The 52108-nt window shown below is 67.2% G+C and carries 63 protein-coding genes (2 of these 63 cut by a window edge); 16 read left to right on the top strand and 47 right to left on the bottom strand.

The genetic code is table 11. From position 1 onward, the window contains the following. The 14 genes from ACZ1II_RS09265 to ACZ1II_RS09330 all read right to left on the bottom strand — a co-directional run. Positions 1-745: the 5' portion of a phage distal tail protein, Rcc01695 family gene (locus ACZ1II_RS09265; protein ID WP_465146162.1), read on the bottom strand. It extends 1589 nt beyond the left edge of the window; only the first 745 of its 2334 coding nucleotides appear in the window; it begins with the start codon at positions 743-745; its stop codon lies off the left edge, out of view. Positions 746-763: 18 nt separating this feature from the next. Then, the gene (locus ACZ1II_RS09270; RefSeq protein ID WP_465146163.1) at positions 764-1336 is read right to left on the bottom strand and encodes a tail tape measure protein; all 573 of its coding nucleotides are present in this window, start codon (positions 1334-1336) and stop codon (positions 764-766) included. After that, the gene (locus ACZ1II_RS09275) at positions 1326-1526 is read right to left on the bottom strand and encodes a phage tail assembly chaperone (RefSeq protein WP_465146164.1); all 201 of its coding nucleotides are present in this window, start codon (positions 1524-1526) and stop codon (positions 1326-1328) included. The genes ACZ1II_RS09270 and ACZ1II_RS09275 overlap by 11 nt, the downstream gene beginning before the upstream one ends. Beyond that, positions 1523-1834 carry a gene transfer agent family protein gene (locus ACZ1II_RS09280; protein ID WP_465146165.1) on the bottom strand — a complete coding sequence of 104 codons (312 nt, stop codon included), beginning with the start codon at positions 1832-1834 and terminating at the stop codon, positions 1523-1525. Before ACZ1II_RS09280 ends, ACZ1II_RS09275 begins: the two co-directional genes overlap by 4 nt. Continuing rightward, complete coding sequence (locus tag ACZ1II_RS09285; RefSeq protein WP_465146166.1) at positions 1831-2238, bottom strand: phage major tail protein, TP901-1 family; 408 nt, start codon at positions 2236-2238, stop codon at positions 1831-1833. Before ACZ1II_RS09285 ends, ACZ1II_RS09280 begins: the two co-directional genes overlap by 4 nt. Before the next feature lie 24 nt (positions 2239-2262). Then, complete coding sequence (locus ACZ1II_RS09290; protein WP_465146167.1) at positions 2263-2652, bottom strand: DUF3168 domain-containing protein; 390 nt, start codon at positions 2650-2652, stop codon at positions 2263-2265. 3 nt (positions 2653-2655) lie between these two features. Continuing rightward, positions 2656-2820: a hypothetical protein gene (locus ACZ1II_RS09295; protein ID WP_465146168.1), complete on the bottom strand. Its 165-nt coding sequence runs from the start codon at positions 2818-2820 to the stop codon at positions 2656-2658. Further along, a complete protein-coding gene (locus tag ACZ1II_RS09300; protein ID WP_465146169.1) occupies positions 2817-3365 on the bottom strand; it encodes a head-tail connector protein in 549 nt (182 codons plus the stop codon). Before ACZ1II_RS09300 ends, ACZ1II_RS09295 begins: the two co-directional genes overlap by 4 nt. 131 nt (positions 3366-3496) lie before the next feature. Next, complete coding sequence (locus ACZ1II_RS09305; protein ID WP_465146170.1) at positions 3497-4633, bottom strand: phage major capsid protein; 1137 nt, start codon at positions 4631-4633, stop codon at positions 3497-3499. A 64-nt stretch (positions 4634-4697) separates the two neighbouring features. Next, positions 4698-5096 (bottom strand): HK97 family phage prohead protease, encoded by a 399-nt coding sequence (locus ACZ1II_RS09310; RefSeq protein WP_465146171.1) that lies wholly within the window; start codon positions 5094-5096, stop codon positions 4698-4700. Further along, positions 5093-5401 (bottom strand): DUF6127 family protein, encoded by a 309-nt coding sequence (locus ACZ1II_RS09315; protein WP_465146172.1) that lies wholly within the window; start codon positions 5399-5401, stop codon positions 5093-5095. Before ACZ1II_RS09315 ends, ACZ1II_RS09310 begins: the two co-directional genes overlap by 4 nt. After that, positions 5398-6561 (bottom strand): phage portal protein, encoded by a 1164-nt coding sequence (locus ACZ1II_RS09320; RefSeq protein ID WP_465146173.1) that lies wholly within the window; start codon positions 6559-6561, stop codon positions 5398-5400. Before ACZ1II_RS09320 ends, ACZ1II_RS09315 begins: the two co-directional genes overlap by 4 nt. Before the next feature lie 56 nt (positions 6562-6617). Then, entirely contained in the window at positions 6618-7946 is a 1329-nt protein-coding gene (locus ACZ1II_RS09325) for a DNA-packaging protein (RefSeq protein ID WP_465146174.1), read from the bottom strand. Continuing rightward, positions 7939-8439, bottom strand: a complete 501-nt coding sequence (locus tag ACZ1II_RS09330) for a hypothetical protein (RefSeq protein WP_465146175.1) — start codon at positions 8437-8439, stop codon at positions 7939-7941. Before ACZ1II_RS09330 ends, ACZ1II_RS09325 begins: the two co-directional genes overlap by 8 nt. 185 nt (positions 8440-8624) lie before the next feature. Here ACZ1II_RS09330 and ACZ1II_RS09335 point away from each other — a divergent pair, with 185 nt between their 5' ends. After that, entirely contained in the window at positions 8625-9263 is a 639-nt protein-coding gene (locus ACZ1II_RS09335) for a YqaA family protein (protein WP_465146176.1), read from the top strand. 18 nt (positions 9264-9281) lie between these two features. On the opposite strand, the gene ACZ1II_RS09340 is transcribed toward ACZ1II_RS09335, so the two are convergent. From ACZ1II_RS09340 to dksA, 4 genes are all read right to left on the bottom strand, one after another. Then, positions 9282-9674 (bottom strand): DUF4112 domain-containing protein, encoded by a 393-nt coding sequence (locus ACZ1II_RS09340; RefSeq protein WP_465147269.1) that lies wholly within the window; start codon positions 9672-9674, stop codon positions 9282-9284. 134 nt (positions 9675-9808) lie between these two features. Further along, on the bottom strand, positions 9809-11341 hold the full coding sequence (locus tag ACZ1II_RS09345) for an ABC transporter substrate-binding protein (RefSeq protein WP_465146177.1): 1533 nt from the start codon (positions 11339-11341) through the stop codon (positions 9809-9811). A gap of 157 nt (positions 11342-11498) precedes the next feature. Further along, positions 11499-11876: a PilZ domain-containing protein gene (locus ACZ1II_RS09350; RefSeq protein ID WP_465146178.1), complete on the bottom strand. Its 378-nt coding sequence runs from the start codon at positions 11874-11876 to the stop codon at positions 11499-11501. 207 nt (positions 11877-12083) lie between these two features. Further along, positions 12084-12542, bottom strand: coding sequence for an RNA polymerase-binding protein DksA (gene dksA / locus ACZ1II_RS09355; protein ID WP_086492403.1), 459 nt, complete (start codon positions 12540-12542; stop codon positions 12084-12086). A 320-nt stretch (positions 12543-12862) separates the two neighbouring features. On the opposite strand from dksA, the gene ACZ1II_RS09360 reads away from it, so the two are divergent. Then, the gene (locus ACZ1II_RS09360) at positions 12863-13216 is read left to right on the top strand and encodes an SEL1-like repeat protein (protein WP_465146179.1); all 354 of its coding nucleotides are present in this window, start codon (positions 12863-12865) and stop codon (positions 13214-13216) included. Positions 13217-13393: 177 nt separating this feature from the next. Here ACZ1II_RS09360 and ACZ1II_RS09365 read toward each other — a convergent pair whose 3' ends face one another. The 5 genes from ACZ1II_RS09365 to ACZ1II_RS09385 are packed head-to-tail and all read right to left on the bottom strand — an operon-like array spanning position 13394 to position 16705. Then, the gene (locus ACZ1II_RS09365; protein ID WP_465146180.1) at positions 13394-14530 is read right to left on the bottom strand and encodes a GNAT family N-acetyltransferase; all 1137 of its coding nucleotides are present in this window, start codon (positions 14528-14530) and stop codon (positions 13394-13396) included. Beyond that, positions 14527-15297 (bottom strand): glycerophosphodiester phosphodiesterase family protein, encoded by a 771-nt coding sequence (locus ACZ1II_RS09370; protein WP_465146181.1) that lies wholly within the window; start codon positions 15295-15297, stop codon positions 14527-14529. The genes ACZ1II_RS09365 and ACZ1II_RS09370 overlap by 4 nt, the downstream gene beginning before the upstream one ends. Next, a complete protein-coding gene (locus ACZ1II_RS09375) occupies positions 15278-15742 on the bottom strand; it encodes a RidA family protein (RefSeq protein WP_465146182.1) in 465 nt (154 codons plus the stop codon). The genes ACZ1II_RS09370 and ACZ1II_RS09375 overlap by 20 nt, the downstream gene beginning before the upstream one ends. A 28-nt stretch (positions 15743-15770) precedes the next feature. Next, positions 15771-16427, bottom strand: a complete 657-nt coding sequence (locus tag ACZ1II_RS09380; RefSeq protein WP_465146183.1) for an HAD family hydrolase — start codon at positions 16425-16427, stop codon at positions 15771-15773. After that, on the bottom strand, positions 16424-16705 hold the full coding sequence (locus ACZ1II_RS09385) for a DUF3572 domain-containing protein (protein ID WP_465147270.1): 282 nt from the start codon (positions 16703-16705) through the stop codon (positions 16424-16426). Before ACZ1II_RS09385 ends, ACZ1II_RS09380 begins: the two co-directional genes overlap by 4 nt. A 58-nt stretch (positions 16706-16763) precedes the next feature. Between ACZ1II_RS09385 and ACZ1II_RS09390 the strand changes: the two genes are divergently transcribed. From ACZ1II_RS09390 to spt, 3 genes are all read left to right on the top strand, one after another. Further along, positions 16764-17126: a response regulator gene (locus ACZ1II_RS09390; protein WP_147216554.1), complete on the top strand. Its 363-nt coding sequence runs from the start codon at positions 16764-16766 to the stop codon at positions 17124-17126. Between the two features lie 328 nt (positions 17127-17454). After that, positions 17455-17694, top strand: coding sequence for an acyl carrier protein (locus ACZ1II_RS09395; RefSeq protein ID WP_054442290.1), 240 nt, complete (start codon positions 17455-17457; stop codon positions 17692-17694). Between the two features lie 11 nt (positions 17695-17705). Next, positions 17706-18944 carry a serine palmitoyltransferase gene (gene spt, locus ACZ1II_RS09400; RefSeq protein WP_465146184.1) on the top strand — a complete coding sequence of 413 codons (1239 nt, stop codon included), beginning with the start codon at positions 17706-17708 and terminating at the stop codon, positions 18942-18944. A 45-nt stretch (positions 18945-18989) separates the two neighbouring features. On the opposite strand, the gene ACZ1II_RS09405 is transcribed toward spt, so the two are convergent. Further along, entirely contained in the window at positions 18990-19538 is a 549-nt protein-coding gene (locus ACZ1II_RS09405) for an NADPH-dependent FMN reductase (protein ID WP_465146185.1), read from the bottom strand. A gap of 123 nt (positions 19539-19661) precedes the next feature. Between ACZ1II_RS09405 and ACZ1II_RS09410 the strand changes: the two genes are divergently transcribed. Continuing rightward, a complete protein-coding gene (locus ACZ1II_RS09410) occupies positions 19662-19838 on the top strand; it encodes a hypothetical protein (RefSeq protein ID WP_465146186.1) in 177 nt (58 codons plus the stop codon). Positions 19839-20058: 220 nt separating this feature from the next. On the opposite strand, the gene arfB is transcribed toward ACZ1II_RS09410, so the two are convergent. The 4 genes from arfB to pabB are packed head-to-tail and all read right to left on the bottom strand — an operon-like array spanning position 20059 to position 24122. Continuing rightward, positions 20059-20475 (bottom strand): alternative ribosome rescue aminoacyl-tRNA hydrolase ArfB, encoded by a 417-nt coding sequence (gene arfB / locus ACZ1II_RS09415; protein WP_465146187.1) that lies wholly within the window; start codon positions 20473-20475, stop codon positions 20059-20061. After that, positions 20472-21125, bottom strand: coding sequence for an RluA family pseudouridine synthase (locus ACZ1II_RS09420; RefSeq protein ID WP_147216563.1), 654 nt, complete (start codon positions 21123-21125; stop codon positions 20472-20474). Before ACZ1II_RS09420 ends, arfB begins: the two co-directional genes overlap by 4 nt. A gap of 1 nt (position 21126) precedes the next feature. Beyond that, complete coding sequence (locus ACZ1II_RS09425; RefSeq protein WP_465146188.1) at positions 21127-22296, bottom strand: pyridoxal phosphate-dependent aminotransferase; 1170 nt, start codon at positions 22294-22296, stop codon at positions 21127-21129. Further along, positions 22296-24122 (bottom strand): aminodeoxychorismate synthase component I, encoded by a 1827-nt coding sequence (gene pabB / locus ACZ1II_RS09430; protein ID WP_465146189.1) that lies wholly within the window; start codon positions 24120-24122, stop codon positions 22296-22298. The genes ACZ1II_RS09425 and pabB overlap by 1 nt, the downstream gene beginning before the upstream one ends. Positions 24123-24266: 144 nt before the next feature. Here pabB and ACZ1II_RS09435 point away from each other — a divergent pair, with 144 nt between their 5' ends. Beyond that, positions 24267-25865 carry a helicase HerA-like domain-containing protein gene (locus tag ACZ1II_RS09435; RefSeq protein ID WP_465146190.1) on the top strand — a complete coding sequence of 533 codons (1599 nt, stop codon included), beginning with the start codon at positions 24267-24269 and terminating at the stop codon, positions 25863-25865. A gap of 41 nt (positions 25866-25906) precedes the next feature. Here the strand turns inward: ACZ1II_RS09435 and ACZ1II_RS09440 are convergent, their stop codons facing one another. Further along, positions 25907-27280, bottom strand: a complete 1374-nt coding sequence (locus ACZ1II_RS09440; protein WP_465146191.1) for a glutamate--cysteine ligase — start codon at positions 27278-27280, stop codon at positions 25907-25909. A gap of 259 nt (positions 27281-27539) precedes the next feature. Next, positions 27540-28298: a 16S rRNA (uracil(1498)-N(3))-methyltransferase gene (locus tag ACZ1II_RS09445; RefSeq protein ID WP_465146192.1), complete on the bottom strand. Its 759-nt coding sequence runs from the start codon at positions 28296-28298 to the stop codon at positions 27540-27542. A gap of 115 nt (positions 28299-28413) precedes the next feature. On the opposite strand from ACZ1II_RS09445, the gene ubiA reads away from it, so the two are divergent. Beyond that, positions 28414-29352: a 4-hydroxybenzoate octaprenyltransferase gene (ubiA, locus tag ACZ1II_RS09450; RefSeq protein WP_465146193.1), complete on the top strand. Its 939-nt coding sequence runs from the start codon at positions 28414-28416 to the stop codon at positions 29350-29352. 154 nt (positions 29353-29506) lie between these two features. Here ubiA and ACZ1II_RS09455 read toward each other — a convergent pair whose 3' ends face one another. Further along, positions 29507-29878, bottom strand: a complete 372-nt coding sequence (locus ACZ1II_RS09455; protein ID WP_465146194.1) for a VOC family protein — start codon at positions 29876-29878, stop codon at positions 29507-29509. Between the two features lie 95 nt (positions 29879-29973). On the opposite strand from ACZ1II_RS09455, the gene soxR reads away from it, so the two are divergent. Further along, entirely contained in the window at positions 29974-30414 is a 441-nt protein-coding gene (soxR, locus tag ACZ1II_RS09460; RefSeq protein WP_465146195.1) for a redox-sensitive transcriptional activator SoxR, read from the top strand. On the opposite strand, the gene ACZ1II_RS09465 is transcribed toward soxR, so the two are convergent. From ACZ1II_RS09465 to ACZ1II_RS09490, 6 genes are all read right to left on the bottom strand, one after another. Then, entirely contained in the window at positions 30407-30940 is a 534-nt protein-coding gene (locus ACZ1II_RS09465) for a hypothetical protein (RefSeq protein ID WP_465146196.1), read from the bottom strand. The genes soxR and ACZ1II_RS09465 overlap by 8 nt on opposite strands. 18 nt (positions 30941-30958) lie before the next feature. Beyond that, a complete protein-coding gene (locus ACZ1II_RS09470) occupies positions 30959-31207 on the bottom strand; it encodes a hypothetical protein (protein ID WP_465146197.1) in 249 nt (82 codons plus the stop codon). Then, positions 31204-34641: a chromosome segregation protein SMC gene (gene smc, locus ACZ1II_RS09475; RefSeq protein ID WP_465146198.1), complete on the bottom strand. Its 3438-nt coding sequence runs from the start codon at positions 34639-34641 to the stop codon at positions 31204-31206. Before smc ends, ACZ1II_RS09470 begins: the two co-directional genes overlap by 4 nt. 33 nt (positions 34642-34674) lie before the next feature. After that, a complete protein-coding gene (locus tag ACZ1II_RS09480) occupies positions 34675-35454 on the bottom strand; it encodes a thioredoxin domain-containing protein (RefSeq protein WP_465146199.1) in 780 nt (259 codons plus the stop codon). 119 nt (positions 35455-35573) lie between these two features. Further along, the gene (locus ACZ1II_RS09485) at positions 35574-36308 is read right to left on the bottom strand and encodes a thioredoxin domain-containing protein (RefSeq protein WP_465146200.1); all 735 of its coding nucleotides are present in this window, start codon (positions 36306-36308) and stop codon (positions 35574-35576) included. Next, on the bottom strand, positions 36308-36922 hold the full coding sequence (locus tag ACZ1II_RS09490; RefSeq protein ID WP_465146201.1) for a DUF721 domain-containing protein: 615 nt from the start codon (positions 36920-36922) through the stop codon (positions 36308-36310). The genes ACZ1II_RS09485 and ACZ1II_RS09490 overlap by 1 nt, the downstream gene beginning before the upstream one ends. 29 nt (positions 36923-36951) lie before the next feature. Here ACZ1II_RS09490 and ACZ1II_RS09495 point away from each other — a divergent pair, with 29 nt between their 5' ends. The 3 genes from ACZ1II_RS09495 to nudC are packed head-to-tail and all read left to right on the top strand — an operon-like array spanning position 36952 to position 40243. Then, on the top strand, positions 36952-38010 hold the full coding sequence (locus tag ACZ1II_RS09495; RefSeq protein ID WP_465146202.1) for an A/G-specific adenine glycosylase: 1059 nt from the start codon (positions 36952-36954) through the stop codon (positions 38008-38010). Continuing rightward, a complete protein-coding gene (locus tag ACZ1II_RS09500) occupies positions 38007-39332 on the top strand; it encodes a serine hydrolase domain-containing protein (protein ID WP_465146203.1) in 1326 nt (441 codons plus the stop codon). The genes ACZ1II_RS09495 and ACZ1II_RS09500 overlap by 4 nt, the downstream gene beginning before the upstream one ends. Continuing rightward, positions 39329-40243 (top strand): NAD(+) diphosphatase, encoded by a 915-nt coding sequence (nudC, locus tag ACZ1II_RS09505; RefSeq protein WP_465146204.1) that lies wholly within the window; start codon positions 39329-39331, stop codon positions 40241-40243. Before ACZ1II_RS09500 ends, nudC begins: the two co-directional genes overlap by 4 nt. Positions 40244-40489: 246 nt before the next feature. Here nudC and ACZ1II_RS09510 read toward each other — a convergent pair whose 3' ends face one another. The 3 genes from ACZ1II_RS09510 to mgtE all read right to left on the bottom strand — a co-directional run bounded on the left by ACZ1II_RS09510 (position 40490) and on the right by mgtE (position 42741). Continuing rightward, on the bottom strand, positions 40490-40732 hold the full coding sequence (locus ACZ1II_RS09510; RefSeq protein ID WP_465146205.1) for a helix-hairpin-helix domain-containing protein: 243 nt from the start codon (positions 40730-40732) through the stop codon (positions 40490-40492). After that, entirely contained in the window at positions 40729-41130 is a 402-nt protein-coding gene (locus tag ACZ1II_RS09515; RefSeq protein ID WP_465146206.1) for a DUF1489 family protein, read from the bottom strand. Before ACZ1II_RS09515 ends, ACZ1II_RS09510 begins: the two co-directional genes overlap by 4 nt. A gap of 174 nt (positions 41131-41304) precedes the next feature. Then, on the bottom strand, positions 41305-42741 hold the full coding sequence (mgtE, locus tag ACZ1II_RS09520) for a magnesium transporter (RefSeq protein ID WP_465146207.1): 1437 nt from the start codon (positions 42739-42741) through the stop codon (positions 41305-41307). A gap of 362 nt (positions 42742-43103) precedes the next feature. Here mgtE and ACZ1II_RS09525 point away from each other — a divergent pair, with 362 nt between their 5' ends. Beyond that, positions 43104-43574: a peptidylprolyl isomerase gene (locus ACZ1II_RS09525; protein WP_147216601.1), complete on the top strand. Its 471-nt coding sequence runs from the start codon at positions 43104-43106 to the stop codon at positions 43572-43574. Positions 43575-43641: 67 nt separating this feature from the next. Here ACZ1II_RS09525 and ACZ1II_RS09530 read toward each other — a convergent pair whose 3' ends face one another. The 5 genes from ACZ1II_RS09530 to ybeY form a co-directional block, all read right to left on the bottom strand. Beyond that, complete coding sequence (locus ACZ1II_RS09530; protein ID WP_465146208.1) at positions 43642-44070, bottom strand: hypothetical protein; 429 nt, start codon at positions 44068-44070, stop codon at positions 43642-43644. Between the two features lie 20 nt (positions 44071-44090). Further along, complete coding sequence (locus ACZ1II_RS09535) at positions 44091-44846, bottom strand: DUF2059 domain-containing protein (protein WP_465146209.1); 756 nt, start codon at positions 44844-44846, stop codon at positions 44091-44093. Between the two features lie 293 nt (positions 44847-45139). Continuing rightward, positions 45140-46024 carry a LysR substrate-binding domain-containing protein gene (locus ACZ1II_RS09540; RefSeq protein ID WP_465146210.1) on the bottom strand — a complete coding sequence of 295 codons (885 nt, stop codon included), beginning with the start codon at positions 46022-46024 and terminating at the stop codon, positions 45140-45142. Positions 46025-46077: 53 nt separating this feature from the next. Beyond that, a complete protein-coding gene (locus ACZ1II_RS09545) occupies positions 46078-47001 on the bottom strand; it encodes a hemolysin family protein (protein ID WP_465146211.1) in 924 nt (307 codons plus the stop codon). Between the two features lie 23 nt (positions 47002-47024). Continuing rightward, positions 47025-47516 carry an rRNA maturation RNase YbeY gene (ybeY, locus tag ACZ1II_RS09550; RefSeq protein ID WP_465146212.1) on the bottom strand — a complete coding sequence of 164 codons (492 nt, stop codon included), beginning with the start codon at positions 47514-47516 and terminating at the stop codon, positions 47025-47027. 157 nt (positions 47517-47673) lie between these two features. On the opposite strand from ybeY, the gene ACZ1II_RS09555 reads away from it, so the two are divergent. Beyond that, positions 47674-48255: an NMCC_0638 family (lipo)protein gene (locus ACZ1II_RS09555; RefSeq protein ID WP_465146213.1), complete on the top strand. Its 582-nt coding sequence runs from the start codon at positions 47674-47676 to the stop codon at positions 48253-48255. Positions 48256-48279: 24 nt separating this feature from the next. Here the strand turns inward: ACZ1II_RS09555 and ACZ1II_RS09560 are convergent, their stop codons facing one another. Further along, a complete protein-coding gene (locus ACZ1II_RS09560) occupies positions 48280-49311 on the bottom strand; it encodes a PhoH family protein (RefSeq protein ID WP_465146214.1) in 1032 nt (343 codons plus the stop codon). Positions 49312-49588: 277 nt separating this feature from the next. Between ACZ1II_RS09560 and ACZ1II_RS09565 the strand changes: the two genes are divergently transcribed. Together ACZ1II_RS09565 and ACZ1II_RS09570 are read left to right on the top strand one after the other, a co-directional pair. Then, positions 49589-50080, top strand: a complete 492-nt coding sequence (locus tag ACZ1II_RS09565; RefSeq protein ID WP_465146215.1) for an RcnB family protein — start codon at positions 49589-49591, stop codon at positions 50078-50080. A gap of 167 nt (positions 50081-50247) precedes the next feature. Then, positions 50248-50838, top strand: a complete 591-nt coding sequence (locus tag ACZ1II_RS09570; RefSeq protein ID WP_465146216.1) for a hypothetical protein — start codon at positions 50248-50250, stop codon at positions 50836-50838. A gap of 291 nt (positions 50839-51129) precedes the next feature. Here the strand turns inward: ACZ1II_RS09570 and ACZ1II_RS09575 are convergent, their stop codons facing one another. After that, positions 51130-52108: the 3' portion of an IS5 family transposase gene (locus ACZ1II_RS09575; protein WP_465144525.1), read on the bottom strand. Its footprint extends 149 nt past the window's final position; 979 of the gene's 1128 nt are visible here — the last part of the coding sequence; the start codon falls outside the window, past its right edge; it ends in the stop codon at positions 51130-51132.

Below are 52108 nucleotides of genomic sequence, written 5' to 3' on the forward strand. Positions count from 1 at the left end.
CGACATAGTGGATCACCGAACCCCGGTAGCCGAGCTGGCGCACGCTGCGCAGCAGGCGGGCCGGGGTCTGCACGCCCTGGTCGTCGAAGCCGCTGGCCATGGCGAGGCCGCTCGGCGGCAGGATCACGTCGCCGATCTCCAGCATGGCGCGGGCGCCGTCCACCGCGATCTCGCTGAGTTCGATCCAGCCTTCGGCCTCTGCCGGGAGCGGATCGGCGCTGCCGTCGTAGCTGGGCGGGCAGAAGGAAATGAACATGCGGTCGATTGCATGGGGCCAGACGCGGTCGCCGGAGGGCAGCGCAAAGCCTGCCTCCAGTTCCGAGAAGCGCAAGTCGATCCGGGCGTCCTCGCCGCTGCCTTCGGCATAGTTCCAGAGGCGGACGTACCAGACGCGCGGCGCGCCTTGCGCATCCCGGCCCTCGACCGTCAGGGTCGGGCCGAGGCCGGAATCGAGCGGGATCACCCCCGAGGACCGCCAGCGGAAGCTGAGCGAGGTATGCGAATAGTCGCGGTCGGTCTTGTAGGCGAGCAGCGGGTGGTCGAGGCGGTCCTCGCTTTCCCAGATCAGCCCGCCGAGGTCGCCCTTGCGCAGGAACGAAGCGTCCACGCGCAGCGAATCGGGCCCGGTGGACACGACCGAGGCCATCATCGGGCGGGGGAAGTTGACGGTCCAGAAGCGCGGGTCGAAGCGCCTGATCCAGTCGCTGGTCTGTCCGTTGCGCTTGGCGGCAAGCCAGAATGCCATCTTGGGTGCTCCCGTGAATCAGCGGGCGGAGATCGCGCGGCGCACGGCGCTGGCGACCTGACGGGACGAGCGCTGGAGCGACTGCGGCGTGCTCGCGCCGCGCGGGGCGGTGAGGGTGATGGCAACTTTGACGTCGCGCGCCGGGCCGCCCGAGCCGGTCTCGATCCGTCCGGCGGAGGTGGGCACGAAGAGTTCCGGCCCGCGCTCGCCGACCAGATAGCCGCGCCCCGGCGCGACATTGCCGCCGGTTGCGCGGCCCGGCAGGCCGAGCAGGCCGGAGACCAGTCCGGAGAGATTGAGCGCGCCGGTGGCCGCCGCCGATGTGCTGCCGGAGGTGCCGAACAGGCCCTGCTGCACCGACTGCGCGGCGATCTCGGCAAGGGCGCTGAGGGCGGTGCGCTTGAGGTCGTCGAAGCCGAGGCTGCCGCGCCGGATCGCCCCGGTCAGGCCTTTTTCCAGCGCCTGCCCGGCCTGCGTGAAGCCGGAGACGAGGTCTCCGTCCACGCTGGCGCGCATCTGCGCGATGTCGGGGGTGAAGCCCTCGGTGCCGGCGCGGACTTCCACCAGCAGGCTGTCGATGTCATCGCTCATTGTCTTGCTCCATCAGCTTTTCGAGCAGGGCGCGGTCGAGACCGGGGGCTGCGGTATTGGTGGTCAGCCCGAGCGCGGCGGCGAGTTCGGCGGGGGTGGCGGCCCAGAATTCGGCAGGGCGCCACCCGAGCGCCTGCGCGGACAGCGTGCAGAGGCCGAGCGCTGCCGGGGCAAACCGGGCCTCGCTCATCCGCTGCCTTTCAGGATCTGGCCGAGCAGCACGCGCAGCGGCACCGCGCAGTCGGCGAGGCCCTGGGTCACGACCGCCTCGCCTACGGCTTTGCGGGTGATGGCGCGGTGGGGATCGAGGCAGTGCCAGAACAGCGCCGCCAGTTCGGAGATGCGAAGCTGCCCGGCACCCGCGCGCTCGACGAGCGCGAAAAGCGGGCCGAGTTCCTCCTCGGCGGCGACAAGCGCGGTGAAGCTGGGGCGCAGGATATGCGCGGCGCCGCCGATCTCCAGCAGGGCCTCGCCGCGTAGAGGGTTCGCCCGAGTCATGCCGTGGCCACCGCGCCCGAGCTTTCGAGCTGGAGCGTGTAGTTGCGCTCGCCGTTGAAATCCCCGGCATAGTCGAGGCGCTGGACGAGGAACCTGCCGCGCAGTTTCTCGCCGTCCTCGAAGCTCAGTTCGTAGTCGTCGAGCGTGCCGGCCATGGCATTGGCGCGGATTTTCGCCTCAGCCGCCGAGCCGAGGAAGATGCCCGCCGCGCTCACCGAGACCGCGCGGACGCCCGCGCCGGACAGCAATTCGCGCCAGCCCCCGCTGTCCTTGCTGGTGACGACGACGGTTTCGCCCGTGACCGACATCTGAGTCGTGCGCAGACCGGCGACGGTCTGATAGCTGGCGGGCGTGCCGCCGTTCGAGATCTTGAGAAGGAAGGAGCTGCCTTTCTGGGCGGGCATGGTGAGGCTCCTTTCGTGGGGGTGTCAGGCGGCGAGCAGGCGGAATCGGTATTCGAGCAGGACCGCGCGGCGGCTTTCCCCGCGCTGTTCGGCGCGGGCGCGGAGGAACTGGATCGAGGCCACCGCGAAACCCGGCTGCGCGCGCGGCAGGCTTTCGATCCGGGCCTCGATCCCGGCGACCAGCGTGGCCGCTGTCTCGGGCGCATCGCCCCGGCAGTGGAGTTCCAGCGCCACGCGCACTTCGCGGCCTGGTGCGGTCTTGCAGCTCCAGTCGGTGCTGGCGCTGGCGGCGATTGCGAGCCACGGCAGGCTGGTGCGCGAGGGGGCTTCCTCCACCACCGCATTGAGCTGCGCCGAGAGGTCCGGGTCGGCGGCGAGCCAGTCGATCAGCGCGGTGCGCAAGGCGATTTCCATGGCTTATCCTTTCGCGAAGAGCGACCAGACGAGATCGGCGCGGCGCCAGCGCCGTTCGTCGCCGCGTGCGGCAAGGCGGCGGGTTTCGGCACGGGCGGCGGCGAGGGTTTCGGCGCGCGCGACCAGCCTGCGGGCGAGATCGTCGAACAGGACGCGTGCCGAGATCATGCGAGCCGCATCCGGCGCCAGGGCCGCCACAGCGCCGCGACCGAGGCGGGCGGCAAGGACGCGGCGCCGCTGCCGTCGCGCTCGCGGTGCTGGTGTGCGGCGAGGCGGATCAGGCCGTGGCGCAACCCGTCCGGCAGGCTGTCCCAGTCGTCGGCCAGCCCGGCGGTGAAGCGCACCGCGACCTTGCGGGCTGTGCCGGAAAGGGAGAGCCGGACCCGCCCGGTGCCGTCGGCATCGAGGTCGATCTCATAAGCTCCGGAGGGCAGGGCGAAGCGGCTGCCATCGGCGGCGATGCCCTCGATCCCGGTGATCGCCTGGCCCGGGCGGGTGGACAGCGCCTGCCATCCGCCGCGGACCAGCAGCACTTCCTCGCAAGGCGCAACGAGCGGCATCCGGCAGGTGAAGGCTTCGCAGGTTTCGAGCGCGGCGGCGAGCAGGGCGGAAAGCGCGGTATCGTCGCGCGGGGTGGTGATGCCGAGCCATTGTTTTAGCTCCGCAAGCGTCGCGGACGGCAGCACCGGCGGCGTGAGAATGACCCGGTTCATGGGGGTCTCCGATCGGGAGGGAAGAAGGCGGGTGGCCCGCGCCATTCGGGGGCAAGGAATGGCGCGGGCCGCTGCTCAAGGCGCGGGGAGCGGAAAGGACGGCACCGCTCCCCGCACGGGCCTGGATGGCGTCAGGCCGTGATCTTGAGCAGCTTGATCGCGTCGGAATCGAGCACTTGTCCGCCGATCCGCTTGACCGCGTAGAAGTGGACGAAGGGCTTGTTGGTGAAGGGATCGCGCAGGATCGAGGTCGCGCTGCGCTCGGCGATCAGGTAGCCCGCGCGGAAGTTGCCGAAGGCGATCGGCAGGGCGCCCGCGGCGATGTCCGGCATGTCCTCGGCCTCGACCACCGGATAGCCGAGCAGGCGGTTCGGCTGGCCGTCCATCAGGCCCGGCTGCCAGAGGAACGAGCCGTCGGCGGCCTTGAGCTTGCGGACGACGGCCAGCGTCTTCGCGTTCATCACCCAGCTCGCGCCCTGGCGGTGGCCGCTCTTCAGCGCATGGACGAGGTCGATCAGCTTGAGTTCGGGCGCGCTGTCGAAGCCGGTGGCATTGCCCGAGCCGAGGAACTGGAGCGTACCGAAAGCGCGGGCCGCATCCGCCGCGGCGGCATTGGGTGCGGCGAGGAAGCCCTTGGGCTGGTTGGTGCCGCTGCCGCTGACGAAGGCGGCGCCTTCCGCGCGGGCGAACTCCATGGCGATCTCGTCGGCCAGCCACGACTGGATGTCGAAGGCCGCATCGTCGAGCATGGCCTGGCTCGCTGCCGGGTTGGCGTAGAGTTCACCGGCGGGCGGGGCGATCTCGGCGAAGCTCGGCGTGGCGGTTTCGGCGCGGGCGCCGGTCTCGCTCACCCAGCCCGAGGCGGTGCCGCCGGTTGTCACCAGCTTGCGGTAGCCCGCCGAGCCGGTCTGGACGACCTGGGCGATCGCGCGGATCGGGCTGATCGACTTCAGGCGCGCCGAAATCAGCGCATCGACCTCGCGCGGGACTGCATAGCCGCCGTCCGCGAGCACGGTGCCGGACAGCGACTTGATCTCGGTCTCGCGGCCCAGGCGCAAGTAGCCGTCGACGAAGCCCTTCACTTCGAGGCTGGCGGGGGCGGCGCCTTCGATCACCGGGCGGGCGGCGGCGCGGCTGACGCGGTCGAGCCGGGCTTTCACGTCGTCGACATCGCCGCGCAAGGTCTCGACGGCGGCTTCGGTGGCGTCCTGACGGGCGACGAGATCGAACGAGGCGTCGAGCGCTTCGGCGGGAACAGGGGATTCCATCGGGCAGGGACCTTTCGATTGGAGCCGCCGGTTCGGGCGGCGGGGAAATGGGGGAGAGGAGGAATCAGGAGATCAGGTGCACCCGCGCGCCGTGCTGCATCGGGTGGGTGACGAGGCTGACTTCGAACAGCTCCAGATCGAGCAGTTCGCGGCCCTCGGCGCCGGTGCGGCTGGCGCGGGCGCGGTAGCCGAACGAGAGGCCGGTCACGGTGCCGCGCCGCAGCGCGAGACCGGCGGCGCCGTCCGGGTTGTCCACCGAGGCGGTCACGCGCAGGCCGCGCTCGTCCTCGGCGGCGGTTTCGATCCAGCCGATCCGCAGGTCTGGCCGGTGCTGCCAGAACAGCGGCAGCGGATCGCGTCGCTCCGCCAGCGTCCGGGCGAAGGCACCGGGGCGGATCAGGTCGCGCCCGGCGTCGCGCCTGCCGAACAGGGCGGCGTAACCGGCGAAGCGCAAGGTCCTCATCGCAGCAGCTCCCCGACGCCGAGGCGCACGGCGAGGCCGAGCAGCAGCAGCGCCAGCACCCCGCGCACGATCCAGCCGATGGCGGCGGCCTGGGCGCTGGCCTTGGCATCGCGCCAGGCCTGGAGCAGCTCGCGCAGTTCGGAGAGGTCGCCCGGCGCCGTCGCATCGTCGAGGCCGATCCGCGACAGCATGCGCCGCGCGCCGACTTCGCTGGCTTCCTCGACGATGGCGCGCAAGGTCACGAGTTCGCTGCCTTCGCCGGTCGCCTGGGCGAGCAGCCCGGCCAGCATGTCCTTTTCGTTCATGATATGTTCCCTTCATCTTTCGAGGCCGGGGCGAGGCCGAGCAGGGCGCGCTTCTCTTCCGCATCGAGGAAGTCGGCGGCGCTGACTTGCGCCCAGAGTCGCTCGCGGTCCTCGGCAAGGGCGGGCACGCGGTCGAGGTCGATCTGGAGACAGGTCTGCGGGAACCACGGCGCGAGGCCCTCGCAGAGGCCGGAGAGAATCTTGCCCGCCAGCGGCAGCAGGGTGAGTCGCCAGAGCGCGCGGTTGGCCTCGCGGTAGTTCGCGTAAGTGGCGTCGCCCGGCAGGCCGAGCAGCATCGGCGGCACCCCGAAGGCCAGCGCCACGTCGCGAGCGGCGGCGGCCTTGAGCGTGGCGAAGTCCATGTCCGCCGGGGTCATCGCCATGGCCTGCCACTTGAGGCCGCCTTCCAGCAGCATCGGCCGCCCGGCATTACCCGCACCGGCATAGGCATTGGCAAGCTCGGCCTTGAGCCGGTCGAACTGGTCGTCGGTGAGCGTCTGGCCGTCGTCCGCCTCGTAGACCAGCGCGCCGGAGGGGCGGGCGGCGTTTTCCAGCAGCTGGCGGTTCCACTGCGCGGCGGCATTGTGGGTAGCCACGGCCTCGTCGGCGGCGGCGAGGCAGCCCGCGCCGTAGTGGTCGTCCGCCGGGTGGAAGTGGCGGATGTGGATCACGTTGGGCGCGGCGTCCTCGTCCAGCAGCGGGATCGTCAACCGCCGCCCGGCCACTTCGTAGGCGAAGGCGGCGGGCCAGCCGTCCTCGCCCGCCATGATCGAGACGCGCTCGGGCCGCAGGGCGAAGAGTTCGACCGGGCGTCCCCGTGCGTCCTTGAGCACCTGCACATAGGCATTGCCGTGAAGCAGCAGGTGGCAGGCGAGCGTCTCCAGCAGCGACTGCCCGGCGCTGGTCTCGGTGACGAGCGCGGTCAGCTTGGGATCGGCAGGGCGCAGCGGAGCGCCGCCGATGCCTTCGGCCACGAGACGAACCGCGCGCTGGGCGACGGGGTTTTCGAGATAGGCGCGGCGCACCGCCGAGGCATATTCGAACGGCGCCCGCCCGCTGCCGCTCTCGGCGAAGAACCAGGGCGAGGCCGGGCCGCGCGCCAGCGGCACACGGGCACTCTCGCCCTTGAAGGCGGCGAGGAGGGTATCGATGAAGGACACGGGCGAGGGTTCCTTTCAGGAAAAGTCCGGAGCGGTTCGCTCCCTAGGATGCGAAATCAGGCCACCCGCACCCGAGGCGCGCCGCCTTTGCCGAGCATGAGTTCGGTCAAGGCCCAGACCAGCGCATCGGCGCGGTCGGGCGAGCGCCCCGGCCCCTGATAGGACCCTCCGGCGATCAGCCCGCACATCTCGTCTTCCAGCGCCGGAAACAACCCGGCATGGCGGACCCGTCCGGCTTCGTAGAGCGCGGCGACCGGCTCGGCGCGGGCGACTTTGCCCCGGCTGGCGTGGACCAGCCGCAGCGGCAGCGAGAGCTGCGCCGCGCGCAGGACCGAGCCGACCATCGCGCCGCCCTGGTTGGCCTCGGCCACCACGCGGTTGGCCTGCCAGGCCTCGGCGGCCCCGGCGACGGCGCGCGCCCAGCGTTCGGGACCGGCTTTCTCCACCGAGGCATCGGCAAGGACATGGGCCATGCCGTCGGCGCCGAGGCCGACCACCACGATCCCGCAGGCATCGCCGCCCTCCGAAGCCGGGGGATCGACCCCAACGACGATTCGGCTGCATTCGGGCGCATGGTCCTCGCGGCAGGTCTCCAGCAGCGCCCGGCTCCAGAGCGCGCCTTCGATCTCGGCGATCAGTTCGCCGTCGATCTCCTGCCGCCCGAGCAGGCTTTGCCCGAAGGAGCCGCGCATCGTGTCGAGGAAGCGGGTGGGCAGGTTGGCCGCATTGTCGAAGGTGCTGCCGCGCGTCACCGTCACTTCGCCGCGCTCGCTTTCGGCGAGAAGACGCATGACCAGCGGCACGCTGCGCGGGGTGGTGGTGGCGACGACGCGCGGATCGCGGCCAAGGCGCAGGCCCATCAGCAGGTTGTCCCAGCTCGCCACCGCGCGGGCGGCGGCATTGTCCCACTTGGCGACCTCGTCGCACCAGGCATGGCTGTGCTGTGGGCCGCGCAGCGCTTCCGGCTCGGCGGCGGAATAGAGCGTGGCCTGCGCGCCATTCGGCCAGGTCAGCCGCCGCAGCGAAGGCTCGAAGACCGGGCGCCGCCACGGCGCGCCGACCGAGAGCAGGCCGCTCTCGCCCTCGACCATGACCGCGCGCGCCTCGCCGAGATGGGCGGCGACGAGGGCGATGCGCGCCTCGGGATCGTTTTCCGCGATCTCGTTGACCCATTCGGCGCCGCAGCGGGTCTTGCCGAAGCCGCGCCCGGCCATGACCAGCCAGACCCGCCAGTCGCCCGCCGGGGCCAGTTGCGAGGGCCGCGCCCAGACCCGCCAGTTCCAGCGCCATTCGCGCTGTCCGGTGGGGCCGAGTTGCACCGCGAAGCGCTCCAGTTCGGCCTCGTCGGCTTCGGTCAGCCATTGCAGGGGATCGGCTTCAGCCATGCCCAGTCTCCTTTTGGGCATCCTTCCGGGTCTCCGGGCGGGTTTCCAGCGCGCGCCGCGCCGTGACCTGCTCGCGCAGCTGCGCCAGCTTGGCTTGGATCGAGGCGCGGACGGCGGCGAGGTCTTCGTTCTCCCGCGATGCCCTTTCGCGCGCCACGGTCTCGCGGTGGAGGCCGAGCAGGCGCAGCGCGGTGGCGTTGTCGAACTTGACCTCGCCGTCCTTGGGATCGCCGAAGCGCAGGCGATAGAGCACTTCCATCTCCAGATTCTCGTAGCCCTCCAGCAGGGCGGCGCGCCAGGCGCGGGCGAAATCGGGTTCGGTGCGGCGCAGCCGATAGGCCCGGCCCACGGGAACCCCGGCGGCGGCGCTGGCCGCGCTGACGTTCGAGGTCTCTGCCAGCGCGGCAAGGAACTGCGTGCGCCACTGCCCCTCGGCCGTCCCGCCGCGAGGGCACGGGTCGGCGCCGGGCGAAGCCGGGTCTGGCTCTGCCATGTGGGATCATCCCTGCTGTTGATGTGTGATGCGGTGCGAAGCGAGCCAGCGAATCAATCGCTCTCGATGTTCCTGATTTGTACCAATTGTGGATCGCAATGTCAAGAGAGATAACCAAATGGGTTATAGCTTGCCGCCTTCGCACCGTCCTACTAAGCAAGCCTCGCAATTGCCCGGAGAACTCGATGCTGCGCCGCCTCTACGACTGGACCATGGCCAAGGCAGCGCACCGCCATGCCGAATGGTGGCTGGCGCTGTTCGCCTTCCTGGAGGCGAGTTTCTTCCCGGTGCCGCCGCATCCGCTGCTGGGCCTGATGTGCCTGGCCGAGCCGAAGAAGGCGATTCGCTTCGCGGTGATCGCCACGCTGGCCTCGGTGACGGGCGGGCTGCTCGGCTATGCGATCGGCCACTTCGCCTACGAGGCTTTCGGCGAGGCGCTGCTGCGGGCGCTGGGGCTGGCGGACAGCTTCCCCAAGGCGGCCTGCTATCTGCGCGAATATGGCGCGGAGATCATCGTGGTGAAGGGCGCGACGCCGATCCCGTTCAAGCTGCTGACGATCACCGCCGGTTTCATCGGCATGAATCTCGCGGTGTTCATCGGCGCCTCGATCGTCTCGCGCTCGATCAGCTTCATGATCGTCGGCGTGCTGTTCCGCCTGTTCGGCGCGCCGATCAAGGCGGTGATCGACAAGCACCTCGGCAAAGTGACGGCGGCATTCGCGGTGGCGGTGGTCGCCGGTTTCCTCGCGGTGGCCTTCCTCGGCGGCGGCGCCAAGGAGACCAACCAGAAGTGCGACGTGACCGTAGCCGCGAAGGCGGCGTAAACTCCGGTCAGCCCTCGATCACGCAGCGTCGATTATTCTGGCATGCGGGTGATGCTTGTCGATGTGCTTGCGGATGATCTTGAGGTTGCGGCTGTTCGAGCGGAACACGAAGTCGAACAGGTCCCCGGCCACGGGGATCGCGCCCAGCAGCGTATCGAAACCGACATTGGCGGTCATGCGGGCCAGCTGCCACTTCGACATGCCGAGGTTGCGGGCCTCCCACACGAGGTACATGCCCAGCAGTCCCGCGATCACGTCCCCGGCGACCGGCACCAGGCCGATCACCGCGTCGAGACCGATCTTGCGGCGGATGCCGGGCAGGGCGATCGCGCGCTCCAGCACATATTCGAGCATTTCCACGCGGCGGAGAACCGATACCGGGTCGGTGCCGAGCGGTAGCTCCATGTCCATGCGCCGCGCGGTAGTCTGTCCAGTCGCCAAAGTCCTGCCTCTCCTCTGAAGGGCCTTGGAGCCTGCTTCGAAAGTCGCCGAACGGCGACTTTCGGGGCCGGTACCGAACTTTCAAAGCAGGCTCTTACCGGACTTTATTTGGGAACCCAGGCGAGCGGCATCAAGGGGTGCCAGCCCCAGGTGTTCGGCGCGAAACCGGCGACGCTGCCGCGCACCAGCGACCAGCGGATCGGGGTTCCGAAGGGAATGAAGACGTTGGCGGCGGTCAGTTCGGCCTCGGCCTCGGTCAGCAGGGCGGCGCGTTCGTCGGGCGTGGCGGCGGAGGCGGCTTCGGCCACCCGTGCGTCGGCATCGGCGGAGCAGAGGCCGCGCCGGGCGCTGCACGAGAGTCGGTTGAGGAACCAGGCTGCGCGCGGATAGCGGGCGACGTCGTCGACCAGCCGCAAGTCCGCCGCTTCCGCCTTGTCGGTGCGGGCGAGGTGGACGCCGATCGCCGCGAAGTCCGCCGTGAGCTTCACCAGCAGGGTATCGGCGCCGCTGCCCGAGGGCAGCCAGACGGTCAGGTGCGGGCCGCCCGCGATCGGTGCAGGGGAGGGGGACGGCGCGCCGCGACCGCCGCGTACCATCGGCGGCGCAGGGGCCTCACCGGCGCGCGCTGCACCCGAGGCTCCTGCGGCCCAGCGGCGTACCCGTGCCATGGCGAGGGCGCGGCGTTCGTCCAGCGACTGTTCGCTCCAGCGCTCGCCGATGGTGCCGAGATCGCCGTCGAGGCTGGGGCTGACGATCCGGGATGTGGGCGACCAGCCGCCGAGGCTGAACGGCGCGATCAGGCCCTCGCGGTCGATGGCCATGGCCAGCGCCTCGCGGTTGGCGGGATCGGCCAGGAAGCCCTTGTCGCTCGCGACCTGAAGCCCGAACAGCCCGACCACCGGATCGACCTGGATCGTCCCGCGCAGGATGCCGACCGAGCGGGTCAGCGGAAAATCCTGAATCTCGCCGCCCATCACGAGATCGACCTTGCCCGCGTTGAAGGCTGCCACGGCGGCGGGGCCGTCCAGTACCGAGAGGTCGATCCGGCGAGTGCGGCGCGGCCAGTTCTCCACGGCGGGGAGGCCGAGGCTGGCAGGGTCGATCGGCGTCAGCCGGGCCGCGCCTTTCCCGCCCTCCAGCCGCATCGGCCCCGCGCCCCGGTTCTTGAAGCTCAGCCCGAGTTCCGGCTGGGCGAGAAGCTGGAGCAGATAGGGCATCGGCCGGGTGAGGCGGATTTCGATGACGCGCCCGGCCATCGTGCGGATTTCGTCGATCCCGGCGAGATCGTGGGCCAGCGGGTTGTCGTCCAGCGCCTTGAGCGCGGATTCCAGTGCCTTCTTCGCGGAATCGGCGGTCAGCGGATCGCCCGAGGCCCAGTCGCCGTCACGCAGGCGGAAGATGTAGCTCTGGCCGTCGTCGGTGACGATCCAGCGGTCGGCGAGGGCGGGGATGACGCGGCCCTTCTCGTCGAAGGAGACCAGCCCCTCGACGGTGGAGGCGCGGACGAGCTGGCTTGCCAGTGTCGCGTTCTCGCCGATGTCGAAATTCTCGGGCGGAGAGCCGATTACGGCCACGCCCAGCGCCGAATTGTCGCTGCCCCCGCAGGCGCAGAGAGCCAGCGCGGCCGGAAGGACCATGGCCCGAAAGGCTTTGCGCGGCGCGAACATTTCCTAGGCCTAGTCGATTTGTGGAATGTCGCAAATGGTTCGCGGAGGTGCAGGCGCGATTTTATCGGGGAGGTCCCGTTTAGAGTTGGTTTGGAAAATCCGCCTAGGCGGATTTTCAAACAAACCATCAGAGCTTGCGCAGGTTCTTCGGCTCGGACGTGGCGGGGGAATACTGCGCTTCGTAGTTGCGCACGAAGTTGGGCTTGTCGTCCGCTACCGGCGTGACCGCGCCGCGCGCCAGCTTCGGATCGATTTCCTCGACGAAGGCCACGCCGAAGCGGTTTTCCTGAACCCAGGCGATCGTGCCGGGCACCCAGCCGATATTGCGGATGTTCACCGCGACCGTCGTGCCGCGCACCACCTGGACTCCGCCTTCGCCCATCATCCCGCCGACGGAGAGGTTGCGGACCTTGATCCGGTACTCGCTGTCCAGCCCGTCGATCCGCAAGTCGGCCATGAGGAACAGGCTGTCACGCGCAATCTGGCGATTTTCGATCTGGGTCATGCGTTCTCGTCCGGCATTCGGTCCGGCGATGATAACACGAACACCGGCCTGCGAAAGCCCCGGACCGCGATCACATCGCCCCGCGCGCAAGGCGCGTTTGCGATCGATGCTTACAGGAGGACGGCAAACAAAGTCTTAACGCCCCGATTGACGGACACGCCGGGCATGTCGGAAAAGCGGGGCGAAAAGACTGAAAATGCGAGAAGATTATTCCTCGCGCGAGACCTTTTCGCGGCGCTCGTGCGCTTCCTGGGCCTCCACGGTCATGGTCGCGATCGGACGGGCTTCGAGACGGCCGAGGCCGATCGGTTCGCCGGTCACTTCGCAATAGCCGTATTCGCCTTCCTCGATCCGGCGCAGCGCGGAATCGATCTTGGCGATCAGCTTGCGCTGGCGGTCGCGGGTGCGCAGCTCGATACCCCAATCGGTCTCGCTGGAAGCGCGGTCGTTGAGGTCGGGCTCCCGGATCGGGCCGTCCTGAAGCTGTGCCAGCGTACCGGCGGCGGCGTCGAGGATCGATTTTTTCCAGGCGAGCAGAAGCCGCCGGAAGTAGTCTTGCTGAGCCTCGCACATGTAGGCTTCGTTCTCGACGGGAACATAAGAACCGCCAAGCATACGCTTGGCCTTGGCGAGGACATCAATTTCGTCAGCTAGGGCCGTTGCCATCCAGAGAATCTCCGCACGAATCCCCCCGGCCTGCCTACGCCCTGCGACCCCGGATTTTTCCAGTGGCCTCCCGGCAAACCGCGGTGTCGCGGCCTATAGGGCCGCCCCCTTACCTGCACAAGGCTATAACCATGGCAGTCCACAAAAAACCTGAGGCGTCGCCGGTATCCCACCGGGTCATGCACAAGTTTCTTTCCCGAACCTACTGCGTAAACTTACAGGGATTGCTTCAGGCTTATGCTTAACGCTTTATTGACCAACCTGGTGCCAGCTTCTTTTCATCGGGCCGCAAGAGGCGGCATACCGGGGGTTAGCTGACTATGAAACAGGACTGGATCGCAAGCGAGCGCCTTATCGAACCGGCTCGGTTCATCGCGGAACCCGCCGATGGCGAGGCTGGAGACCTGTTCCTGCCCGAGCGTCTTGCCGCGGCGGCGATGGGTGACGGTTCGGCCTGTTTCGACCTGGGCGTGGTGTTCTCCACCGGCAGTCACGGCGCCGCCTGCGACCTGATCGAGGCACACAAGTGGTTCAACCTCGCCGCCGTTGCCGGGGACGAGGAAGCCGCACAGTGCCGTGCCGATGTGGCCGAGAACATGACCGCGCGCGAGATCGCCGAAGCCCAGCGCCGTGCGCGTCAGTGGCTGGCGGCGTCGTCGCGGCAAGCGGCCTGACGCGGTTCCCGGCGGCTCCTGACACGTTCATCACCTAAATCGTCGCCCCCGCGCAGGCGGGGGGGGGCGCTTCCTTCGCGCCACGCTGCAAGAACAAGCGGGGTCCCCGCCTTCGCGGGGACGACGGGGTATTAGTGGTGAGGTAATAGTGCATTTTCAGGAGATCTGGGCCGGGCCTCAGGCCTTCCGGAACGGCGTCCGTCCATCCAGCAGCAGCTGGTCGCCTGCAATGCCCGCGCGTTCCTGTTCGAGATAGTCGGCGATAGCGGCGCGCAGCCCCTCGTGTACGATGTAGTGCGCCGAGACCGTCCGCACCGGCTCGTAGCCGCGCGCCAGCTTGTGGCCGCCCTGCGCGCCCGCTTCCACCCGCGACAGGCCGCGTGCGATGGCGGCATCGATCGCCTGGTAGTAGCACAGTTCGAAATGCAGGAAGGGCTTGTCCACCACCGCCCCCCAGTAGCGTCCGTAGAGCGCGTCGCTGCCGATGAAGTTCAGCGCGCCCGCCACCGGCTGACCGTCGATATAAGCGAGCACCAGCAGGATGCGGTCGGCCATCGTCTGGCCCAATAGCGAGAAGGCCTCACGGGTCAGGTAGGGATGGCCCCATTTGCGGGCACCAGTGTCCTGGTAGAAGGCCCAGAAGGCATCCCAGTGCTCCTCGCGGAGGTCGTTTCCGGTGAGGTGCCGGATCTCGATGCCTTCTTGCGCCTTTTCACGCTCCTTGCGGATGTCCTTCCGCTTGCGCGAGGAAAGCGCGCCGAGAAAGCCGTCGAACTCGGCATAGCCGCGGTTTTCCCAGTGGAACTGGATATCCTCGCGCAGCAGCCAGCCTGCTGCCTCGAAGAACGGGACTTGCGCCGGTTCGATGAATGTCGCGTGGGCGGAGGAGAGGCCATTGTCGCGGCAGATCGATTCCGCTGTGGCGATCAGCGCTGGTGCCAGCTCCGGATGCGGCGTCAGCAGCCGGGGGCCGGTCGCCGGGGTGAAGGGCACGGCGATCTGGAGCTTGGGATAGTAGGCTCCGCCCGCCCGGTGCCAGGCATCGGCCCAGGCATGGTCGAAGACATATTCGCCCTGGCTGTGCTGCTTGAGATAGGCCGGAAGTGCCGCCGCCAGCCGACCGTCCTGCCCGGCGACGGTGATCGGCACCGGGGTCCAGCCGGTGCCCTCGCCGACGCTGCCCGATTCCTCCATGGCGGCGAGGAAGGCGTGGGAGACGAAGGGATTGCCGCCGCCGGTCAGGGCGTCCCATTCGTCGGCCGGGAGTCCGCCCACCGCGCCGTGGAGCCGGGCGACGAACCCGCCGTCACTCATGCCGGTTCTTCCGAGGACCGCTCGAAGATCACCGCGTCGGCATGGGTTGCGGCGCGTTCGTGATGGTCCGGGCGGCGCACCGTCCAAGTCGCCAGCGGCAGTCCGCGCCTGCGCTGGGCGGCGGCGAAGCGGCTGGGCAGGTCGCGGATGTCATAGGCCAGGAAGTCCGGCCCGGCCTGCCAGAGCGCCAGACGGCGCCGGATCTTGCCGGGCAGGGCGCGATCCTCGCCTTCGGAGACGATCAGCCCGCGCACCGTGTGCGGGGAATGGCGGCGAAACCAGCGCGAGACGCGTGGGTCGAAACTCATGACCGCATGAGGGCCGGTATAGCCCTCCAGCACCCGGCGCACAGCCAGGCAGAGCGCGGCGATGCGGGCGGTGCGCGAGGATTTCAGCTCGATCAGCACCGGCTGGCGGCCGTCGATCAGGTTGAGTGCCTGACGCAGGCTGGGAATGCTCTCGGCGGTTCCGCCCAAGGTCACGGCGGCAAGCTGGGCGGCGCTGCGGCGCGCGATCTCGCCGCTTTCGCCGGTCAGGCGGTCCAGCACCGAATCGTGGAAGACCACCGGGGTGCCGTCGCCCGCGCGCTGCACGTCGAGTTCGATGCCATAGCCCTCCTCGATCGCCAGCCGGAAGGCCGCGAGCGAGTTTTCGGGAATGACCGCGCCGTGCAGCCCGCGATGGGCATAGTCGTGCCCGCCAATCCACGCGACCTTGCGCGGATCGGGCGGCGGCGAAAGCCAGCGGTCAAGCAGGGCGAACGGCAACGATGGCGTCCACTTCGACGGCGGCGCCGAGCGGCAGCACCGGCACGCCGACGGCGCTGCGGGCGTGCTTCCCGGCCTCGCCGAACACCGCGACCATCAGTTCCGAAGCGCCGTTGGCGATCTTGGGCTGGTCGGTGAAGTCACCCGTGGAGTTGACGAAGGCGCCCAGCTTGACCACGCGCTCCACGCGGTCGAGCGAGCCGAGCGCGGCCTTGAGCTGGGCCAGGATCATCACCGCGCAGGCCTGCGCGGCCTCGACGCCCGCTTCCAGATCGACGTTCTCGCCGAGGCGGCCGGTCACCAGCTTGCCTTCGACGAAGGGAAGCTGGCCCGAGACATGGGCGAGGCCGCCCGCGACGACCACCGGCACATAGGCGGCGACGGGAGCGGCGGGTTCGGGAAGGGTAAGGCCAAGCTCGGCCAGGCGGGTTTCGATAGCGCTCATCTTAGGGGCTTCCTTGTGAGGGAGGTGTTCAGGATTCGGTCTTGGCGGCGTCGCTGCGCGTCAGCCAGTCGATCAACCAGGGTGCGGCGTCCTGCCAGCGGTCGATTCGCGCATGGGCGTGACCGGCGACATGGGCGCAGGCGATATGCGGAGCGAGCAGCGGCTCGGCGCAGAGGTGCAGGCGCCCGATCTCGGGCGCGAAGTCCGCCACCGAGCCGTGGTGCTGGGCCAGATCGTCCACGAAGACCGCGCGCGAGGGCTGGTATTCGTCGAGAATCGCCTTCAGCGCCGGACCTTTCGGCCCCTGGTTGGTGAAGACGCGCACGTCGATGCCGTGCTCCGCCAATTGCTGGCGGCGGGTTTCCTGGCGGAAATCCATGAGATTGGTGAGCACGACGACATCGGCATGGGCGGCGATCTCGCGAATCGCCGCGACCGCGCCGTCCACCGGGGTCTGGCGGTGCATCTGGCCGTCGAAGAACTTGTTCAGCAGCGACCACATTTCCGCCTGCTCCAGCAGATCGCCGGTTGCGGTGCGACGCATGGCGCCTGCGAACTCGCCGCGATCGAGCGCGAAAGTCACGCCTTCGTCCTCGGCCAGCCAGTCGCGGAAATGCGTGACCATGTAGAGCAGCACTTCGTCGCAGTCGGTGATGAGCAGGGGGCGGCCCGAGCGATTCGTCATGCGCCCAGCCTTTCGCGGGCGCGGGCCAGCGTTTCCGGCGAAACTTCCAGCGCCTCGGCGGCAGCGACGAGGTCCGGCTCGTGCGAGCAGAGGAATTCCAGCACCGCTGCCATAGTCGCCGGCTGGCCCAGCGAGGCGCGCAGGACGTCCGGCGTCAGGCCGGTCAGCGCCAGGAAGCGCTCTGCACGGTCCTGGTCGGTCAGCACCCAGCCGAGCGCGGCGAGTGCCAGAGCCTGCGGGTCCTGCGATGGGGATGGCGACTCTCGAAGAATTGTCAGTCTCGCTTGCGTGTCATAGAGCGGGTTTCCCCGGCCCTAGATGGTGATCCCGCGTCGAATGGCAAAGCGTATCCTAGTTGTCGAGGACAACGACCTCAATCGGAAGCTCTTTTGCGATGTGCTCAGGAGCCAGGGCTTCGCCGTGGAGCCGGTGGCCGACGGCCTCGACGCGCTGGAGCGCGCGCGCCAGTTCGTGCCCAACCTCGTCATCATGGACATCCAGCTGCCCAATGTCTCGGGTCTGGACCTGATCGAGGCGGCCAAGAAAGACGCGGTCCTGCGCACGATTCCGGTGCTCGCGGTCACCGCCTATGCGGGCAAGGGCGACGAGGAGCGCATCCGCGAGGCAGGCGCCGAAGGCTATCTCGCCAAGCCGGTGTCGATCGGGCCGTTCATGCAGGCAGTCCGCGCGCTTCTGTAAGGGGAATTTGCTCCATTCGCGCCCCATTCCCATCGTCACCCTGAACTTGTTTCAGGGTCCATCGGGCAGTCGAGGCTGGAGTGCCGTGTTACAAGCTGCCCTGTCGGTTCAGGCCTTCGAGGCACCGCGCTGGAAGGCACAATGGACCCTGAACCAAGTTCAGGGTGACGACAGTATGGGCTGAAGAGTATGTGCCGGTAACGCCATCCTTCTCTCCCCCGCAGGAAAGGATTGCGCTACAGGCTGCTTGACAGTTTGCCCCGCCGCCGCTTTTGCGCCGCAATTATCGGCCAGAGCGCCGCCTGAAATTACCGGAGTTAGAAGAACCATGGACCGCGCAGAGACCTCGGCCCGCATCGCCGCGCTGATCGAGCCCTTCAACAAGAAGGGCGTCGAGATTACCGACGCGACCCGCTTCACCGACGATCTCGAATTCGACAGCCTGACCGTCATGGACTTCGTTGCCGAAATCGAGGACGGGTTCGACATCATCATCTCGATGAACCAGCAGGCCGAGATCGAGAACTACGGCCAGCTCGTCGACGCCGTGGTCAAGCTCCAGGGCTGAAGGACTTCGCGATGACCGATATGCTCAGCGAAAACGAGACGCAGGCCCACACCGACCTGTTCAGCAAGTTCGATCCCCTGATCGAAATGCGCCGCGATCTGCTCTCCACCGGCGTTACCGATCCCTTCGGCCTCGTAATGGAAAAGGTGATCTCGCCCACCGTGGCCATGTGCAACGGGCGCGAGACGATCCTGCTCGGCACCTACAACTACATGGGCATGACCTTCGATCCGGACGTGATCGCGGCAGGCAAGCAGGCGCTGGACGATTTCGGCGCGGGCACTACCGGCAGCCGCGTGCTCAACGGCACCTACGCCGGGCACAAGGCGGTCGAGGAAGCGCTATGCGACTTCTACGACATGAAGCACGCCATGGTGTTTTCGACCGGCTATCAGGCCAACCTCGGCATCATCTCGACGATCGCGGGCAAGGGTGACTACATCATCCTCGACATCGACAGCCACGCTTCCATCTGGGACGGCTGCAAGATGGGCGACGCCGAAGTCGTGCCGTTCAAGCACAACGACATCGAGGCGATGGAAAAGCGCCTGCGCCGCATTCCCGAAGGCGCGGGCAAGCTGGTCGTGCTGGAAGGCGTCTACTCGATGCTGGGCGATATCGCTCCGCTCAAGGAGATGATCGCGGTCGCCAAGAAGTACGGCGCGATGGTGCTGGTGGACGAAGCGCACTCTATGGGCTTCATCGGCCCCAACGGTCGCGGCGTGGCCGAGGACCAGGGCTGCCTCGACGACGTGGACTTCGTGATCGGCACGTTCTCCAAGTCGGTCGGCACGGTCGGCGGCTTCTGCGTCTCGAACCACCCGAAGTTCGAGATCATGCGTCTGGTCTGCCGTCCCTACGTCTTCACCGCCAGCCTGCCGCCCAGCGTCGTCGCCACCGCGACGATTTCGATCCGCAAGCTGATGACGGCTTCGGAGAAGCGCGCGCATCTCTGGGAAAGCTCGCGCACGCTGCACAAGGGCCTCACCGATGCGGGCTTCCAGCTCGGCACCGAGGAACCGCAGAGCGCGATCATCGCCGTCATCATGCCCGATCTCGAACGCGGCGCGATGATGTGGGAAGCGCTGCTGCACGAAGGTCTCTACGTGAACCTCGCGCGTCCGCCGGCAACCCCTGCCAACATGACCCTGCTGCGCTGCTCGCTCTGCGCCGAACACTCGGCCGAACAGGTCCAGCAGATCATCGGCATGTTCACCCGTGCGGGCAAGACCGCCGGTATTCTGGCCTAAGATGATCCGTCGTCCCGAGGTTCGCCTCGGGACGACGGTTTTCCATCAATCCTTGTGGCGTTCCACCAGCTTGAGGAACGCTTCCAGCCAGCCGCCGACGAAACCGGCGGACTGCTCGCCGATTGTGCCGTCCGCCGTGACGAGACCGTCCTTCCACTGGATGAAGGCTTCCGGCGCGCCGAGGGTCGGCATGTCGAGATAGCCGAGCACGTTGCGCAAGTGTTGCTGCGCCAGCGCGGTGCCTATCGCGCCGACGGACACCCCGATCACCCCCGCAGGCTTGCCCGCCCAGGCGCTGTCGCCATAGGGGCGCGAGGCATTGTCGATGGCGTTCTTGAGCACGCCGGGGAACGAGCGGTTGTATTCCGGCGTCACGAAGATCACGCCGTCGCTGCTGCGCACCAGCGCCTTGAGGTCCTTCACCGATTGTGCCTGGTCGCCATCCTGGTCCTGGTCGTAGAGCGGCAGATTGCCGATATCGGCAAAGACGAATTCATGCCCCGAGGCGGCGGGCAGGCGGATCAGCGCCTCTGCGAACTGGCGGTTGTACGATTCGGCGCGGAGGCTTCCGACGACGACGACGATCTTGGACATGACGACTCCTCATGACAGGTTGCTGCGGGGGACCGATATCGGGGCAAACTGCGCCGGTTGGAAGTCCGCGCGGGCCGGACTATACCTTGGGAGGGGGTGTTCGCCTGTGAGGTCCATGCGCTGATGTTCAGATTGTCCGGCTGCCTGATCGCCGTGCTGTTGCTGACCGCCTGCGGCCGGTCCGACCCCGCGCCGGGACCCGGCAGCGTCACGGTCGGCGAAGCGCGGGCGCTGGACGAGGCGGCGGAGATGTTCGACGCACGGCCCGCGCCGACTGCTTCGGCTGCGGCGGAGAATTAGGCTCGGGCGCAGGCTTGAACGCCGGATACGACGGCTGCAATCCCCGCCTTCGCGGGGACGACGGTGAGGTGGAAACTGAAGGACGGATCGACATCCAGTCCAGGTGGAGCCGAGAAGTGTGGTTTTCGAGCATCGGAGCGCAGCGGACTTTCGGTCCGTGAGCACCGAAGCGCAGGAAATCGCGCTTCGCAGGCCCGCATGGGCTGGATGTCGATCCGTCCTAGTCGAAGCTGACTTTGCCGCGCCCGGCCTTGACCGAGCCGCGCAGCTTCTTGCCTTTCAGCCGTTGTTCCTTGCCCACCCGGTTGAGGCGGCTCTTGGCGCGCTTTTCGGGCAGCTTGTGGGCATCCCGCAGCATTTCCGCGAGGCGTTCGCGGGCATCGGCGCGGTTGGCTTCCTGGGTGCGGAAGCGGCGGGCGGTGAACATCAGTTCTCCGCCCGAAGTCATGCGACTGCCCGCCAGTTCCTTCAGCCGTGCGAAGACCGGAGGAGCAAGCCGCAGGGCATAGACGTTGATCCGCAGTTGGACCGCCGTCGCCACTTTGTTGACATTCTGCCCGCCCGGCCCGGAGGCGGCGATGAAGCTCTCGCTCGCCAGGGCCTGGGCGCGGTCTATCGTGGCTTCAATATCGCTCATTCATCGCTGAAGCCGAGCGCGGCGAAATCGCGCGGCAGCGGCGCCACGGCAACGATCGGCTCCTTGTCGCCGCGCGGCACGGTGAGACCGGCTGCGTGCAGCATGGTACGCGGCGCGCCCTTGCTCGAACCGTAGACCGGATCGCCCAGCAGCGCGTGGCCAAGGCCGGAAGCGGCATGGACGCGAATCTGGTGGGTGCGGCCGGTTTCGGGGCGGAATTCCACGAGGGTCAGCCCGTTCTTCTCGTCCAGCTTGCGCCAGTGGGTGACGGCGGGCTTGCCCTTCTTGGCCGGGATCATCCGCCAGCCGTCCTTGACCGTGCTGACCTTGGAGAGGTTGAGCGCGATCGTGCCTTCCTCTTCCGTCAGCGTACCGGCGACGATGCCGAGGTAGCGCTTCTGGACCTGCTTCTCCTCGAAAGCGGCGGAAAAGCGCTTCAGCGCCTTCGGGTTGCGCGCCAGCAGCAGGCAGCCCGAAGTGTCGCGGTCGAGCCGGTGTACCGGCGCGGGCAGGCGCTGGAAGCCCAGCTTCAGCTCGTCCAGCCGGTCTTCGAGGCTCGGCCCGCCGGCACGCGGCGTATCGAGCGGCAGGCCGCCGGGCTTGTCGATGACCAGCGCTTCGCCGTCCTCGAAGAGGATTTCCAGTTCCATGTTACGTCAATGCTTTCTCTATGCGCCGCAGCGCTTCTTCGAGCCGCGCGTCATCCGCGGCGAAACTGATGCGGAAACCGTTCTGCCCGCCGAAGGCCGAGGCCGGGACCAGCGCGACGCCGTGTTCCAGCAGGTGCAGCGTCAGCTTCACGTCGTCCCCGCCGAAACGGTCCATCAACGGAGTCGCATCGATCATGCAGTAGAACGCGCCATCGGGCGAGGGTGTGGACAGGCCGGGAATCGCGTTGATGGCGGCCACCACCTTGTCCCGCCGCTGGCGGAACCGTTCGCGCCATGCGGTCAGGAAATCCTGCGGGCCTTCGAAAGCGGCGACGGCAGCGGCCTGGCTGATCGAGCAGGGATTGCCCGAGGAATGCGACTGGAGCTTTTCCATCGCCTTGATGAGCCACTGCGGCCCGGCGGCGACGCCGATGCGGAAGCCGGTCATCGCGTGGCTCTTGGACACGCCGGAGACGGTCAGGATACGGTCGGCCAGATCGGGGCAGAGGTTCGCCAGCGTCACATGCGGGCGTCCGGTATAGTTGATCGGCGCGTAGATATCGTCGGACAGCACCATCACCCGCGGGTGGCGGCGCAGCACGTCGCCGATGCCGCGCAGCATGTCTTCGGGATAATAGGCGCCGGTCGGGTTGCCGGGGCTGTTGAGCAGCACCCAGAGCGTGCGCGGGCCGATCTGCGCTTCCAGATCGGCGGGCGTGAAGCGGAAGTTGTCCTTGGGCGAGGTGCGCAGCGGCACGACCTTGCCGCCTGCAAAGCGCACGATCTCCGGATAGCTGACCCACCACGGCGAGGGCACGATCACTTCGTCGCCTTCGCTGACCGTTGCCAGCATCGCGTGGAAGATCGCCTGCTTGCCGCCCGCGCTGACCGTCACTTGCGAAGGCGGAACCTCGATGCCGAGATCGCGCTGGAAGTGCAGCGCGGCGGCCTGCTTCAGCTGCGATGTGCCGCCGACCGCCGTGTACTTGGTCTGCCCGGCGTCGAGCGCGGCCTTGGCGGCCTCGATCACATGGGGCGGGGTGTCGAAATCGGGCTCACCGACCGAGAGCGAGATCACGTCGATGCCGGATTCGCGCAAGGCGATGGCGCGGTCGGTCATCGCGGTCGTCCCCGAGGGGGCGATGCGGGCAAGGGCTGCGGAGGTATGCATCAGGTGAGCAGCCGTGCAGGCATCAGGCCGCGCAGGGCATTGCCGATCAGGAAACCGTCCGCAAGGTCGTCCAGCGTCAGGTCCGCCTCGACCGCGCGGCCCTGCTCGATCAGCGAGCGGCGCAGCACGCCGGGCAGCAGGCCGAGCGACGCGGGGGGGGTCAGCAAGACACCGTCGCGCTCGACGAAGAGGCTGGTGAAGCAGCCTTCGGTCAGCAGTCCGTCGTCGCGCAGGAACAGCACTTCCTGTGCTCCGGCGCTTTTCCCCACGGCCAGACCGGCGTTGTAGAAACCGCGATCGCTGGTCTTGTGGCGCAGGCGCCAGTCGCCGCTGTCGACCGGAAGCGGCAGCACGCCGACCGTTACCGGACCGTCGAACTCTGCGGGTAGTTCAGCCAGTTCCAGCGAATAGGCGCCGCTGCGCGCGGTGACGAGACGCAGCTTGGCAGGCGCATCGGCATCGAAGCAGAGCGCCTGGATCGCATTGCGCACGGCATGGCGGTCGAAACTGAAACCCAGCGCCTCTGCACTGGCTCGGACCCGCTCCAGATGGAGTTCCAGCAGCGGGATGCCCTCTTCGGGCGTGAAACGCATCGTCTCGACAAGATCGAAACTGGCGGGTGAAGTTGCCCCTGCCGAATCTCGCACGAAACCCCCTTTGACCAGGCATTCCCGCCATTCGGGAAGCGCTTGTGAATCGGCGACCACCGCCGAACCGACGCCGAGCGTGGCCCGACCTCTTAAACTTTTACCAGCAGTGCCCTTGCCGTCCGGCGTCAGACGCAAGGTGCGGATTGCCACATTGAACGCGGCATCGCCAGTAGGTTCGATGAAACCGATCGAGCCGCAATAAGGCCCGCGCGCGTGGCGCTCGACTTCGGCGATCAGTTCCATCGCCCGGATCTTGGGCGCGCCGGTGATCGATCCGCAGGGGAACAGCGCCCGCAGCAGATCGGCCGCGCCCTTGTCCGGCGAGAGGCGGGCGTGGACCGTCGAGACCATCTGGTGAACGGTCGGGTAGCTCTCGATCGCGAAGGGCTGGTCCACGCGGACGCTGCCCGCCTCGGCCACGCGCGACAGGTCGTTGCGCATCAGGTCGAGGATCATCAGGTTTTCCGCGCGATCCTTGGTGCTGGTGGCCAGTTCCTCGCGCAGCAGCGCGTCTTCGGCCTCGTCCTGCCCGCGCGGGCGAGTGCCCTTCATCGGGCGGACGGTGACGGTGCGCCCGTCCAGCGCGAAGAACAGTTCGGGCGAAAAGCTGAGCAGCCACTCGGCGCCGTTGCAGATCGCCGCGCCATATCCGGCGGCGGCGGCGGGGCGGATCGCGGCGTAGAGCGCCAGCGGATCGCCGTGCCACGGGCCTTCCAGCGGCAGGGTCAGGTTCGCCTGATAGATGTCGCCCGCCTCGATGGCGCCGTGGATCGTATCGAAGGCACGGGTATAGTCGCCGGTGGAGACCAGCGGATCGAGTGGGCCGATGCCGACCGGACCCGGCCCTACCGAATTGAGTGGGGCGTTTTCGGCCAGCCAGCGCGGGATATCGGCGGCGGGGACGGTCTCGAAGCTGGTGAAGGCGCCGAACCAGACCAGTGGGCCTGCGGTCTTGCGCAGCCCGGCAAGGCGCGGCTCCAGCGCCTGTCCCGCTTCGTAGGCAAGGTAGCCCGCGAGATGCAGCCCTTCCGCCGACAGCGCCTCGATCCGGGCGAGGGCGGGCACCACGTCCTCTTCGGTCTGCGCGACGACGATTTCCACCGGATCGCGGTAGATGCGCGCGTCGGCTGCGCCCTCAGGTCGGGCGTCGTCGAAAAGGAGGAAGGGCTGGGGCATAGCTTGGACTGCGCCTTTAGCGCCCGATCCCCGGCGGCACCAGTGCGCTTCGTCGCAAGGTATGGGGCCAAGGATTCGGCAAAATCCCTCTCGCCCTTGCCGCAGGTGCGTTCTATCACTTTCGCACGGTGCAAGGAGGCATGAATGGAAGAGATTTTCCTGGGACTCGGTGCCAACGACGAACGGCAGGTCCTGCGCCTGGGGCGCGCCAATCGCCACGGCCTGATCGCGGGGGCGACAGGCACCGGCAAGACGGTGACGCTCCAGACCATTGCCGAACAGTTTTCCGCCGCCGGGGTGCCGGTGTTCCTCGCCGACGTGAAGGGCGATCTTTCCGGCATCTCGATGTCCGGCAGCCCGCAGTTCAAGAACGCCGCCATTCTCGAATCGCGGGCCAGGGAAATCGGCCTGACGGACTATGGCTATTCCGACAATCCGGCGATCTTCTGGGATATCTATGGCGAGCAGGGCCATCCCGTCCGCACCACGATCTCCGAAATGGGGCCGCTGCTGCTGTCGCGGCTGATGGACCTCAATGATACGCAGGAAGGCGTGCTCAACGTCGTCTTCCGCTATGCCGACGAGCAGGGGCTGCTGCTGCTCGACCTCCCCGACTTGCAAGCAATGCTCGCCCATGCCGCCGAGAATGCCTCGGAGCTTTCGGCGAAGTACGGCAACATCTCCAAGGCCAGTGTCGGCACGATCCAGCGCCAGCTGCTGGCGCTCGACAGTCAGGGCGCCGCGCAGTTCTTTGGCGAACCGGCGCTGGAAATCGCCGATTTCATCCGCTGCGACGACAAGGGGCGCGGCTACATCAACGTGCTCGCCGCCGACAAGCTGATGCGCAGCCCCAAGCTCTACGCCACGTTCCTGCTCTGGCTGCTGTCCGAACTGTTCGAGGTGCTGCCCGAAGTCGGCGATCCCGAAAAGCCCAAGCTGGTGTTCTTCTTCGACGAGGCGCACCTGCTGTTCGACGATGCCCCCAAGGCCTTGCAGGACAAAGTGGAGCAAGTGGTTCGCCTCGTTCGCTCGAAGGGGGTGGGCGTCTACTTCATCTCGCAGAACCCCATCGACATCCCCGAGGAGATCGCGGGCCAGCTTGGCAACCGCGTGCAGCACGCCTTGCGCGCCTTCACCCCGCGCGACCAGAAGGCGATCAAGGCGGCGGCGGATACCTTCCGCATCAATCCCGAACTCAATGTCGCGGCGGCGATCACCGAGTTGAAGGTCGGCGAGGCGCTGGTTTCCACGCTCGACGATCAGGGTGCGCCCACTGTCGTCCAGCGTACCCTGATCGCGCCGCCGCGCTCGCGGCTGGGGCCGGTGGAGCCGAAGGAGCGGGCGATCATCCAGTCGATCAGCCCTTACGAAGGCAAGTACGACACCCCGGTGAACCGCGAGAGCGCCGAGGAAATTCTCGCCGCCAAGGCCGCCGATGCCGCCGCGACCGCAGAGGAAGTGGCGGAAAAGGGCGCCGAGGAAGTCGGCAGGCAGGAACGCCGGAGCCCCAGCCTGTGGGACGGCCTTGGCGGCAAGGTCGCCAAGGCGGCGGCAGGCGCGGCTGCGGCGAGCGCCGGGTCGATCCTCGCGCAGTCGGTGCAGGGCAAGAAGAGCCGCGCCAATCCCAAGGCCTCGGCGGCCAGCGCGGCGGCGGGCACGGTGGGCGATGCGTTCGGCAAGGCCATTGGCTTTCCGGGCCTAGGCCGGTTCGCCCGCAACCTGATCGGCGGGCTGATGCGCTGATGAAGAAAGGGGGCGGTCTTGCGACCGCCCCCGCACTTAATTCAGAAGCTCTTCACCGCGTAGATCTTGGAAAGATCGCCGCCCCATTCGCCGTTGTAGAGGTCGAGCAGGCGCTCGGCGGGAACCTTGCCGCTGGCGACGATCTGCGCGAGCGGTTCGAGGTAGCCGGTCTCGTTGTCGCCGCCCGCATTGAGGCGGCCTCGCGAGGCGAGGCCCGAGCGCGAGATGTCGATCACTTCTGCAGCGATCTTGCGCAAGGTGCCGCCGCCCGGAAGCGGCGCGTCGAGGCCGAGCTTCGGCACGGAATTACGCAGCAGTTCGCGCCCTTCCATGTCCCAGTCCTTGACGAGATCCCAGGCCGCATCGAGCGCGCCCTGGTCGTAGAGCAGGCCGACCCACAGCGCGGGCAGGGCGCAGATCCGGCCCCACGGGCCGCCGTCGGCGCCGCGCATCTCAAGGAAGGACTTCAGCCGCACTTCGGGGAAGGCGGTGGACAAGTGATCGGTCCAGTCCGACAGGCGCGGAAGCTCGCCGGGGAGCACCGAAAGCTCGCCCTTCAGGAAGTCGCGGAAGGAGTGCCCGGCCGCGTCGATATACTTGCCGTCGCGGAACACGAAATACATCGGCACGTCGAGCATGTAGTCGACATAGCGCTCGTAGCCGAAACCGTCCTCGAACACGAAAGGCAGCATGCCGGTGCGCGCGGGATCGGTGTCCGACCAGATGTGGCTGCGGTAGGAAAGATAGCCGTTGGGCTTGCCCTCGGTGAAGGGCGAATTGGCGAAGAGCGCGGTCGCCAACGGTTGCAGCGCCAGCGAGGTGCGGAACTTCTTCACCATGTCCGCCTCGCTCGAATAGTCGAGGTTGACCTGAATGGTGCAGGTGCGCAGCATCATGTCGAGGCCCATCGACCCGACGCGCGGCATGTGCCGCAGCATGATGTCGTAGCGGCCCTTGGGCATGATCGGCAGTTCGGCGCGGGTCTTGTCCGGCCACATGCCGAGGCCGAGGAAGGCCTTGCCGATGCGGTCGCCGATGGTCTTCACCTGGGCGAGATGGCGCCCGGTCTCGGCGCAGGTCTGGTGCAGATTCTCCAGCGGCGCACCGGAAAGCTCAAGCTGACCCGCCGGTTCCAGGCTGACATTGCCGTCGCTGCCCTTGAGGGCGATGACGTTGCCGCCTTCGACGATTGGCGCCCAACCATATTCGGTCAGGGCGCCGAGCATGTCGCGGATGCCGCCCGGCTCGTCATAAGACGGCGCGTGGTGATCAGCCGTGTCATAGACGAATTTTTCGTGCTCGGTACCGATCCGCCACGCCTCGCGCGGCTTTTCGCCCGCAGCCATCGGCGCGGCGAGTTGGTCCAGGCTTTCGATCACCGGATCTTCGCGATCCGAAACCTCACGGGTGCTCATGGCGGCGGAGTTAGTGCGGGCCGCGTTCGGACGCTACAACTTTTTGTACCGAGCGGTTTGTTTTGTTGCGGGACTCAGGAAAGAGTAAGTCCTGGGGGATGATCCCCCAGACCCTCGGAATGTCCACGTCGCGCGCTACCTAGCCGTCGTGCGCTCCCTGCGGCGCAGCCATTATGTCTCCCGACGCAGCCATGGGCGCACAACGGATAGGTCGCGCGTGACCTCGACAGTTTCGGGGTGCAGGGGCGATGGCCCCTGCTTATTCCTTTTCTTCCGACCAATCCCCGGCAACCGCCATCCAAAGCGCAGTAGCCCCGATACTCGCCGTCTCCCCGCGCAGGATTCGCGGCCCGAGCGTAATCGCCTGCGCCATCGGATGCGCCCGCACGAGCGCGCGTTCCTCGTCGTCGAAGCCGCCTTCCGGGCCGACCAGCAGCGCCGCCGGGCCGGAATGCGCGGCGAAGCGGGTGGCGGCGGGTGCGCCGCCGGTTTCGTCGGCGAAGAACAGTGCGCGGTCTTCGGGCCAGTCGCGCAGGAGCGCTTCCAGCTTCACCGGCTCGGTCACTTCGGGCAGGGCGGTGCGGGCGCATTGCTCGGCGGCTTCGGTGACGATGGTGGCGGCGCGTTCGGCGTTGAGCTTGTCGGCCACGCAGCGGCGGGTGACGAGCGGCTGGATCTTTGCCACGCCGAGTTCGGTGGCCTTTTCCAGCACGAGATCGAAGTTGGGCTTCTTGAGCAGCGCGGCGCAGAGCCAGAAGTCGGGCACGGCCTCGCGCTCGCGGAGGCGGTCGCGCACCTCCAGCGTGACGTCGCGTTTGCCGGCGGCGGTGACGGCGCAGGCCCATTCGCCGGTCTGGTCGTCGCAGAGGATCACCGCGTCGCCCGGCGCGACTCGCATGACCTTGGAGAGGTAGTGCGCCTGTCCGCCTTCGATCGCGATGCTGCCGCCTGCGGCCAGGGGGCCGGTGACGAAAAGGCGCGGCGCGCTGCGCGGGGGCCAGGCGGGGGTGGCGGCCATGATCTTGTCGATGCTCCGGAAAATTGACGGCGCCCTTTTCGCGCGAAGCGGTTTGGCGCGCAACCGGACGCCGCGTGCACATGTGCACGAATCACGTTCGTTCATGACATAGTGCATGGGATGGTCTAGTCGTTCGGGCGTGAACGACTCTCTTCTCGTCCCCGATACGCAGCATCGCGGAATCGTTGCGGCCTTGCCCAAAACGCCGCGTGCTTATGCCATGCTGGCCCGGTTCGATCGCCCGATCGGCTGGTGGCTGCTGTTCTGGCCTTGTGCCTGGGGCGTGCTGCTGGCGGGGGGCGAGGCGCGCTGGGGGTTGATCCTCTGGCTGCTGGTCGGTTCGATCGCGATGCGCGGTGCGGGCTGCGTGCTCAACGACATCGTCGATGCCGATCTCGACCGCAAGGTGGCGCGCACCGCGTCGCGCCCGGTGGCGAGCGGGCAGGTCAGCGTGAAGGCGGCGTGGGTCTGGCTGCTGTCGCTCTGCGCGGTGGGTCTGGTGGTGCTGTTTCAGCTCCGCTGGCAGGCGCAACTGGTGGCGCTGGGCAGCGTGGCGCTGGTTGCCGCCTATCCGTTCATGAAGCGGATCACCTGGTGGCCGCAGGCCTGGCTGGGCATGGTCTTCACTTGGGGCGCGCTGGTCGGCTGGATCGAGATTCGCGGAGACCAGCTGGCGGTGATCGCCGCGCTCTATGCGGGTTCGATCTTCTGGTGCATCGGCTACGACACGATCTACGCGCTGCAGGACCGCGAGGACGACGCCGTCGTCGGCATCCGCTCTTCGGCGCTGCGCCTCGGCAGCCATGTGCGGGGCGGGGTGGCGGGGTTCTACGCGCTGGCCCTGGCGTTCTGGACGCTTGCGTTCTGGACCCTGCGGCCCGACTGGGTGGCGCTGGTGGCGCTGGTGCCGGTTGCTTTGCACCTCGGTTTCCAGATCGTCACGCTCGATACCGAGGATGGCGACAATGCCCTTGCGCGGTTCCGCTCGAACCGCGACCTCGGGCTGGTCATGGCGCTGGCTTGCTGGGTGGTGGGCAACGCCGGAATCCTGTGATTCCGATGTTTCTTATCTGAAAATGCCCCTCAGGGCATTTTCGTAGCGGCACCGGCCCACGCCCCCACCCGACCTCCCATCGAGGATACACTAGTGGGAGGTCGGGTGGGGGCGTGGGCCGGTGCCGCAAAATTCGCCTGCGGCGAATTTTCAATCAATCGTAGCTTACGAGTTCGAATTCGATCCCGTCCCAGTCGAAGAAGTAGAACCGCCGCCCCGGCTCGTAGTCGGCGTGGTTGAAGGGTTCGAGTCCGGCGGCGATCACCACCCGTTCGGCGGCATCGAGGTCGCTCACCACCAGCCCGACGTGATTGAGCGGCGCCCCTTTGCCGAAGCGTTCGCGCGGCTTCCGGTCCGTATAGACGGCGATATAGCTGAAATCCCCGCCGACATGGATCGTCTCGCCGCCATTGATGGCAGGACCGCGCCAGCGTTCGTGCCAGCCGAGCAGGTCCTGCAACAGCGCTGAACTCCGGTCGATGTCGCTGACCGTGATGTTGGCATGTTCGAGGCGGCCCTGGGCCATTTTCGCATCTCCTCTGCGTCACCGGACGAATCGCCGGCTTGGCCTTGATGCAACCTCAAGTTAACTTGAGATCAAGCTCCAAATGCGAGGAAACCATGATCCCGGACCGCTTCATCTCCATCGGCTATCTGGCGCGGCGCACCGGCGTCGCGGTTTCGGCGATCCGTTTCTACGAGGAGAAGGGCCTGCTGACCGCGCTGCGCACCAGCGGGAACCAGCGGCGCTTCCTGCGTTCGGACATCCGCCGCGTCAGCTTCGTGCTGATCGCCCAGAAGCTGGGCCTCGGCCTCGCGGAGATCGAGCGCGAGCTTTCCGCCCTGCCGCAGGGCCGCACGCCGACACTGGAGGACTGGGAGAAGATCAGCCTGTCGATGCGAGAGGCGATCGATGCAAAGATCGCGCTGCTCGAACTGACCCGCCGCAAGCTGGACGAATGCATCGGCTGCGGCTGCCTGAGCCTCGGCAAGTGCCGTCTCTATAACCGGGACGACGAGGCCGGAGCGCAGGGACCGGGGCCGCGCTTCGTGCTCAGGTAGCTTCGGCGGCCTTGCGAACCGAGGCGAGGATGCGGCGGCGGATCAGGCCGCTGACCGGGCGGATCAGCAACCAGTAAGGTCGGAACTTGCGGCGCGAGAAGTCGTCGGGGCAGAATACCCGCGTCTGCGTGGTGAGGCGGTGGATGCCCTCGGCCTCGCGCACGACGTCGAAACTCAGTGCCAGCCGGGGAACTCGGGCTTCGTCAAAGGCCTTGAAGGCGGGGCCGTCGGCAATCTTGCGCAGACCGTAGTCCGCTTGCCAGAGCTGCCCGACCAGACCGTAGATCAAGGCTTGTCCGGTCCGCTCCAGCAGTGTGAAATTCCGCATCCCGAACGGTTCGCTGCCGCGCCGCCCGAGCAGGCGGGCGGGCACTTCGCGCAGGCCGATCATGGCGCGGAAGAAGCGGTCATCCTCGGGCTTGTAGGCCGCGACGGCATCGAGAATGGCGGCTGCGTCGGCCGCAATCCGGCAGGAATGGATTTCCGAGAACTGGAAGCGCGGCAGATAGCTGTCGATCAGGGGCATGGTAACATGTGTTAGCGATTATCGAGCCGATGTACGGCTGTGGCGCTTTGCAAGACGCAAGAGTGAAATCAACGCCACCATGAAAGGCAACATGATAAAGTCGATAACCCATGGCTGGTCGAAAACATCTCCGGCAAGCCTCAGCAGGCCGCCTATGACCAATACGGGAACAACGTGCAGTCCGATCGCCGCAAAACCCTTCCAGTGACAGGGCACGTAGCTCCATAACCAGCGTTCAAACCAGATCTCTCCAGCTTCGCTGCTCATTCCGCCGCCAGCAGTTCCTCAGCGCCGACGAGATCGACGCTGACCAGTCGCGAGACGCCCTTTTCCACCATGGTCACGCCGAACAGGCGGTGCATGCGGCTCATCGTCACGGCATTGTGGGTGACGATCAGGTAGCGCGTGTCGGTTTCCTGCGTCATCGCTTCGAGGAGGTCGCAGAACCGCTCGATATTCGCGTCGTCGAGCGGGGCGTCGACTTCGTCCAGCACGCAGATCGGCGCGGGATTGGTCAGGAACAGCGCGAAGATCAGGGCGACGGCGGTGAGCGCCTGCTCGCCGCCCGACAGCAGCGTGAGCGACTGGAGTCGCTTGCCCGGCGGCTGGGCGAAGATTTCGAGGCCCGCTTCGAGCGGATCGTCCGAATCGACGAGCGCGAGGTGGGCCTGACCGCCCTGGAACAGGCGCGAGAACAGATGGCGGAAATGGCCGTCCACCGCTTCGAAAGCGGCGCGCAGGCGCTCGCGGCCCTCGCGGTTGAGATTGCCGATCGAGCCGCGCAGGCGGTTCACCGCTTCGGCCAGTTCCGCCTTTTCGGTGATGCTGGTGCCGAGCTGGGCTTCGGCTTCGGCCAGTTCGGTGGCGGCGACGAGGTTGACCGGGCCGATCCGCTCGCGGTCGGCCATGAGGCGTTCCATCGCGACCATTTCGTCCGGCGCCGCGCCGACATCGGCGGGGGCGAAGGCAAAGCGCTCGGGCAGGACCGGCGGCGGGCACTGGAAGCGTTCGCCCGAAACGCGGGTCATCTCGACGCGGCGGGCGTCCTCGTTTTCGGCGCGGGCGGCGGCCCCGGCGCGGTTCTCGCGGGCGCTGGCGAGCATTTCCTGCGCGGCGGCGAGCGCGGCATCGGCCTTGCGGGCGGCGTCGGTCACGAAAGCGACGGCGGCTTCCGCCTTGCCCAGTTCCTCGGCAATGCGGTTGCGCACGGCTTCGCCCTGCTCGATCTGCTCCATCAGCGAGGCGGGCTTCGCGGCGACGACGGCGCGCTCGGTCTCGATTTCCTCCAGCCGCCCGGCCATCTGGGCGAGGCGGTTGGCGGCATCCCCGGCGCGCGACTGCCAGTTGCGGATATCGCCGCGCTGCGAGGCGGTGCGCTCGCGCGCGACGGCAAGGCCCTGATCGTGCGAGGCGAGCGTCGCGGTCGAGATCTGCAGCGTCGCGCGGGCGGCGTCGTTCTTCTCGCGGGCGAGCACCAGCCCGGCGCGGCCCTTTTCGGGATCGGGCAGGACCGAGCGCTTGCCTTCGGCGGCGGCGATGTCCCGCTCGGCCGCTTGCCGCTGCTCGGCGAGATCGCCGAGGGCGCGGTCGAGTTCGGCGCGGCGGGTCTGGTGGCGGAGGCGGGCGTCCTCGGCCTGGTCGGCGGCGCGCAGGGCGCTGCGTTCGGCATTGGCGGCCTCGGCAATGGCGCGCTCGGCGGCGACTACGGCGGCGGCATGGGCCGAGAGTTCCTGCTGCACCGCGCCTTGCCGCGCTTCGGCGGCGGCGACGGCTTCGCGCAGCGGCGGCAGTTGTGCGTCGAGTTCGGCGAAGCGGTTCTCGGCTTCGAGTCGCGCGGCTTCGGCGGCACCTTCGCCGCGCGCGACGAAGCCGTCCCAGCGGCGCAGTGCGCCTGCGCGGGTGACCAGCCATTCGCCGGTGCCGAGGTTGCGGCCATCGTCTTCCTCGACGACATGGACGAGGGCAAGGCGCGCGGCGAGTTCCGCCGGGCACTGGGTGACGTGGGCGGCAAGGCTGTTCTTCACCGCCGCCGGGGCCTGTGCCCCGGTCCAGAACCGGCCATCCGCCTTGGCCACTTCACCCAGCGGCGCCTTGGCATCGCGGCCGAGCACGGCGGCGACGGCGCGTTCGTAGCCCGGCGCGGCGCGCACGGCGTCAATGGCGACCGGCAGGCCATGCGCGGCCTTGGCGCCCTTGGCGCGGGCCTCGCGGTCCTTGGTGAGGGCGGAATGTTCGCGCTCGATGCCGGTCAGGTCGGCGCGGGCGGCAGCCAGCGCCGAGGCGGCGGCATCGCGCTCGCCCTGAAGTTCGGTCTTGCGGACCTGCTGCGCCTCCAGACCCTCGCGGGCGGCGGCGAGTGCCACGGTGGCCGCTTCGGCCTTGGTCCGTGCGTCGATGACCGCCGCGTCGAGATCGCCCGCTGCGGCCAGTGCTTCCACTTGCGCTTCGAGCCGGGCCGCTTCGGCGGAGAGTCGGTCGAGACGGCTGCGCGCCTGCGTCAGCTCGGCTTCGGCGATCCGCCATTCCGCCTCGACTCCGGCCTGCGCGGCGGTCGCCTGCGCCAGATCGAGTTCGGCGGCACGGGCGGCGCGCTCGGCGCCTTCGAGGGCATTGGCGAGGCGCGGGCGCTGGGCCTCGTCCTGTTCGAGCTGCCTTGCCCCTTCCGCCAGATCGCGTTCCAGCCGGGCGAGCGCCTCGGCGGCGTCGCGGGTCATGCGGTCGGCATCGCCGCGATCCTCGTCGAGGCGCGCCTTCTGGCGTTCGAGGTCCTTCAGCCGCTGTTCGGCGGCTTCGAGCTGGCCGGTGAGCGTCGCCATCCGGTGGCCCTGCGCACTGGCATCGTCGCGGCGGTCGGCGAGTTCGTCGCGGGCTTCCACCAGCGCTTCGGCGGCCTTGGCCTGGGCGTCCTGCGCCAGCTTGGCCGCATCCTGCGCGGCGGTCACGCGGGTCTCGGCGCCCTCGGCTTCTTTCTTCGCGGCATCGGCGGCCTGGGCGGCATCGCGCCAGCGGGCGAAGACCAGTCGCGCTTCGGCAAGCCTGATCCGGTCGGACAGTTCCTTGTAGCGCTCGGCGGCCTTGGCCTGACGGCGCAGCCCTGCGACCTGCTTGTCGAGACCGGCCATGAGGTCTTCGAGGCGCGAGAGATTGGCCTCGGTAGCGCGCAGCTTCTGCTCGGCGTCCTTGCGGCGGACGTGGAGACCGGCGATTCCCGCTGCTTCTTCCAGCATCGCGCGGCGTTCGGCGGGCTTGGCGGCGATGACTGCGGCGATGCGGCCCTGGCTGACGAGCGCCGGGCTATGCGCGCCGGTGGCGGCATCGGCGAAGACCAGCGAGACATCCTTGGCGCGCACGTCGCCGCCATTGATGCGGTAGGCGCTGCCGGCGCCGCGCTCGATCCGGCGGACGACTTCCAGTTCCTCGCGTACGCCGCGACTGTCGGGCGCGGTTTCGGCTTGGAGCACCACTTCGGCAAAGGCGCGGGGCGGGCGGCTGGCGGTGCCCGCGAAGATCACGTCCTCCATCCCGCCGCCGCGCATCGACTTGGCCGAGCTTTCGCCCATGACCCAGCGGATCGCTTCGAGCAGGTTGGACTTGCCGCAGCCGTTGGGGCCGACCACGCCGGTCAGCCCCGGTTCGATGCGCAGTTCGGCGGGTTCGACGAAGCTCTTGAAACCGGTGAGCTTGAGCCGTTTTATGCGCATCGTATCTGGTTCAGTTCATCATGGCGGCGCGGATCAGCGCGCGCCGGCTTCCTGGAGCTTGGCTTCGAGTTCCTTCCATTCCATCGAGCCGACATTGCTGCCGTTGATGATGAAAGTGGGCGTGCCGCTGATGTTGAAGTCGGTCGTCGCCTTCTGCGTCTGGTCGGCGAGCGCCTTGGCCTTGGCCGCATCGCCCAGGCAGACCTTGGCCTGATCGCGCGAGATCCCGCGCGAGGCGAAGAATTCGGTCATGCCGCCGACTTCGGCGATGGCCAGCATCTGCTGGTCCTTCGGCAGTTCCTGAATCTGCTTCATCCGCGCGTCGCCGGCGGACTGCAGGTTCTGGAACATGTTCGGCTGCCAGGCCCAGAACTGCTCGCTGAGCGGCAGCACAGCCTCGGTCGAGCCGCAAGTGGCGAGCAGGGTGGCCGGAATGTCGAAGGCGTTGAGCATGAAGTAGCGCAGTTCGTAGCTCACGCGGCCGCTGGCGACATAGTCGCTACGCAGCTTGTCGTAGCTCTCGTGCGCGAAGAGGGCGCAGTGCGAGCAGGACAGCGCGCCATATTCAACGAGCTTGATCGGTGCTTCGGGATTGCCGATGCGGTAGCCGCCTTCGGGGGTCTTGACGATTTCGTCGGCCCAGGCCTTGCCGGCGGGCGCCGCGACCTTGGGCAGGGGCTGCTCCGACTTGGGCGCGTCGGTCGACCCGGCTTCCTTCTTCCCGCACGAGGCGAGGCCGAGCGCGAGCGGCGCGGCGATCATTCCAAGGGCGACAGCGCGGAGAGGGGTGCGCAGGGCGGTCTTGCGGAGCATGGCGAATCCTTGTGAGAAGGCGGGGAAACTAGCGGAAGGGCGGCGCGGATAACAGCGCTGGAGATACGAGAAACGGGCGCTTTCCCACAGGAATGCGCCCGTTTTGCGGGAAACTATTCTTAAACCGAACCCTTGCGCTTCGCAGCCATCCGGCTGTTGATCTCGGCGGAAAGACCGGCCCAGTCGTGGGCGTCGAGCAGCTTGCCGTCGAGGATGAAGCTGGGCGTCGAGTTCACGCCGTTCTTCGCCACGGTGGCCTGCTGCTGCTTGATCGTGTCGAACACTGCTTCATTGGCGAAGCAGGCGTCGGCCTGGGTGCGGCTCATGCCCCAGGCGGCGACGCGGGTGTAGAAGTCGAGGTCGCTGGCGATGGCCTTCATGCGCTCGGGCAGGGCGCCCTGATACCAGCGCTTCTGCTGTTCCTCGCTCATCTTCTCCAGCTTGCCCATCCAGGCCTCCTGGCTGGCGAGGAAGGCGTTGTGGCGCTTGAAGAAGCCCTTGGGGTCGCCGCAAGTGGTGAGCATCGAGATCGTCAGGTCGATCGGGTTGCGCAGCAGGGTGGTGACGGTCACGCCGATCTGGCCCTTGGGCACCAGGGTCAGGCGCAGGGTGGGGTCGGCCTCGCGGTTGAAGTGGGCGCAGTGCGGGCAGGTGTAGCTGACGAATTCGGTCAGCTGCATCTCGGCCTTGGGATTGCCGTAGCGGTGGCTGCCGTCGGCGGTGACGGCGATCTGGTTCACCCAATTGGAGGCAGGGTTCGATGTGGGCGCCAGCGGCTTGTGGACGGGCTTGGTGGCGGCGACGCTGAGCAGGGCGACGGCGGCGAGTGCGGCGAGACGCAAGGTGGACTTCATCACTGCTTTTCCTGATCTTGCTTTTGTTCATCCTGGGCACCGATGCTTCGGGCCAGCGATTCGAGCACCGCGCGAAGCTCGGGATCGCCGATGTCGCGCAGCGATTCCCCCAGTTCGAAGGGTACGGGTTTGAGCGAGGGCGGAGCCGCCTTCGGCCGCGTGGCAGGCGGTGCCTTAACCTCGCCTTGCCGGATTTTCACTTTGGCGACAGCCTTGTAGCCGAAGAAGCGGTTCACTCGCTCCATGATTTCGGGCACGACGTGCTGGATCATCGGGGCATGGGCGGCGAGCACCACCAGCTGGAGAATGCCGTCGCACTTCTCGCCGGGGGGGAAGCGGATCGATTCGGGCGAGCAGACGCGGGCATGGCGCAGGCCGACGATCTCGGGCCAGCGCGTCACCACGCTCGACTGCACGAAACCGAAACGGCGGAAGGCGGTGCGGCCCACTTCGGGCATGAGGTCGGAAATCTGGCGCGCCTGGCCGCCGCGCGCGCGCTCGAAGCGCTTGGGGGCGTCCTTTGCGGCGCTCTTGCCGGTCCCCGCGCCCGTACCAGCGCCCGCGCGCTTGGGTGCCGGTTTCTTTTCTGTTCCTTTGCTCGGATGCCGTTCCATTGTGGGCGCTCCAATGCCATAGGGCGCTGATGGACGCCAGCCGCGATACGATTCCAGCCAATGTTTCGGGCGCGGTTCTGGACTGGTACGATGTCCATGCCCGCACCCTGCCGTGGCGCGCGGCGCCGGGCACGCCTGCCCCCGATCCTTACCGTGTCTGGCTATCCGAAGTCATGCTCCAGCAGACCACGGTCGCGGCGGTGAAGGACTATTTCGCCAAGTTCACGAGTCGCTGGCCCACCGTGACCGATCTCGCCGCTGCTTCCGACGAGGACGTCATGGCGGCATGGGCGGGCCTCGGCTACTATGCCCGCGCCCGCAACTTGCTGGCCTGCGCGCGCGAAGTCGCGGCGCGGGGCGGGGCCTTTCCCGATAGCGAGGAAGGCCTGCGCGCGCTGCCGGGGCTGGGGGCCTATACTGCCGCTGCCGTCGCCGCGATCGCCTTCGGTCGCCGTGCGGTGGTGGTCGACGCCAATGTCGAGCGGGTGATCACGCGCCTCTTCGCGCTGGACGAGGCGCTGCCGGGCGCGCGCCCGGCGATCCGCGCGCTCACCGACACGATCACCCCCGATCTGCGCGCCGGAGACTTCGCGCAGGCGCTGATGGACATGGGCGCCACCGTCTGCACCACGCGCGCGCCCCGCTGCCTGCTCTGCCCGATCTCTGCCAATTGCCGGGCTCGGGCCATGGGCGAGCCGGAGCGCTTCCCGGTCAAGGCGCCGAAGAAGGCCAAGCCGACCCGCAAGGGCCGCGCCTTCTGGATCGAGCGCGACGAGCAGGTCTGGCTGGTGCGCCGGGCCGACAAGGGCATGCTCGGCGGCATGCGCGCTCTGCCCGACGACGGCTGGTCCGCACGCAGCGACGGCCACGGCGAGCCGCCGATTGCGGGGCGCTGGGAAAGCGCCGGGCGGGTCGGCCATGTCTTCACCCATTTCGCGCTCGAACTCGGGCTTTCCATCCATCTCGGAGACTTGCGCGGCGACCCACCGGGCGCGGGCGAGTGGTGGCCGCTCGACCGGCTGGACGAGGCGGGACTGCCGACGCTCTTCGCCAAGGCCGCGGGCCTCGCGCTGGCGGAGATGGCATGACGGCGACGGCTGAGCGGCTGGCGGCGGCCCTCGATCGCCGCATGCTGCTGCGCATGGCCGGTGCCGCCGGCATCGGCGCCGCGATGTGGCCGGGACTGCTCCGCGCCGCGACCCAGCAGGAGACCCTGCCGCGCGTGCGGGCCTTGCTGGAACGCTGGACCGGAACCCCCGACCGCGCGGGCGTCTTCCCCGGCCTCGTCGCCTCGCTCGGCCTGCCGGGGCGCGAGACCGAATTCGTCGCGCGCGGCGCGCAGGGCTTTACCGACGGCACCCCGATCTCGGCGGACAGCCTGTTCCGCATCTATTCGATGACCAAGCCGATCACCGGGATCATGGCGATGCAACTGGTGGCGGAGGGCCGCCTTGCGCTCGACCAGCCGCTGCACGACGTGCTGCCGAAGTTCGCGGCGATGCAGGTGCAGGACCGCTACGACGGCTCGCTCTCGGCGCTCCACCGCGCCCCTCGGGCGATCACCATGCGCCACTTGCTCACCCATACCTCGGGGCTGGGCTATTCGATCGTCCAGACCGGCCCGATCCGCGACCTGTTGCAGGAAAAGGGCCTCGCCGCCGGGCAGATCACGAGGCTGAAGATTCCGGGCCTGACCGACACGCCCCCGGCGCCCAGCCTAGCGCTGTTCGCCGATCGCCTTGCCGAAGTGCCGCTGGTCTATGATCCCGCGACGCACTGGAGCTATTCCCTGGGCCTCGACCTGATGGGCCGGGTGATCGAACTGGTCAGTGGCCGCCCCTTCGATGTCCATCTGCGCGAGGCGCTGTTCGAACCGGCGGGGATGACGAGCACGTTCTTCCAGGTCCCCGCCGCCCAGGGCCACCGCCTCACCACCAATTACGCCGCGCTCGGGGAAACGCTCTTGCCGATCGACGAGCCGGACAGCTCGCTGTTCCTGAACCGCCCCGCGTTCCCCTTCGGCGGCTCCGGCCTTGTCAGCAGTCCGCGCGACTACGACCGTTTCCTGCGCCTGCTCGCCCAGCGCGGCATGCTGGACGGCAAGCGCGTGCTGGCGGAAAGCGCGGTGGTCACCGGGACGAGCGACCTGCTGCCGCCGGTCGAGAGCCAGTCGCCGATGCTGCCCCCCGGCAGCGGCTTCGGCGCGGGCGGGCGCGTCGGCAAGGGCGCGGAGAACGGCATTTTCGGCTGGTCCGGCGCGGCGGGCACGGTGGGCATGGTGGACATGCACCGCGGCCTGCGCTCGCAGCTTTTCGCGCAGTTCATGCCGCCCAATGCGGTTGGCCTGATCCCTCAGTTCCAGACTGCGTTGAAGGCCGACATCATGGCCCTGTTGGAGACGCCGCGTTGACCGATACCGTCCTGCCGAAACTGCTTCCTATCGCCTTTGCCGGATCGCACCTCGACCGCGCCGACCATATCCGCAGCGATCCCGATGCGCTCTTTGCGCTCCAGACCGCCGAGGCGCGGCTGCTGCGGCTCGACGGTCTGGACGCGGTGCTGAAGGACGACGGTGCGCTGACCTGGGGCACCCTTGCCGATGCCGAGCCGGGCAGCGAGATGATCTTCCTCGGCCTCGACGGGGCGGTGCCCTGTTTCGCGGAAGTGCCGCCGGAGACGCCGCCGGGCGGCCCCCACGCCTCGCCGGTCAACTGGCATGCAATGGCGGTGCTCGATGCCGGTGAACTGGCGGCCTATGGCGGCGCGCGTTCGCTGGTGAGCTGGCATTGCCGCCATCGCCATTGCTCGGTCTGCGGCCATCCCACCGCGCTCGCCAAGGGCGGCTGGCAGCGCACTTGCACCAATATCGACTGCGGCGCCGAGCATTTCCCGCGCGTCGATCCGGTGACGATCATGCTCGTCGAGCACCAGGGCCGGGCACTGCTGGGCCGTCAGCCGCGTTTCCCGGAAGGGCGCTATTCGACCCTGGCGGGCTTCGTGGAGCCGGGCGAATCGGTGGAAGAGGCGGTCGCGCGGGAGATTCACGAGGAAGCGGGGCTGCGCGTCCGCGATGTGACTTATGTGGCGAGCCAGCCCTGGCCGTTCCCGTCCTCACTGATGATCGGCTGCCATGCCGTGGCCGACGACGATGCTATCACCATCGACGAGACTGAGCTTGAGGACGTGCGCTGGTTCACCCGCGAGGAAGTGGTCGATGCGCTCGAAGCCATCGGTCGCGGTGAGAACGGCAAGGCTTTCGGCGCGCCGCCCGCCCACGCGATCGCGCATGTGCTGATGCGCTGGTGGGTGGACCGGGGTTAGGGCGGCGATCTGTGCCTAATGCGCGGGCGGAAGTCCCCGGTTGGGGCAACTCCGCTGATATCCAACGAGAAAAGCCGTTAAAGACCTCGTCGCCCCCGCGAAGGCGGGGGTCCCGCTTATCTTGCGGCAATGCGCGAGGTGGGAAAAGGCAGCGGGGTCCCCGCCTACGCGGGGACGACGGGGTTTTTGTTACGGATAGGTTGGGTTAGCCCGGTCAGCCCCGTACTTCCTCAGACGAACCCTTGGTCAGCCCAGCCCTTCGCCTGCCCGTGCCACAGCGGCGGCAATGGCGCCGCGCGCTTGCGGGCTGTTGCGCCAGCAGGTCGAGCCCAGCGTAGCGGAAACCTCCGCGCAGATCGCATCGGGATCGCGTTCCGCGAGATCGGCAAACGTGGCGATGCCTAGTTCCTCCAACCGCGCCACCACGGTCGGGCCGACGCCTTTCACCGCCAGTAGCGCCGCGCGTTCGTCCTTGCTGAACCCCGTCACACCAGCCCCAGTTTTGCCAGTTCCCGTGCCATGGCGGGCGGCATCGCATCGCCCGCCGTCTCGCCTTCGCCCAGATCGCGCGGGGCGTCCTTTTCGGCGAGGTAGCGCCAGCCCTGATGGGCGCGCTTGGGCTGGGTGACGACCGGGATCAGCGTGGGCGCGAGGCGAATCCACCAGCGTCCGTCCTCGCGCTGCTCGAAGCCTAGGATCGGCGAGCGGCCGATCAGCGCATGCTCGTAGATCCAGTATAGCGAGCCGCCGACCATCTCTTCCTGCCGCTTGGGCAGGTAGCGGGTGGTGAGGCGGGCCTCGCCGATGTCCCCGTGGCTTTCCAGCCAGGCGCGCAAGTCCGCCGGGCTTTCGGCGGAAAAGGCGATCTTGGTCATGTGCAGCGGCATGGGCGTTAGATAGGTATTGGGAGTCGGTTTGAAAATCCGCCGCAGGCGGATTTTGGCGGCACCGGCCCACGCCCCCACCCGACCTCCCATCAAGGATACACTAGTGGGAGGTCGGGTGGGGGCGTGGGCCGGTGCCGCTACGAAAATGCCCGAAGGGCATTTTCAAACCTGAATCTAACCCACCAGACCGGAAACCGTCGCCAAGCCGAGGAAAACAAGGAAGCCCATCGAATCCGTTGTCATCGTCACGAAGATGGACGAGGCGATGGCCGGGTCCGCCTTGAGCCGTTCCAGCGTCAGCGGCACGAAGACGCCCGCCATGCCCGCGATCAGGATATTGGTCATCATCGCCATGGCAATGACGAGGCCGAGCGTCACGTTGCCGAAGATCAGGCTGACCACGATGCCGATGACGACCGCGATCGTGCAGCCGTTGAGCAGGGCGATCGACATCTCGCGCCGTACCGCACGCCAGGCGTTGGAGGCGGTCAGCTGGTTGGTGGCGAGCGCGCGGACGGTGACCGCCAAGGTCTGCGTCCCGGCATTGCCGCCGAGGCCCGCGACGATCGGCATCAGCGTGGCCAGCGCCACCATCTTCGAGATCGTGCCCTCGAACAGGGCGATCACCGAGGAGGCCAGCGTGGCGGTGAGCAGGTTGGCGATCAGCCAGCGCACGCGCGCGGAATAGGCGTCGCGGATCGGCTCGTTGATGTCGCCGTCGCCCGCGCCCGAGAGCAGCAGGGTGTCCTCGCCCGCTTCTTCCTGAATGATGTGGACGATGTCGTCGACGGTGATCTGGCCGATCAGCCGCCCGTGATCGTCTACCACGGCGGCGGAGATCAGCGCATATTTCTGGAAGCGCAGCGCGACTTCTTCCTGGTCCATGTCGGCCGGGATCAGGGTCTGGTCGCGGGCCATCACGTCGTAGAGCGGGATGTTGCGCGGGGTGCGCAGGATCCACGAGAGCGCGCATGTGCCGATCGGGCGGTGCATCGGATCGACGATGAACACTTCCCAGAACTCGGTGGGCAGCTCGCGGTGCTCGCGCAGGAAATCGATGAGATCACCGACGGTCATCGATTCGTGGACGGCCACGAAATCGCGGCTCATCAGGCGGCCGGCGGATTCCTCTGGATAGGACAGCGCCGTCTCGATGGCGGCGCGGTCTTCCGGCTCCATCTCGGCCAGGACGGCCTGCTGGTCTTCCTCGTCGAGGTCTTCCAGCATCGCGACGGCATCGTCGGTATCGAGCTGTTCGGCGATTTCCGCGACGACGTCGGCAGGCAGCGCCTCGACCAGGGCTTCGCGCACCCAGTCGTTCATCTCGGCGATGACTTCCACGCCCATCAGGTCGCGGATGGCGCGGGCGAGACCGAGGCGTTCGTTCTCGTCGACCAGCTCGAACAAGTCGGCGATGTCGGCGGGGTGGAGCGGCTCGACGAGGTCGTAGACGCGCTCGAAGTCCTCCTCGTCCAGCGCATCCTTCACGCTGCGGACGAATTCGGCCTTGAGGCGATTGTCGTCGTCGAGGCTTTCCGATTCAGGCACGTCGTGACGCGCGGTGTCTTCCGCCTGTTCCGCCGGGTCGTCCTTGAGGTCCGCTTCGCTCATGCTGGCCGGTCTACGCAGCTATTTCGCGATTGCAACAGGGGGCGGGCGGGATTGGAAAGTTTACCCGGACGGAGGACGATAAAGTCCGGTTCCGTAATCATATCGTCACCCTGAACTCGTTTCAGGGTCCATCGTGCAGCGGAACCCGAAGCGTCGATCTTTTACGCCGCGATCTCGGCTTGCTGCCGCAACCACCACGCTTCCGGCCAGATGGACCCTGAAACAAGTTCAGGGTGACGGGAAAGACGAACGGCACAAAGGCGCAACCGAACGCTCCCCGCGTGACATTGCCGAACCAGCCCCTATATCGGGCGCCAACACCCGCCCGGCTGCGGTCCCGCACCGGCACAAGGAGACCCGCAATGGCTGACGAATACCTGACGCTCACGCTCGACACCGGCAACGGTGAAGGCGGCGACGTGAAGATCAAGCTGCGCCCCGACCTCGCCCCCGGCCACGTCGAGCGCATCAAGGAACTGACCGGCGAAGGCTTCTACGACGGCATCAAGTTCCACCGCGTGATCCCCGGCTTCATGGCGCAGGGCGGCTGCCCCAACGGCACCGGCATGGGCGGTTCGGACAAGCCCGACCTCCAGGCCGAATTCAACGCCGAGCCGCACGTGCGCGGCGTTTGCTCGATGGCCCGCACCAGCTATCCGCACTCGGCCAACAGCCAGTTCTTCATCTGCTTCGACGACGCACGCTTCCTCGACAAGCAGTACACCGTCTGGGGCCAGGTGGTCGAAGGCATGGAACTCGTCGACGCGCTCCCCAAGGGCGAGCCGCCGCGCGAGCCGGGCAAGATCGTCAAGGCGACCGTTTCGGAAGGCTGATCCTTTCCGAAAGCCTGAACCGAGAAAAGGGCGGCTCCGCGAGGGGCCGCCCTTTTTGTTTGTGAGGTCAGTGATGGGGCCTGTCGGGCATGGGGGCGGCTACTTTTCCCGGAAGCGGTGTCGGAATTCTGAAGCCTTCGCTGCAAATCCGTCCATTCCTGTGGCAATCCAGCACGGTGTCGATCCTGTCGCGGATCGCTTCGAGGCGAGCGCAGGACAAACCCATTTCCGTTTGCAACACGAGCTGCGGCTTCGGATCGAACCGTTGGGCGGCTTCCAGCATCTGGTCGAGCACTACATCGGAAACCGGTGCGCCATTCCAGTATGCTGCACCGTTCCGGTCGAGAGTCAGTCGATTGTAATAAGTCTCCGGACCCATTTCCTCAGGCGGCGTCCAATAGCTTCGCGGTGCGGTGCAGGCGACAGACCCTTCATCGGAACAGCCTGCAAGAGCGGCCGAGGCCAGCATGGTCAAGGCGAAGAACAGGCGTCGCATCGAGGGGCCGTTTTCGTGGGTCACTCGGACCTGGCGGCCTTGGCCTTCTCGTCCTTCTCAAGCTGGGCTTCGGACACGCCGAGCAGCTTGGCGAGGCGGGCCTTCTCGCTCTTGGAAAGGTCCGCGTAAGTGCGCGGCTCCGGCAGGCTGGCGCTGGCGGCTTTCACCTTTTCGACGATGGCGGGCATCTGTTCCATCAGCTTGGGCACGAAGCCCTGCATCTTGGCCATGACTTCCGGCGACATCATGATGAGATAGGAATCGGCGGCATAGGCCTTGCCGGTCGGCGTCGCGAAGAAGGCGTTGAGTTCGCCGAGCTGCGCGGCGCTGTACTTGCCCGCATAGGCCTGGGCCAGGCCGTCGCGGATATCGGGTTCCACCTGGGTCATCAGCGGGATCATCTCGCCCATCATCGTGCGGGTGGAGATCTGCATCCGCTCCTTGAAGGCCGGGTCGTAGATTTCCATGATCTCGGCCATGGAAGCCTCGCCCAGTTGCTCGGTATCGACGCCGCTGAGGCCTGCAAGCTGCTTGAGCGGCAGCTTCATTGTCGAGTCCATGATGGAATCCATCATCTTGTCGAGCGTGCCGTTCATCAGCCTTGCGTAACTTCCGAGAGGGAACACGTAGTCGACCGTCTGGCGGGCGGCGGCGATGCGGGCGGGGTCGGTGACGGGCCCAGGAGTGGTAGCTGCGGCAGCAGGCTCGGCGGCGAAGGCGGGTGCCGTCGAGGCGAGCAGGGCTGCGGCGGCAGCCGTGAACACAGTGAAACGCATGGTCTTGACCCCTGATCTTGCAAAGTTGCGGGTTTCATACCGCGAAGCCTGTGCAGGGGGAATGACATTGGCGGTTAGGGGGAGCGCATAGCAGGGCTGCGGGGCGGCGAGCGAAGCTCCCGAGTCACCACCGTTACCAACACCGAGTCACAACCTCGCCATCGCAAAACCTCGTCGCCCCCGCGAAGGCGGGGGCCCCGCTTATCTTGCGGCAATGCGCGAGGTTGAAAAAGGCAGCGGGGTCCCCGCCTTCGCGGGGACGACGGGTATGTGGGAACTCCGTCGAGGGGTGCTTACAGCCCGGCTTGCAGCAGCCACTCGTGGAAGATGCGCACCGGGCGCGATTCCAGCGCCTTGGGCTTGCAGACGAACCAGTAGCGATACGGGCTTTCCACATCGATATCGAACAGCCGCGCCAGGCGGTTGTCGTGGCTGCGGCGGAAGTGGTCGTCGTGCATGATCGCGATGCCGAGACCCTGCGCCGCGGCTTCCAGCACCAGCTGGCCGGAGTCGAAGCGGTCGACCGAGGCCGGTTCCAGCTTTTCCATGCCGATCGCGTTCTTCCACGCGTCCAGGCTCTGCGGCAGGTCCTGGTGGATCAGGAAGGTCTGCTTGGAGAGGATCGCCTCGTCGGGGACGGAGCCGATCTCCCGCGCCATCTCCTGCGAGGTGATCGCGTAGACCTTGTTGTGGTCGAGCTGGATGCGATAGTAGGCGGGGTCCGGCTCGGGCGAGAGGATGATCGCCGCGTCCAGCGTGTCGCCCACGCGGTCTTCCAGATGGGCGCCGGTGTCGATGTCGATGTGCAGGCGCGGGTGCAGCTTGCGCAGTTCCGGCAGGCGCGGGAACAGGCGCTGGCCGCCGAACAGCGAAGGCACGCCGAGGTGCAGGCGCAGCACCTGGCCGCGATCGATCTGCGATTCCACCGCCTCGGCCAGCTCTTCCAGCTTGGGGCCGACGACGTTGTAGAAGGCCTGGCCTTCGTCGGTCAGCTTCATCGACTGGTGCTGGCGGGTGAACAGGCGCTTGCCGGTGAAGTCTTCGAGCGCGGCGACGCGGCGCGACAGCGCGGAAGGCGAGAGGGCCAGTTCGTTGGCAGCGGCCTTGGCCGAACCGAGGCGGACGACGCGAACGAAGGCTTCAAGCGCGCGCAGGGGGGGGAGTCGGCGTACTGGCAATGGCTCGTCTTTTCACTCGGGGTCTGGCGCCGCCGGAAAGCGGCGCCCAAGGATCATTCGGTTTCTTCGGCCATTTCCGTGACCGGCGGATGCAGGCGCAGCCGCGTGACGCGGCGCTCGTCGCCATCGGTGACTTCGATGCGCCAGCCGCTGTCGTGGTCGAGAACGGTGCCGACGGCAGGGACCTGTCCGGCCAGGACGAAGGCGAGGCCGCCCAGCGTATCCACCGCTTCCTCGACTTCCGCGAGGCGGGGATCGATCCTTTCCGCCACATCCTCTAGTTCGACGCGGGCGTCGGCGTCCCACATACCGTTCTCTTGCGAAATTAGCAACTCTTCGGGGGCGTCGTCGTGCTCGTCCTCGATGTTACCCACGATTTCCTCGACGAGGTCCTCGATGGTGATGATCCCGTCGGTACCGCTGTACTCGTCGATCACCACGGCGAGGTGGGTGCGCTGGGCGCGCATGTCGGCCAGCACGTCCAGCGCGCCGCGCGCCTGGGGCACGTAGAGCGGCTGGCGCAGCAGGCTCGACCAGTCCTCGGGCGGCTGCTCGCCGCGCGCGAGGATGGGGAACACGTCCTTGATGTGGATCATGCCCTTGATGGCGTCGAGCGAGTCGCCATAGACCGGCATGCGGCTGTGGCCGTGCTCGGCGAAGGCTTCCACCACTTCGGCCCATGTGGCCGAGGCGGGGATCGCCACGATCTCGCTGCGGGGCACGGCGATGTCGTCCGCATCGTGCTCGCTGAAATGGAGCAGGTTGCGCAGCATCTGCCGCTCGATCGAGGAAAGGTCGCCGCGGGCGAGGGCCTCGTCCTCGGTATCGCCTTCATGTTCGTTGATGACGCCTTCGATCTGCGCGCGAAGCGACTGATCGCCGTCGTTCTGGAAAAGCCTCCGAAATACACGCCAGAGCGTGCCGGTACTGTCCCCGTCTCCCGAGCCGGACTCGGTGTGGCGGCCATTGTCGGCCATCGTCCTGTGTTACCCCTGTAAGGTTAAGTTCTGTCGCCATATGGGTCGGCAATGCCGATGAGGGCAAGAGCCTTTGTTTCAAGGGCCTCCATTGCCTCGGCATCGGCGTCCGAAATCTCGTGGTCCAGCCCGGCGAGATGGAGCAGGCCGTGGACGATCAGGTGGCTGGCGTGATGCTCCACCGGGACGCCCTTTTCCCCGGCCTCGCGGGCGCAAGTCTCGAAGGCGAGGGCGAGATCGCCGAGCATTTCCGGCGGCCCGTCGGGCGCGAGATCGAGCAGATCGGCGCGTTCGAGCATGGGGAAGGACAGCACGTTGGTCGGCTTGTCCTTGGCCCGCCATTCGCGGTTGAGGACGTGGACTTCCTCGTCGGAGGTGAACAGCAGGCTGGCGAGCAGGCGCGGGTTGTCGAGTTCCGGCGCCACCTGCACCAGCGCTTCGAGCGCGGCTTCGGCAAGGTCGGCCCAGTCGGTAGTTGAGGGCCAGGGGGCTTCGATATCGATTTCGAGATCCATGGGGGGCGTTTACTTTGTGTCGTTCGTCAGGTCGAGCGTGAACGCATGACCGGCCTCGGCAGGAGTCGCAAGCTGTTGCCGATGGAGGATTTTCGGGCCAGAAGCGGCGATGCGGGGACTTGCGATAAGGCGCACGCAATAAGGGGGGATATCGATAATGGCGCTGTTTCTGGCTCTGGCGGCGGTTGCCGGTTCCGATGGGGTCGATGAAAACCTCACGCGGATGGTATCGTTATATGACGAAATCTGCCTTCATGCGTTTCCAGACGATGACGCCGTCGTTGCGCTCCTGAAAAAGCGCGGTGCGCAGGAGATGTCCGCGCAGGACGTCAAGGTCACGATGAACGACGATCCGGCGCGAGGCTGGCGTTTACCCGGCGAATCCACCACCGTCTGGCTGGAGTTTCCGCCGTTTCATGCCTGTTCGGTTCGCTGGAATGCACCGCGCATGCCGGACATCCAGCCCTACATCACGGTTCGCGATGCCTATGTAAAAGCCAATGCACGCGCGGGTTCGATCACCGAAAAGGCCTTCGACCAGGAGGTCAACCAGTTGCACATCAAGGCTTCAATGACGGCGTTCGACGGGAAGACGGAAAAAGCCGATGGAAGCGGCGAAAGCCTGTTGTTCATCGAGCAGAGCATCAGCGATGCCGGACGGCGCGCCATCGGCGAGACCGGTTATGTGCTGCGTTTCGTCCACCAAGCCTATGGTAAGGCGGCGGCCACGGGCGAATGACGCATCCATGGCCACCGGCTTCGCTTATTGCTCGTACTGGCTGAGCGGCCCCTCGTAAGCCTCGACGATCCGCCCGACGATGGGATGGCGCACCACGTCCTGCACGGTGAAGCGCGTGACGTCGATGCCCTCGACACCTTCCAAACGGCTCACCGCGTCGGCGAGGCCGCTCATGCGGTCGCCGCCGGGGATGTCGACCTGCCGGGGATCGCCGCAGACGACCATGCGGCTGTTCTGGCCGAAGCGGGTGAGGAACATCTTCATCTGCTCGCGCGTGGTGTTCTGCGCTTCGTCGAGGATGACGAAAGCGTCGGCCAGCGTGCGGCCGCGCATGAAGGCGATCGGCGCGATCTCGATCTCTCCCGAGGCGAGGCGGCGTTCCACCTGTTCGGGCGGCATACAGTCGTAGAGCGCGTCGTACAAGGGACGCAGGTAGGGATCGACCTTGTCCTTCATGTCGCCGGGCAGGAAGCCCAGCTTCTCGCCCGCTTCCACGGCGGGGCGCGAGAGGATCAGGCGCTGGACCGAGCCGGTCATCAGCTGGCTGACCGCCTGCGCCACCGCGAGGTAGGTCTTGCCCGTACCCGCCGGACCGAGCGCGAAGATCACGTCCGAACGGGCGAGCGCGCGCATATACTCGATCTGCGTGGCCGAGCGCGGCACGATCGTCTTGCGGCGAGTGCGGATCATGATCGGCGGGGCGCCGGTATCGCCGGAGATGATCCCCTCCAGCGTCGGTTCTGCCGACATCACGATCAGTGCCTCGACCGCGCCGGAATCGAGCGCCTGGCCCTGCTCCAGCCGATGATACATGCTTTTGAGCGTGTCGCGGGCGCGGGCGACGGCGTCTTCCGGGCCTTCGATCTGAATCTTGTTGCCGCGCGCGGCAATGTAGACGCCGAGGCGATTTTCGACCTGTACGAGATTGGCATCGAACTGGCCGAACAAGGCCCCCAGCAAAGTCTGCTCGTCGAACTCGACTTCGACACGCGCCCGGCGATGTGCTTCGGGCCTGAACTGCGCCGTTTCACCGGCACGTGCTGCTTTGCGGGCCATGTGCTCCTTTCAGATGAGGATGCTTCGTTCTGTCTTGAAGATGGCTCCGCGCGCCGCTTCCTGCAAGGCATGTCTTTTTGAAAATTGCTCGGTTCATGGGGGATAACCGCCCGTTTCGGCGCGCTCTCCGGCGATTTGTCGCAGGGCTGAGACAAACCTGAAATTTTCCTGCAAACAACATTTTAAGTCCGTTCATCTTGCGTGGTGCAAACCTGAACTCACAGACGGACCAGAGCCTCTTGGGTTTCCCGGTCCGATCGGTTCAAGGAGAAGCACAATGCGCAAGTTCATCATGGCCGCCCTGGCAGCAAGCGTCATCATCCCCGCGGCGGCGGTGCCCACCATGGCCTCGGCCCAGAGCGCCCGCGAAGTGCGCGAAAGCGCCCGCGACGTCCGCCACGACCAGCGCGACTTGCGCCAGGCCCAGCGCTACGGCGACCGCCGCGACGTCCGCGAAGCCCGCCGCGACCTCAACGATTCCCGCCGCGAGCTGCGCGAGGACTGGCGCGACTATCGCAAGAGCCACCGCAACGATTTCCGCCGCCCCGCCTATGTCGGCCCGCGCGGCTATGCCTATCGCCCGGTCGCCGTCGGCCACCGCTTCCAGCCGAACTACTATGGCAGCCGCTACTGGGTGAACGACTATGGCCGCTACCGTCTGCCCGCGCCGCGCGCCGGCCACCGCTGGGTTCGCTACGGCAACGACGTGGTCATGGTGAACATGCGGACCGGCCGGGTGGTCGCCGTCAACAACGGCTTCTTCTGGTAAGTCTCTAAACAAAGTCCCCTTCCAAACCGCCGAGTCCCTGGCGGGTCGCGAGGAGCCTCCGGTGCATGCCGGAGGCTCCTTTCTTTTGTCCGGCGTTCTTCGGGGCGTTTTGGCGATGCGACGAAGCGGTCTTGCGGGCGGGAGGCGCAAGCGGCTAGCCTTTGCCCATGAGAAGGACTTCTTCCGCCAGGACGGCTCTGGCACTCGCTCCGCTGCTCGCACTCGGCCTGTCGCTGGCCGCCTGCAAGAAGGACGCCGCGCCGTCCGAACCCACTGCCTCAGCCAGCGCCGAGCCGGTCGAGGACGTGACCGAAGCCGCGCCGATGACGGCGGAGGACTGGATTCGCGCCCACCACAAGGACGCGGTCTCCAGCGACCTCGGCAAGCTGCAATATGCCGCGGCAGAGGTTGACCTCGACGGTGACGGCACGCCCGAAGTGCTGGTCTATCTCGGCGGGCCGATGTTCTGCGGCACCGGCGGCTGCAATCTCGCGGTGCTCAAGCGCCAGGACGGCGACCTGATCCAGGTGAGCGAGACCAGCGTGGTCCAGCTTCCGGTCGGCGTGCTCACCAGCAAGTCGCACGGTTGGCGCGATCTGGCGGTCACGGTCTCTGGCGGCGGCATGGCGGAAGGCATCTCGCGGCTGCGCTTCACCGGCAGGACCTATCCCGGCAATGCCAGCGCCGAAGTGAGCGCCGACGCGGCGCCGATCAGCAAGCCGCTGATTACGGAAGATGCGCTGAAGCCGCTGGATTGATCCCGGTCCGGGTTATTCCTGAGCCTTGCCTATTACTCTTCGTCATCCTGAACTTGTTTCAGGATCCATTTCTGACCATAGACGGCGGGTCTATCGGCGCGATGGATCCTGAAACAAGTTCAGGATGACGGCAGTGTGAGGGGGAAGCTTTAACACGCCGCGGAAAAAGTCAGTTTCGGACCGTTTGAGCGCCTGATTTTGATTAGGTTTAGCGCCAACGGGGTGGTGTCATCGGTATCTGTTGACTGCCGCGCTTGCCAGGACCCTTCTTTCTGCGGATTTCGGGCACAGTTATGCTGCCACCAGCAGCTTTGGTAGCCTGATGAGATTGTAAGCCGCAGCGGTCAATGTGAAGTTCCACCCCACGCGGGCTTGCCCTCGATGTCGGGTCTTGCGCAGGTTTCCGCTGGTCTTGGCCCAGCCAAAGACCTCTTCGATCCGTTTCCTGATCCGCTGAGAAACGGCGTAACCAGGGTGGCGGGTGGTGCGCCCATCAATGGCGGAGCGCCTGCCATTGACGTTCTGTGCCACGTGCGGGGTAACTCCGATCTCGCGCAACGCGGCGACGAAGTGGACGGTATCGTAGGCTTTGTCTGCCGCCAGCGTGATGCGATGACGCCCCTTCATACGGCTAAGCATGGTCAGCGCGGCCTCCCGTTCGGCCGTGCCCGTGGCATGGGTGAGCGTTGCATCCACAACCAGACCGTGCCGGTTTTCCATGAGGACATGGGCCATGTGGCACAGCTTCGCGGCCTGACCGCGTGCCTTCTTGAATAGCCGGGCATCAGGATCGGTGGTTGAGGCGTGGGTGAGGTTGCTCCACTTCTCGCCATGGAAATCGCGCTCAGCATTGCGCCCCTTGGCCTTGGCGTGACCGTTTTGTCCGGTACCCGAAGCGCTGTCGTCGTCGTCACCGTCCGAGGCGGTGTCATCCTTGGGCCTGAAGCTCTTTATGCTCGCCCAGGCTTCGATCAGCGTACCGTCCACCGAGAAGTGGTCGTCTGACAGCAGCGCCTGCACGCGCGATTGCCCTACGATCGCGGACAGAAACTTGGCGGCGATATCGCCGCCAAGCAGCCTCTCGCGGTTCTTGGTGAAGACCGTCACATCCCAGATCGGCGCATCCATCGCCAGCCCTACGAACCAGCGGAAAAGCAGATTGTAATCCATCTGCTCCATCAGCTGGCGTTCCGAGCGGATCGTATAGAAGGCCTGCAGCAGCAGCGCACGCAGCAGCTTCTCGGGCGGGATCGACGGCCGGCCAATACGC

This window comes from Novosphingobium sp. BL-S-20 (genome assembly GCF_055521635.1).

Excerpts from the sequence above, each read along its gene's own strand:
- ACZ1II_RS09270 (WP_465146163.1), bottom strand. The coding sequence starts at position 1,336 with ATGAGCGATGACATCGACAGCCTGCTGGTGGAAGTCCGCGCCGGCACC.
- ACZ1II_RS09275 (WP_465146164.1), bottom strand. The coding sequence starts at position 1,526 with ATGAGCGAGGCCCGGTTTGCCCCGGCAGCGCTCGGCCTCTGCACGCTG.
- ACZ1II_RS09280 (WP_465146165.1), bottom strand. The coding sequence starts at position 1,834 with ATGACTCGGGCGAACCCTCTACGCGGCGAGGCCCTGCTGGAGATCGGC.
- ACZ1II_RS09285 (WP_465146166.1), bottom strand. The coding sequence starts at position 2,238 with ATGCCCGCCCAGAAAGGCAGCTCCTTCCTTCTCAAGATCTCGAACGGC.
- ACZ1II_RS09290 (WP_465146167.1), bottom strand. The coding sequence starts at position 2,652 with ATGGAAATCGCCTTGCGCACCGCGCTGATCGACTGGCTCGCCGCCGAC.
- ACZ1II_RS09295 (WP_465146168.1), bottom strand. The coding sequence starts at position 2,820 with ATGATCTCGGCACGCGTCCTGTTCGACGATCTCGCCCGCAGGCTGGTC.
- ACZ1II_RS09300 (WP_465146169.1), bottom strand. The coding sequence starts at position 3,365 with ATGAACCGGGTCATTCTCACGCCGCCGGTGCTGCCGTCCGCGACGCTT.
- ACZ1II_RS09305 (WP_465146170.1), bottom strand. The coding sequence starts at position 4,633 with ATGGAATCCCCTGTTCCCGCCGAAGCGCTCGACGCCTCGTTCGATCTC.
- ACZ1II_RS09310 (WP_465146171.1), bottom strand. The coding sequence starts at position 5,096 with ATGAGGACCTTGCGCTTCGCCGGTTACGCCGCCCTGTTCGGCAGGCGC.
- ACZ1II_RS09315 (WP_465146172.1), bottom strand. The coding sequence starts at position 5,401 with ATGAACGAAAAGGACATGCTGGCCGGGCTGCTCGCCCAGGCGACCGGC.
- ACZ1II_RS09325 (WP_465146174.1), bottom strand. The coding sequence starts at position 7,946 with ATGGCTGAAGCCGATCCCCTGCAATGGCTGACCGAAGCCGACGAGGCC.
- ACZ1II_RS09330 (WP_465146175.1), bottom strand. The coding sequence starts at position 8,439 with ATGGCAGAGCCAGACCCGGCTTCGCCCGGCGCCGACCCGTGCCCTCGC.
- ACZ1II_RS09335 (WP_465146176.1), top strand. The coding sequence starts at position 8,625 with ATGCTGCGCCGCCTCTACGACTGGACCATGGCCAAGGCAGCGCACCGC.
- ACZ1II_RS09340 (WP_465147269.1), bottom strand. The coding sequence starts at position 9,674 with ATGGACATGGAGCTACCGCTCGGCACCGACCCGGTATCGGTTCTCCGC.
- ACZ1II_RS09345 (WP_465146177.1), bottom strand. The coding sequence starts at position 11,341 with ATGGTCCTTCCGGCCGCGCTGGCTCTCTGCGCCTGCGGGGGCAGCGAC.
- ACZ1II_RS09350 (WP_465146178.1), bottom strand. The coding sequence starts at position 11,876 with ATGACCCAGATCGAAAATCGCCAGATTGCGCGTGACAGCCTGTTCCTC.
- dksA (WP_086492403.1), bottom strand. The coding sequence starts at position 12,542 with ATGGCAACGGCCCTAGCTGACGAAATTGATGTCCTCGCCAAGGCCAAG.
- ACZ1II_RS09360 (WP_465146179.1), top strand. The coding sequence starts at position 12,863 with ATGAAACAGGACTGGATCGCAAGCGAGCGCCTTATCGAACCGGCTCGG.
- ACZ1II_RS09365 (WP_465146180.1), bottom strand. The coding sequence starts at position 14,530 with ATGAGTGACGGCGGGTTCGTCGCCCGGCTCCACGGCGCGGTGGGCGGA.
- ACZ1II_RS09375 (WP_465146182.1), bottom strand. The coding sequence starts at position 15,742 with ATGAGCGCTATCGAAACCCGCCTGGCCGAGCTTGGCCTTACCCTTCCC.
- ACZ1II_RS09380 (WP_465146183.1), bottom strand. The coding sequence starts at position 16,427 with ATGACGAATCGCTCGGGCCGCCCCCTGCTCATCACCGACTGCGACGAA.
- ACZ1II_RS09390 (WP_147216554.1), top strand. The coding sequence starts at position 16,764 with ATGGCAAAGCGTATCCTAGTTGTCGAGGACAACGACCTCAATCGGAAG.
- ACZ1II_RS09395 (WP_054442290.1), top strand. The coding sequence starts at position 17,455 with ATGGACCGCGCAGAGACCTCGGCCCGCATCGCCGCGCTGATCGAGCCC.
- spt (WP_465146184.1), top strand. The coding sequence starts at position 17,706 with ATGACCGATATGCTCAGCGAAAACGAGACGCAGGCCCACACCGACCTG.
- ACZ1II_RS09405 (WP_465146185.1), bottom strand. The coding sequence starts at position 19,538 with ATGTCCAAGATCGTCGTCGTCGTCGGAAGCCTCCGCGCCGAATCGTAC.
- ACZ1II_RS09410 (WP_465146186.1), top strand. The coding sequence starts at position 19,662 with ATGTTCAGATTGTCCGGCTGCCTGATCGCCGTGCTGTTGCTGACCGCC.
- arfB (WP_465146187.1), bottom strand. The coding sequence starts at position 20,475 with ATGAGCGATATTGAAGCCACGATAGACCGCGCCCAGGCCCTGGCGAGC.
- ACZ1II_RS09420 (WP_147216563.1), bottom strand. The coding sequence starts at position 21,125 with ATGGAACTGGAAATCCTCTTCGAGGACGGCGAAGCGCTGGTCATCGAC.
- ACZ1II_RS09425 (WP_465146188.1), bottom strand. The coding sequence starts at position 22,296 with ATGCATACCTCCGCAGCCCTTGCCCGCATCGCCCCCTCGGGGACGACC.
- pabB (WP_465146189.1), bottom strand. The coding sequence starts at position 24,122 with ATGCCCCAGCCCTTCCTCCTTTTCGACGACGCCCGACCTGAGGGCGCA.
- ACZ1II_RS09435 (WP_465146190.1), top strand. The coding sequence starts at position 24,267 with ATGGAAGAGATTTTCCTGGGACTCGGTGCCAACGACGAACGGCAGGTC.
- ACZ1II_RS09440 (WP_465146191.1), bottom strand. The coding sequence starts at position 27,280 with ATGAGCACCCGTGAGGTTTCGGATCGCGAAGATCCGGTGATCGAAAGC.
- ACZ1II_RS09445 (WP_465146192.1), bottom strand. The coding sequence starts at position 28,298 with ATGGCCGCCACCCCCGCCTGGCCCCCGCGCAGCGCGCCGCGCCTTTTC.
- ubiA (WP_465146193.1), top strand. The coding sequence starts at position 28,414 with ATGGGATGGTCTAGTCGTTCGGGCGTGAACGACTCTCTTCTCGTCCCC.
- ACZ1II_RS09455 (WP_465146194.1), bottom strand. The coding sequence starts at position 29,878 with ATGGCCCAGGGCCGCCTCGAACATGCCAACATCACGGTCAGCGACATC.
- soxR (WP_465146195.1), top strand. The coding sequence starts at position 29,974 with ATGATCCCGGACCGCTTCATCTCCATCGGCTATCTGGCGCGGCGCACC.
- ACZ1II_RS09465 (WP_465146196.1), bottom strand. The coding sequence starts at position 30,940 with ATGCCCCTGATCGACAGCTATCTGCCGCGCTTCCAGTTCTCGGAAATC.
- ACZ1II_RS09470 (WP_465146197.1), bottom strand. The coding sequence starts at position 31,207 with ATGAGCAGCGAAGCTGGAGAGATCTGGTTTGAACGCTGGTTATGGAGC.
- smc (WP_465146198.1), bottom strand. The coding sequence starts at position 34,641 with ATGCGCATAAAACGGCTCAAGCTCACCGGTTTCAAGAGCTTCGTCGAA.
- ACZ1II_RS09480 (WP_465146199.1), bottom strand. The coding sequence starts at position 35,454 with ATGCTCCGCAAGACCGCCCTGCGCACCCCTCTCCGCGCTGTCGCCCTT.
- ACZ1II_RS09485 (WP_465146200.1), bottom strand. The coding sequence starts at position 36,308 with ATGAAGTCCACCTTGCGTCTCGCCGCACTCGCCGCCGTCGCCCTGCTC.
- ACZ1II_RS09490 (WP_465146201.1), bottom strand. The coding sequence starts at position 36,922 with ATGGAACGGCATCCGAGCAAAGGAACAGAAAAGAAACCGGCACCCAAG.
- ACZ1II_RS09495 (WP_465146202.1), top strand. The coding sequence starts at position 36,952 with ATGGACGCCAGCCGCGATACGATTCCAGCCAATGTTTCGGGCGCGGTT.
- ACZ1II_RS09500 (WP_465146203.1), top strand. The coding sequence starts at position 38,007 with ATGACGGCGACGGCTGAGCGGCTGGCGGCGGCCCTCGATCGCCGCATG.
- ACZ1II_RS09515 (WP_465146206.1), bottom strand. The coding sequence starts at position 41,130 with ATGCCGCTGCACATGACCAAGATCGCCTTTTCCGCCGAAAGCCCGGCG.
- mgtE (WP_465146207.1), bottom strand. The coding sequence starts at position 42,741 with ATGAGCGAAGCGGACCTCAAGGACGACCCGGCGGAACAGGCGGAAGAC.
- ACZ1II_RS09525 (WP_147216601.1), top strand. The coding sequence starts at position 43,104 with ATGGCTGACGAATACCTGACGCTCACGCTCGACACCGGCAACGGTGAA.
- ACZ1II_RS09530 (WP_465146208.1), bottom strand. The coding sequence starts at position 44,070 with ATGCGACGCCTGTTCTTCGCCTTGACCATGCTGGCCTCGGCCGCTCTT.
- ACZ1II_RS09535 (WP_465146209.1), bottom strand. The coding sequence starts at position 44,846 with ATGCGTTTCACTGTGTTCACGGCTGCCGCCGCAGCCCTGCTCGCCTCG.
- ACZ1II_RS09545 (WP_465146211.1), bottom strand. The coding sequence starts at position 47,001 with ATGGCCGACAATGGCCGCCACACCGAGTCCGGCTCGGGAGACGGGGAC.
- ybeY (WP_465146212.1), bottom strand. The coding sequence starts at position 47,516 with ATGGATCTCGAAATCGATATCGAAGCCCCCTGGCCCTCAACTACCGAC.
- ACZ1II_RS09555 (WP_465146213.1), top strand. The coding sequence starts at position 47,674 with ATGGCGCTGTTTCTGGCTCTGGCGGCGGTTGCCGGTTCCGATGGGGTC.
- ACZ1II_RS09560 (WP_465146214.1), bottom strand. The coding sequence starts at position 49,311 with ATGGCCCGCAAAGCAGCACGTGCCGGTGAAACGGCGCAGTTCAGGCCC.
- ACZ1II_RS09565 (WP_465146215.1), top strand. The coding sequence starts at position 49,589 with ATGCGCAAGTTCATCATGGCCGCCCTGGCAGCAAGCGTCATCATCCCC.
- ACZ1II_RS09570 (WP_465146216.1), top strand. The coding sequence starts at position 50,248 with ATGAGAAGGACTTCTTCCGCCAGGACGGCTCTGGCACTCGCTCCGCTG.